Genomic DNA, 57,671 nt, shown 5'->3' with positions numbered 1-57,671 from the left:
TAAATTGTGTAATCATGATAAGCTGTTATATTTTTTTTGATAGTATGGTTAGAGCATTACCTGTATGGCTCTCTATGTCATGCCTAGCTAAAAGTGGGAATCCAGAAAAAGCGAGATAAATCATGCTTTTAGTTTTAAAAACTTACTGTGTTTATATTTTTTAATTACTGGATTCCCGCTTTCGCAGGAATAACAATAGTACCATTTTATAATGGTAAGATAACGATCCTACGGAGCTAAGTAAAATTATAATAAAATCTAATAGTAGATTTTGTGTTAATAATAATTCAAGAATATTTACTTTGATAAAAAATAATGGACTGATAGGTAAGCCACAGCTACAAATAATAGCAATTATTATTAAAACTTTGTTAGGCTCTCTTTTATAGCTTTCATTATAAGCATCTATCAAGAAAAGAGCTATTTTATTTATACTATCCGCAAGTAATAAACTTGGTAAAACTATTATACCGTTTTCGGTTACGTATAATAAAAATACGTAACCTATTTGAGTGAAACATGAATAAATTATAATATTCTTGAAATCTTTTGCTTGGTAAGCAAAATACGGGGCTATAATAAGAGTAGCTAAAGCGATAGGTTTGATAAAATTTGTAATAGCCGTTTTAATTGTCTGATAGCCTATAATAATATAAGTAAATTTATATATTATATATATTCCTATTATAGTAGAAATCCCTGCTAAATATACTAAAATAACTGAAGCCGTGTTATTATAAGCTCTCATCATCCAAAAATGCATAGGGAAAAAAGCTGTTTTTAAAATAGCACCTATTAAGAAAAAACCAATAGCTATAGTGATTATACGGGAATTAGTATGTTCTTGTAAATAAGCTGCAATTTCTGCCATATTCAAACTACCCGTAATGCTTAGCAAAAATCCTATAGATATAAGAATAAGAGTTGCACCGATACTACCTATTATCAAATAATCAAAAGCTCCGATTAAAGATTTTGGATTATTACCTGAGGCTATCAGGACATAGCTACTAAGTGCCGAAATCTCTATAAATATATATAGATTAAAAAAATCGTGAGTAGCAATCATCCCTAAATAGCCCGTATGAGCGAATAATAATATACCGTAAAATAAAGATTTTCTATTATTGTTTATATATTTTAAGATAGTTTGATTAGTAATCTTATGACAAAAAACTAAAAAGAATAATAAAACCAAGTTAAGATAAATAATAATAGCTTGGTTTAGTGCATTTAGCCGATATTCTATTCCTGTTTTTGAAGTCCATCCTCCCATGGTGTAAGATAGTTCCGTATTTTGTATAATGCTATATCCATAAACACTGACCAAAAGGCTAGATAAAATGCAAATCGTAGTAATTACTCGTGCAAAGGTAATAAAGCGAAAAGATATTATTGAGAGTAAAGCCCCGAATAAAGGGAATAATATTTGTATGATAGGGACATGGTTAGCTAGAATCATTTATCAAAATTAATTTCATTTTCTGATATTGTACCAAAATGTTTATAAATTTGATATAGTAAACTTAAAGCTACGCTAAGAGTAGCAAACCCAACTACTATAGCAGTTAGCATTAATACATGAGGCAAAGGGCTAGTGTAAGTAGTGACGCCCTCTTGTAAAATAGGTACACCGCCTGTTTTAATTTTCCCGATACTTAAATAAAATACTAACACCGAACTTTGAAAGATTCCAAGCCCGATAATTTTATGAATATAATTACGACTTGTAAGCATTATAAATAAGCCGCTAGTTAGTAAGATCAAGGCAAAGAAATATATTAAATGATGCATAATTATATTGTTATTGTAAGAAAAGCATTGTTACGTGAATGTGAATCAGTTTCATCGTCATTGCCACGCTCCTTTTAGTCGCTCGCAATGACATTGGTAGACATTAATACATTTTGAAAGACTGATTAAATACGCATGTGACTTTTTTGCCCTTACGTATAGCGAGCTTAGGAAAAACCTGTTCAAGGATCACCATATTAGGATTATCTTGAGCAAGGCGATAATTTACTAAAGATTCTCGAAGTGAATCATCTACAGCAAAAATACCGGAAATTTCAGCGTTTTTATCTCTAAATTGCAGATAAGTAAACTCGCCGTCATCAAAAATTTTAATAGGAGCTATTTCTTCGCTGCCGCTAATATAGTAATTAAAGTTATATTTTTCAGGATGAGTCAGGTCGGGACTTGCTAGGGCAGCAGAAAAAGTTTGCATATGACCGCTCATATTGTCATTTTCGTCATCCGGATAAAGAAACTTTACGTTAAAGACCATTTCAGGATCACGCATATCAAGAGTTTCGGCGGCATATAGTTCAAAGAAGTAAGTCCGTTTATTAGTAATTAAAGTCATATTAGTAGTAGCATCCGGTTCCATCGGTTTAATAAAAATCCTATGACCGGCAGGTACTATTTGCCATGAAGTAGTATCTCCCATAGAAATACTTACTATTTCCTCGTCTCTGGCTAGTTCTATACTTGCTTGATAGCCGTAATATCCTGTGAATTTGAAAACATCGTCAGGGTTATAAGTCATAACTCTTAGACGTGGGTCTCGACCTAGAGGTCGTGATATAGTAAGAGCAAATACATCTAATGTAAGTATTATAAAAGTACAAAATATTATTAGTTGCTTCATATTATTTCTGATTTTTATTCCTTAATAACTTTAGCTTGTAACTAGTAACGGTAAAATTGAACGGCATATCAGGTGATGTACTTGTACTGATAGAATCCATTATAAATCCGATTCTTGCTTCCCATACCATATTTTCTAAAATTGCACCCGTACTATTTTTTGCCAATGATTCAAAAGTAACAACTGCCTCGTTATCGTTTATATTGTTAATTGATAATATATTAATTGAGCGTCTATATAGTTTTTGATATCTTATGACCGGTGATAATGGGTTATCAATATGCATAAAATTAGCAAATTGCATATAAACAATACTCGTAGAAGCATTTTTGATAAAGGTAAATTGTTCTTTTAATATATCGTAATTGTATTCTTCTCGTTGGTTTACATAATTCTGAAGCATAATATTTGCAACAGAGATATAAGGATTTGCTAATGTTGAATGTTTAGTATTAGTAACGGTAGCTTGTTTTTCGGCATCATCTTTTATTAAATAACTCACTTTTTTGTTTATTGGTAGCAATATATTGATATTTATACAAATTAAGGTTAATAATAAGGTAAAAATCGTGCATATTAAAAGCAGAAGACTTCTATGACTTAACGGTAAGATATACTTAAAATTATACCATTTTCTTGCATCAATAAAATATTCGCCGGATTTTATATATTCTTGTATTGCGTTGGCTAATGGGTCCATAATTACTAGATTAATATCTAATTTTATTCTGTTTTAACTCTATCATAATTATAATATGATTATGATTTGTTAATTTAATGTTATTTAAGCTATAAAATAGGTTTATATTGTTGCTACAATACCAAATATTGTTTAACTTTAAAATTAAAATAAATAAATTATAAATTAAAATTATACAATAACAATTATTGATGTTAGTTATTATGTTATACTCGTCCTACTTGAAAAATTGGCGACAATGTGTCTTTATAAGTCCACAGGTAGCCACGTATTAAGTATACGCTCTGCTCCCAAGCTGAACTGCGTATAACGACTCTTTATTTACTTCAGAGTATAATAGTTTACAATCTTTTTAATATTTTTTTATATTTATAAATAGATTTTTTCAAAAAATGCTTGTGAACTATTGTATAGTAAGGTAATTTTAAAATAGTAACAAGATAATTTAATAATGTATAATTAGAATGTTAAAATCTAGAATGTTAAAATCCTTAAAGCTTCTATTAGTATTAATTATGCTTGCTCAATTGTTGTCATGTACCCCTTCAGCTCCTTATGAAATTAAAAGCCCGTGCGTTTCTGCTGATATAGATGATGGCTCGAGTGTAAGCGTAAATCCTTGTATAAGAAGACCTGTTAATTCAGTAAATATAGCATAAAAGTAATAGTTTTACACAATAACAATGTAATAATAAAAATACCTTTGATATGAATAATATATTTGGCTTCTTTAAATCAAGTAATAACTTGCAAAGCGGTTCAGGAGATACACAAACGCAAGAAAGTATTAAATCGGCTAATCCTTTAAAAATTACTCAGAATTGGTATGAAGAGCGATCTGATAAGTTACTTGTTCAACGTAACTTACTTATCATATTAATAATACTATTAACCATTTTTATGGTTATATCAACTTTAGTAATAGCATTTGTAGTAAAATCTAAACGGTTTGATCCTTTTGTTATTCAGCTTAATAGTAATACCGGACGTGCCTCGGTGGTAGAACCTATTTCATCACCGGTGTTAACGGCGGATGAGTCTCTTACAAGATATTTTATAAAGAAATACATAACGGCACGGGAAACATATAATCCGGTTGATTTTGCGACGATAGCTCGTACGACAATAAGATTATTTTCAACAAGTAGTGTTTATTACAATTATCTTGGCTATATAAGAAATAAAGATTTTGATCCTACTTTAAAATATAAAGAAGAGAATACTACATTTTTAGTAATAAAATCATGGTCAAAAATCGCAGCAGATAAATATATAGTTAGATTTTCTGTAAATGAAACATCAGGAAACCAATTAGTTTATAATAAAATAGCGGTAGTAAGTTATGCTTATGTGCCTATGCAATTAACAGATTCAGAACTTGATGTAAATCCGGTAGGGTTTCAAGTTAACGGATATAGGGTAGACGATGACAATAGTTAGATTTTATTTTTTAGTTTTTATATTATTAAGCGGTTTTACAGTACAACGAGAATGTCCGCTTGTAGATGATACATGTAATAGTAGTAATAATTATGTAGATGATTTATCTATAACTAAAGATAATAGGATAAAAACTTATATATATAATCCAAATGAAGTTTATTTATTAGTTTTGCATTTTGGCTTTCAATCGCATATAGAATTTGCTAAAAACGAAGAAATCCAAAATATAATTCTTGGGGATGCTTATGCTTGGAAAATAACTCCTTTGGCAAATAGATTATTTATTAAGCCTCTTGAAAAAGATATTCGTACAAATATGACTATTATAACTAATAAAAGAATATATGAATTTGATATCGCTTCTACGGAACTTATGATGGGTAACGAAAGGGATTTAGTATATGTAATTAAATTTTACTACCCTAAGAAAAATAGTAATTACATGGCAAGATTTTAATCGGTGTCATTTCTGCGTAGATATGTCATTGCGAGCAGCAGTAGGCTGTGTGGTAATCTCATGAAATAATACAAACTCCTGAGATTGCAGACGTACAATTGCTCTGCGATTTCCTCGCAATGACGGAAAAACTGATCCACGCAACAATGACAATAAAAACACTTTAACTAATATAATTTAATTTAGATATGGCTGAAGAGCAAAATAACAATCATAATACCGGTTTTTTATCAGGAGCAGATTCTCCTGAAGTACAAAGAGAATTATCAAAAGTTTCGGTTAGCTTTAATAAGAGTATTGCGATAGTAGTCATAATTTGTGGTATTTTTATATATATTTTTTATACTCTTTTTTTTGGTACTGAAAAAGAAGAAATACCGGAGACTCAGATACCGAGTAATATTGTAAAACCTGTTATGGAGGTTGATGATAATATTCCGGAGATTCCAAAGTTACCTGATCCACCTAAGCTTGAGACGCCCACTGCGCCTCCACCGCCTCCGGTAGTAAAAGTTCCACCGGTCTTACCTCCTACTACTCCTGTAGAAGAGAATAAAGACAAAACGCTTTCATTGCCGCCGGTTTCGTTGCCTTCGACTTCAGGAACGTTAGTTGAGAGCGATGCAGAGAAGCAACGTCGTGAAGCAAAAAGAAAATCAGCTATAGTGTTAATTGGTGGTGTAGAGCCTAAAAAAACATCGGAACAGATTACGGCAGAAGTGACCTTTAAAGATCGCGGTGATATGTCTTTGGTTCTCGGACGCGGTAAATTAATTGATGCAGTCCTTGAGACGGCAATAAATAGTGATCTCGGCGGTGAAATAAGAGCCATTATTAGTAGAGACGTATTTTCTGAGAAAGATAAAGTTATATTGATACCGAAAGGGTCAAAAATATTCGGTAAATATGCAACCTCAACTTCGTCAGATAGTTACGGTAGAGTTTCTATAATATGGGATAGAATCGATTTAACTAACGGTTATACTATAGAATTCAATTCACCTGCAGTTGATAATTTAGGTAGACCAGGATTACAAGGAAGAGTTGATAATAAATATAAAGAACAATTTGTAAATGCCGTATTACAATCCGCCTTTAATATAGGGCTTGCTAAAGTCCTTGATAAGTTAGTGCCGCCTCCTATAGATTCTCAGGCAGCTGCTACCAATAGTGCTACGGCAACACAATTGTTAAATACTGCTCAAACTATTGCGTCTAATACTGCTATGAATGCAAATACTAGGATAGTTACAATTTGTACTAATATACTTGCTGCTATTACCGATAAAACTTCGACTGCTTATACTACTATGACTCAAGCATGTACAACCGCACAAACTGCTTCTTCAGCGAATACTGCTGAACAGAGACTTCAAACCTTAGTACAGGCAGTTAATACGGCAGCTGCAAGTTTGCTTACTACTACCTCTATAGCATCAACTCCGACGCAAGCACAACAAGCTTCTACTCAAGCTTTTACGGATGTGACGAATGTTGTACAAAATATGATAACTCAGCAGCAGTTTAAGCTGACGACAACGGTTAATCAAGGTACGCCGGTTAGAATATACGTTAATAAGGATTATAAATTCCCAAAAGCCGTTTTATTAAAATCGAAGGTAATGAAATGAATGAAGAATTTGCAGCCTTAGAGACGTTTTTACTTCCTTTTAAAAATTTATTTGCTGAAGACGGTATTAACGAAATTATGGTTAATAAGCCCGGAGAAGTATGGGTTGAAAAAAAAGGCGATATATATTCTCAGCAAATACCGGAACTGGATAGCGAACATCTACTTGCATTAGGGAGTTTAGTCGCTCAATCTACCGAACAGATGATTTCAGAAGAAAAACCGCTTCTTTCGGCAACTTTGCCGAATGGCTACCGTATTCAAATAGTATTTCCTCCTGCTTGTGAGATAGGACAAATCATTTATGCTATAAGAAAGCCTAGCGGTATGAATCTAACTTTAGATGAATATGCTAAAATGGGGGCATTTGATGATACTGCAACAGAGAGTTTAGTAGATGAAGATGCAGTAATTTTAAATAATTTCTTAGCTGAAAAAAAGATTAAAGAATTTATTAGACATGCAGTTGTTTCAAAGAAAAATATCATAATTAGCGGTGGTACTTCAACCGGTAAAACTACTTTTACTAATGCGGCACTCACTGAAATACCTGCAATAGAAAGATTAATTACTGTAGAAGATGCTCGTGAGGTTGTGCTATCAAGCCATCCTAACAGAGTGCATTTACTGGCTTCCAAAGGAGGACAGGGGCGTGCAAATGTTACTACTCAAGATTTAATAGAGGCTTGTTTGCGTTTAAGACCAGATAGGATTATAGTAGGTGAGCTTCGAGGTAAGGAAGCTTTTAGTTTTTTGCGTGCTATTAATACAGGTCACCCCGGTTCAATATCAACACTACATGCTGATAGTCCCGCTATGGCTATTGAGCAGTTAAAGCTTATGGTTATGCAAGCAGATCTTGGTATGCCGCCTGAAGAAGTAAAGAAGTATATTTTAACCGTTGTAGATATCATTGTGCAGTTAAAACGCGGTAGCGGCGGGAAAAGATATGTTTCGGAAGTATATTATAAGAAGAACAAGAACGTTGAGGGAATGGTTTAAAAACGTCATTGCGAGGAAATTATGAAGTAATTGACGAAGCAATCTCAGGCCACAATCCTGAGATTGCCACGCTCCTTTTAGTCGCTCTCAATGACGTAAAAATTACTCCACACAAAAACTAATATATAAGAATAAACTAGGAATAATAAACTAGGAATATCAATTCATGAAATGGCATAAGATACTTAAAGTTACTAGAAATATATTCGGTCATGCTATAATTCATCCGGTTGTTATTTTTTGTACCATTTGGATAAGCGGTGCATTTGTTGCAATTTTTACTAATGAGGTTGGAGCTTTAGGTATAGATATAAATGCTATAAATATTGCTTATAAGTGGGCTTACTGGCTTATTAACGTTTGGGGGCAGTTAAAAATTGCCGACTATAATTATTTAAAATTGAAGCTACTTGCCTCTCTTCTCGGTCCGTCTATTATTGTTATAATATTTTACATTAAAAATTTTGAAAGAATAAAATCATTACAATTTTTCAAACAAGATGAAAAAGTATATGGAGATGCAAGCTGGGCTAATCCGTCAGATATAGAGGCTGCAGGTCTTAGATCTAAGAAAGGTATGCTGATCGGTGTTGATGCCGGTGGATATTTTGTTGCAGACGGGTTCCAGCATGCTTTATTATTTGCTCCTACTGGTTCAGGTAAAGGTGTAGGGTTTGTGATACCTAACTTGTTATTTTGGGGTGATTCGGTAGTAGTGCATGACATAAAGCTTGAAAATCATGGGTTGACAAGTGGTTGGCGTGAGAAGCAAGGACAGAAAGTTTTTGTATGGGAGCCTTCTAATCCTGATGGTGTTACTCATTGTTATAATCCGATTGATTGGGTTAGTACTAAGCCTGGTCAAATGGTCGATGACGTTCAAAAAATTTCAAATCTTATAATGCCGGAAAAGGATTTTTGGAATAATGAGGCACGAAGCTTATTTTTAGGTGTAACTCTATATTTAATAGCCGATCCTGCTAAAACTAAATCTTTCGGTGAAGTAGTGCGTACTATGAGGAGTGACGACGTAGTTTATAATCTAGCGGTCGTACTCGATACGCTTGGTGGTGTAATACATCCTGTTGCATATATGAATATTGCTGCATTTTTGCAAAAAGCCGATAAAGAGCGTTCCGGCGTAATATCTACAATGAACTCATCGCTTGAATTATGGGCAAATCCACTTATTGATTCAGCTACAGCATCTTCTGATTTCAATATACAAGAATTTAAAAAAGTAAAAACAACCGTATATGTAGGGTTAACACCCGATAATATACAGCGTTTACAAAAATTAATGCAGGTGTTTTATCAGCAGGCGACAGAATTTTTAAGCCGCAAAATGCCGGATTTAAAGGAAGAGCCGTATGGAGTAATGTTCTTACTTGATGAATTCCCAACGCTTGGGAAGATGGATACTTTTAAAGCCGGTATAGCTTATTTTAGAGGTTATAGAGTTCGTTTATTTTTAATTATTCAAGATACCCAGCAGTTAAAAGGAACATATGAAGATGCAGGGATGAATTCTTTCTTATCTAATGCAACATATCGTATTACTTTTGCTGCTAATAACTATGAAACGGCAAATTTAATATCGCAGCTTGTCGGTAATAAGACGGTAGAACAAAGATCATTTAGTAAACCTTTATTTTTTGATCTTAATATTTCTACTAGAACCCAAAACGTTTCTCAGGTTCAAAGAGCTTTACTTTTACCTCAAGAAGTAATACAGTTACCGAGAGATGAGCAAATTGTTTTAATAGAATCCTTTCCGCCTATAAAATCTCGTAAAATTAAGTATTACGAAGATAAGTTTTTTACTAGTAGATTATTACCGCCGACTTTTGTACCTACTCAAGTACCTTTTGACCCTAGGGCAAATAATAATGAGTCTTCTGAAGAGACCGAAACAATAACTGTTCCGGAAAATAATGAGTAAGATCCAAAAATGCGTTCAGCTATTATTGATATCGGTTCAAATGCTTTAAGAGTTGTAGTTTATGAAAGTGATGAACTTGGAGCGCCGGAAATTTTTAATTATAAATTTAGAAATTATCTTACAAATTTACTTAATTTAGATAATTTAGACGTAAAACATCAAACATATTTATCCCTACAATATCTTATTCATATTTTTACCAAACTGTCCGTTACTAATATTAGATGTGTTGCAACAGCTATACTGAGGGGGCATCCTAAAGCAGATGAATTCAAAGCTATAATTAAAAAGAGATTCAATATTGATATTGAAATTATCTCAGGTGAACGTGAAGCTTATTTAACTGCTGCCGGATTAATTTCCGGTATTAGTGATGCTTTCGGTATTGTAGCCGATCTTGGAGGTGGAAGTCTTGAGATTGCACAGATTGGAAATAAAAAAGTCGGTAAATTAAAATCATTGCCGCTTGGTACAAAAATTATTGCTAGTAGCAATTTTGGTGATGTTGGGCTGATTACTAAAATGCTAGAGGAAGAATTTGGAGCTGCACATTATCCTAATTTATATTTAATTGGCGGTGCATTACGTTTAATGAGCCGTATATACATGGAGTCTATAAATTATCCCCTTAAAAATTTACATAATTTTGAAATAAATCGTGTAGAGTTTGAGTTATATTTAGAGAAATTATCGCAAATCGACAAATTAAAGCTGAGTTATTACGAGCAGAAAGCCATAAATTATAATGCAGTTTTAGTAATAAAAGCAATGATTAAGGTATTTTCACCGGAAAAAATTATTATCTCAAATTACGGCTTAAAAGAAGGAGTAAGATTTGATTCGTTGCCGTCTCATGAAACAGAAAAAGATATTATTTATGAGAGGGTGAAGAGATTAGTAAAATTTGATAGAAATATATGTAAAATTGAAAAATATATTGAAGCAGTACAATATCTTTTAATTAATTCCGATGCCACGACTCTTATTATTATTGAACTCGCTATAATGCTAGCACAATATAATAAAAATATTGATAAAACGCTCAGAGCAAATTTTGTTTCGGAATTTATATTATCTTCAGATATTCCTTTTAGTCATAGACAGCGTCTTATGCTAGGTATTGCCCTTACGGTTACTTATACTGCTAAAACTGATATGCAGATTAATAAAATAGCTAAGAAAATGATTAGTAAAAGTGATTATTACAACAGTCATATAATCGGTTATTATATAAAAATTGCTAGAGAAATTGATGGGCCGGAATTTCAAGAGCCTTCTTTTTCGATTAAATTAAAAGACGATAAATTTTTACAAATTAATGCTTCAAATATCTTGCCTAAACAAGTCTTTGAAAAGGTTTGTGAACGTTTAAAAGATATAAGTTCTGCTAGAAAAAATATTAGGTATAATTTTAGTGATTAGGCTTTTTTTGTTATAGTGCCGGATAGTTTTCGGAAAACCAGTGATGTCATCCCTGCGAAGGCAGGGATCCAGGCTACAAAAATCTTGATTGCAAAGATTTTTTTATTATATTGTTTGACTTTTAAAGTAAAATCTTTAAAGTGCTGGATTCCTGCTTTCGCAGGAATGACATAAAAAGCACCACACAACAATAGCTAAATTAATTACGCTCCATCAAATGTGTCACAATTATATTCCTTTGTACATCCTATAATAGTAGATTCCATTTTAGGAACTATGTGTTCCTCCCAAAAATCTGCCAGCGGTTGAATTGCATTAATAATACATGAATCTTCGATGGGATGCAATAAATTATCTATACTAATTTCTAGATACCTAACTATGAACTCTGCAGCTCTATCATCTGATTCTCTGTGTATAAGATCTCTAATTCTTTCTAAGTAGTAAACTTGCTCGCTAGTAAGATCTTTATCTTTTATTATTTGCGGTAGAATCTTGGTTAATATACATTGCAATTGAACTTTTTGATCAGTTGCAAATAATTCATGATAATCCTGTTCTTTTACACAAGGTAATTTTAGTAAATTAATAATTAAATTGGTCATAATATGGGCATGAGAATTAGTTTTTATAACTTCCTGTAATTCTCTTGTATCTGCTTTTTCCGGTCTATAATTATTAAAGTAAAATATAGGTAATATAGTCTCGTTTTTTAAATATTTAATCAATTCTTTACTATCGTTATATTTACTACTAATTTCATTTCTTTCCTCTGGTGTTAATATTAAATTTGCCGTTAAATCAAGTATTGGTTTTGCCGCTCTCCTATATTCATATGAACTATTAATTAAGCGCTTTAAGCTTTCAAAATTTGAAAACTATTATTTAGTGGGATACTTGCATTGCAAAAAATTTTCTCTATTGCATAATGTCTAAATTCATGTGCTATTATTGATTCTAAATTTAATTTTTCTTCGCCTATACATATTAGGTTATTGTCTCAATCGTAATGAAAAAATGATTTATTATCAAATATTATTTTTAGGCTATCTTGCACTTTAATATTAGCCGCTATATAGGCTAATAACTTATTTGTAGGTCCCCATTGCAAAAGCTTTGTATAGTTATGAAGAATTATATTGTCATTTAAATCGCTTACATTGTAAGTCCTTGTCATTAAAATAGTAATATCACAGTTTTCGCTATAAATTACTTCTGCAATCGTTGATAATTTTTCTATTTTAAATTTTGCAATATTAAGTTCTTCAATATTTATCTCAATTTTATTATCTTCAATAAAGCTTTTAAACTCTTGAAAACTTAAATAACTAGCTAATTTTTTAATTCAAATCCTTCTATTTTAAGTTCACTAATTGCATTGTTATTTTGCTCCTCAATCGCTCTCTTCTTAAACTTAATCAACTCTTGCAACATGCTGCTTTTTGTATCTCTATATTTGTATAGTACCAAAATTTATAAATGTTGCTACATCAAGCATAGATATATCATCAATGTTATGTATATATCTATCGTATTCAGCAGAAGTAAAGTGGCTAGGGTTAGCATAAGAAATAATAAGTTTATATGCTTCTAGATCAAATGACGTAATGGCATGATGTTGTAACCCTAACAAATTATAGCTGTTCTTAGATGCTAAAATTGATTTTATTTCGTCATATTTTTTAGTTTTTATAAAATTTTATTAGCTTATTCAAAGCTGTTGTGGGGCATTGTGAATAATATTCAGATGGTAAAGACATGTTTTATATCCTATCAAGTTGCTATATTTCATGGTAATATGTTTTATAATAAATAGTATATCTTTCTATTTGTAAAGAAATAATTTTAATTACATTAACGAACATTAACATCTTATTAAGCTCTCTTAGTCTACCTCCCAAATCATTATATAATCCTGAAAACAACAAATATATTAGGATATATGATAAAAAATTATTGGAAAAAGTTTTGGAAAAATGGTACTACCAAATCACAAAATTTTATTGAACTAAACGACATTGCATATGGTAATTTAAAAAGAGTCAGAGTCGGCATAGAAGCTTATCGAGAAAATGTTATAGTATATAGATGTATTAATTTAATTGCACAATCGACGGGACATGTTCTGTGGAAAGTGCTTAAAAGTAAAACTGGAGAAGTAATATTAGACCATCCGGTGCATTATTTACTAAAAAACCGAATCCCAAAAAAGCCGGAGCGGATTTTGTTAGTGAGCTAATTGCAAGCAAATTATTATTCGGTAATAGTTATATTTTATCAGCTCTAGACTCGTACCCTAAAGAGATTTATTTACTACTGGCTCTTGCTATGGGACTTGTTATAGAACATAACAATTTAGTTGCTTATTTTGATTTGCCCAAATTATTTTTCCGTTAACTCTTGCAGTACCGAAAATTAGCGGTATAGGTTCACCGTAATTAGCTTTTACATATTTAAAACTTTCTTTGAAATTTTTAATATTGTCATATTCTATCGGTTCATGATTTAGTTGATCTAAATACTCACCAAGCATTTTGCCAACAAATCTTCTCACGCTTGAAAATATGCCGCCACCAAATGCATTTCCAACAGTACCGCCAAGCGAACTAAAAAAACTTCCAAACATATTTACCATATTATAATTTAATATGGATTGATATTAGTAGTATGATATGGTAACACTAATATATGTCATTCCTACGAAAGCGGGAATCCAGAAAAAATAACCTTAATAATTGGTACATGTTTGACAAAATAAACATATAAAATCACAGGGTGACATGCTGCCTTTAAAAAAATGGAAATCATAAATGTTTAAAAAATATATATTTATTCTAATATTATTTATTGCTTCTATAGCTCGTGCAAAAATTATAGAAGTGGATAGTCTAAATAAAATAAAACAAGATTTTAAAGAAAATTATAATAAAAATTATGTACCTCAGGATTTATTAGTAGTAACGGTTCTAGATGAATTTTTGTTTAAGTCTTTAGTGCCTATCGTTGAACAGCTTGATAAAGACATTTATCTTACACTAACTCCTCTTTTACGTAATATTAATAAAAATTCAAAAGCTATTTATATAAATCAATTGATTTTAACTAATGATAGTTATAAGAAAGAATTACAAGAATCTGATTTTCCAAATTTTGTAAATGAAATGAGTAATAGTAAAATCCCCATAATAGCAGTAAATGATGGGTTTACCGGTAGTTTTAATAATATTCCTAAATTTGAGATATGGTTTGCCGATTATTTAAAGAAAAATTTCGATATTGACTTTTCAAATAGTTTTCCAAACAATAATTATATTATTTTTAATAATTTAGACAGTTTTGCTAATACTTATCCAGTATTTTATAAGGGTATATTGACAAGTAATAATATATCGGAAGCGGAAATGGTGCTCAATTTCCTTGTTCAAATGAATTTTATACCGAAATGCTTTATAATGATTAGTAGTAGCATAGAATTACTAAGCTCAATGGAATTTCAACTTAATAGCTATAGTTCTAATATATTATTTATTGGTTATCATTATAATAATAAAAATACTCCGAAAAATAAAGATGTTGCATATTATACTAAACTGATTAATGATTTAATATCTCAAATAAATAAGCTAAAAAGAAATAATCCATCTTTAAAGAATAATAATGCAAAAGGTAAAAATCCTTATGACACGAATAAATAAAGTTTTATTGAGTTTACTTTGCTTAGTTATTTCGTATGCGGGCTACGGTCAAATTATTCCTACTTACTCCGTAGATTCAGTAACAATGAAAAACTTATTACCGAAGATAGATGCAGATACGCTGGTACTTATAAATATAGATAATACTATCATAACACCGAAATCCAAATTATTTCGATATCAGGATAATTCTTATATAAATTTTACTAAATATTTATATAGTCTTGCAGCGGATAACGCATCAGTTAATAAAACTATTGCAAAATTGATAGTGCAGCGTCAAATGATGCTTGTTGAATCTAAATGGGTAGATTTAATTAATAAGATGAAACAGCAAGGTGCAACGGTTTTAGGTCTTCAGGAAATAACGGCCCCATGTAATTTAATTGAAAATTATGAAGGATGGTTATATACCTTACTTTACGGACTCAATATTAATTTTACTAATAAAGTTAATGATAAAGATGTATTTAGATTTAATCCAAGCGATGCTGAAGCCCCTATTTTTTATTTAGGTATAATATTTACCGGTAATATAAATAGAGTAAAAGCTCTTATAGAGTTCTTAAAAATTATACCAAAACAACCTAAAAAAATAGTAATTTTTGCAAATAATAAAAAAGATTTAGAAAATATGGACTCTTATTTAAGTATGGTTGATATAGGATATTATGGAATTGAATATTTGGGGTGGCAAATGTTACCGGGGTCACCTGATCATCAAATCGCTGAGTTGCAGCAATCTACGTTTTTAAATACCGGTCAGTGGTTAGAAGATGATACAGCTGCAAAGATGTTAAATAAATAATTATGAATGACAATTTAATTAATGCTTTAAAAGATTTAATTATTAATACCGGCAAGATTGCACTAGATATAAAAAAGGCAGGAATATTGACTGATATTAAATCAGATGGGTCAGTAGTTACTAATGCCGATAAGGAAATTAGTAAAATAATTTATCAAACTCTACAAACCTTAACCTCTCAAATAGCTATAGTATGTGAAGAGCAGCCGCTACCTATATTCAGCAGTGATACTTTTTGGTTAATCGATCCTATTGATGGGACATGGAGCTATGTAAACGGTAAAAGTACGTATACGGTCAATATAGGGCTTATTGAAAACGGTTTTCCAACCATCGGCTTGATATATCAACCTGAAACAGCAAAGCTATATTATACCGATGTAAACGGTCGGTTAAAAATCGAACAGAATTCTAAAGAAATATTTGTTAATCATGAACCTAAACATGAAGAGCTTAATGCGGTAATAGGTTTTTATAATTCAAATAAAGCTACTAGAGAATTTTTAAGTAAGTATTCATTCAGTCAAATAAATGCAATAGGCAGTTCAATTAAACTATGCTTAATTGCTGAAGGAGCAGCTGATATATATCCAAAATTCGGTCAAACTATGGAATGGGACATAGCGGCAGGTCATGCTTTAATTAAAGCCGGTGGTGGTAATATTTTAGATACGCATGGACAAGAAATTACTTACGGTAAAGAGAGTTTCGCTAATCCTAATTTTTTCGCCTGTAGTAAATATTGGTTGGAAATGGAGGCAAGGTTGCATAGATACTAGATCGTCATTGTGAGCAGCCGTAGGCTGCGTGGCAATCTCATGAAGTAATAACAAACTCCTGAGATTGCTTTGTCAAAACTTGCAGTTTTTCCTCGCAATGATGAAAAAACTGATCCACGCAGGTACTGCCAAACTCGCATCAAACCAACTTCTTTAACTCATAAATTAACTCAAGTGCTTCTTTAGGGGATAGTTTATCAGGATCGATAGTGCTGAATTTTTCATCTAATTTGCTGCTTATAGTAGTTTTATTAGGTTCAAGATTAAACAAACTCAAATTATTTGATTCCGTTGATAAAATATTTTTTCCTTTACCTGTAGAAGTTTTTTCAAATTTAAGCAGAATCTGCTTAGCTCTGTTTATAACACTCGCAGGAAGACCTGCAAGAGCCGCAACATGAAGACCGTAGGACCTATCGGCAGCACCTGATATAATATTATGTAAAAATAGAATATCTTTACCTGACTCCTCAATAGCAATAGTATAATTTTGCAAAGCCGGTAGGAAATTACTCATAACGGTTAGCTCATGATAGTGCGTTGCAAATAAACAGCGACATTTCAGCTTATCATGAATATATTCAAGCACCGACCATGCTATAGATACCCCATCATAAGTGGATGTGCCTCTACCTACCTCATCAAGTATGATTAGTGAGTTTTTTGTAGATTGAGCAAGAATTGCCGAGGTTTCAAGCATCTCTGCCATAAAGGTCGATTGTCCCTTAATTAAGTCATCGGCAGCACCTATTCGGCTAAATATTTTGTCGACTACCCCTATTTTAGCACTTTTTGCCGGCACAAACGAACCTATCTGAGCAATGATTGCAATAATGGCGTTTTGACGTAAAAAAGTACTTTTACCTGCCATATTAGGACCGGTAATTAACCAGATACGCTCAAGCTCCGATAAATGACAATCATTATATACAAAGCTTTTGCTTTCTTGCTGTAGTGCTTTCTCTACTACAGGATGCCGTCCTTTAACGATATCAAAGCTTAAATCATCGGTAAACTCAGGCTTAACATAATCATATTCATCAGCGATATAAGCAAAATTACAAAATACGTCAAGCCCGTTTAAGGAGCTTGCAAGCATTCGTAAATAGGAAGCTTTTTCGATTACTTGGCTACAAATATCCGCATATAATTCTTTTTCTAAGCTTATTACTAAGGTTTTAGCGTTGACTAACTCACTTTCAAGCTTTTGTAGTTCAGCAGTAGTGTAACGAACATGATTAACCGTTGTTTGACGGTGAATAAATTTAGGATCAAGGATTTTATTAACATTTTTAGCGGTGATATCAATAAAAAGCCCTATAACATTATTATGAGATATTTTTAAACTGTCTATTCCCGTTTCTTTGCGATATTGATCTTTTAGCTTTTCAATATGTAATTTTCCGTTATTAATTAAATCATGTAATTGGGCTACTTTCGGATGATATTCATGTTTTATTATACCTCCGTCATTTAAATTATTCGGTGCATCTTCTCGTATTGTTTCGTCTATTAAATTATATAATTCTGCATCGCCTGATAGAGGTTTAATAATTTTTTCGATAAAATCAGGTAAATTAAAACCGTAAGCGTCAAAGAATACTCCTTTAATAATCGTTGCCGTTTCTAAAGTATATTTAATGCTAAGTAAATCACGACCTGAACTTCTGTTCATCGTAATACGTGTTAAGCAGCGCTCTATATCACTAGTTTTTTTTAGAAGCTCTCTAATTTTTTTTACTATTTCTAAGTTGGAATAAAAGAACTCGGTAATATTTAAACGATGATTTATTTTAGCAATGTTGGTTAAAGGACTTGAAAGAAAATTATATAGTAAACGTCCGCCTTGTTTAGTAACCGTATGATTAAGGGTGCTTAATAAACTTCCTTGCGAGCCGCCTTGTGAGTTTGTTACAATTTCAAGGTTGCGTCTAGTAGAGAAATCAATAGTCATATAGCTATGAAAATTGATAATTCTAGGTATTGGCAAATGAGGAATATTTTGTTTTTGCGTTAACGATAAATATTCTAAAACGCTACCTATGGCACAAATTTGACTACTAGATATCTCGCCGATTCCTTTAATATCTTTCATTTTATAAAAATCTAAAATGATTTTTTCGCATTTATTAATCGCAAAAAAACTATCAACTTGATAGGTAATACGAAAATTTAATTGTTTGAAAATACTATCCGCAAGATTAGAAGATCTCAGATTTTCGCTAAGCAGAATTTCATGAGGTTTTAAACGAGCCAGCTCATTAAGAATTTCTGTTCCCGGTACATTAACTACAACAATTTCGGAAGTAGAAAGATCGACATAACAAAGGCTAGCTGTTTCTTTATTTTTCGGTATTACGAGACTTACTAAATAATTAGGTTCGGTTGAAGAAATTAAATTTTCTTCAATTATAGTTCCCGGAGTTATAATACGTGTAACATCCCTAGTAACTACCGCTTTATAACCTCCTCTATTCTTTGCTTCTTCAGGTGTTTCTAGTTGATCACAAATAGCAACCTTATAATTTTCTTCAATTAACTTAGTTAAATAATTCTCAAGGGCATGATAAGGTACTCCGCACATCGCAATTTCTTCTTCGCCGTTTTTGCCGCGCTTTGTTAAAGCAATGCCAAGTACATTGCTTGCTAGAATTGCATCTTCATAGAACATTTCATAAAAATCACCCATTCTAAATAGTAGTAAACAATCTAAATGAGCAAATTTAATGTCTAGATATTGCTGCATCATTTTCGTTGCAACATCGTAATTATATTTTTGTTTCAACTCTTGAAGATTCATATTAAGCAGCATAATTTATATTATAGTTTGGCTTTATTGCATGGATACCGAATCGTCATTGCGAGCAACCATAGGGAGCGTGGCAATCTTATGAAATAGTGCAAAATGCCTGAGATTGCTTCGTCAATTGCTATGCAATTTCCTCGCAATGACGTATAATAACAATGTTTAACAGTTTATACAACTATTTTATCTTTGATAGGCGGGTGCTATGTCTACCGCCTTCAAATTGGGTAGTTAAAAACTTATCTATAATATCAAATACTATTTTTGGGCTTATGGTTTTTGCTCCGAGTATCAAGATATTAGCGTCATTATGAGCTTTAGCATTTTCGGCAGTTAATATATCGTTGCACAAAGCGGCTCTTATCTCCGAGCTACGATTCGCAGCTATAGACATACCAACCCCCGTATCACTAATTAAAATACCGATTGGTGCTGATTTTTCAATAATAATATCTACTACTTTCTTAGCATAATCAGGATAATCAACTGTTTGTGTATTATTTGTTCCGCAGTCATAAATCTTTAGAGATTTCTGCTCTAAATAATTGATAATTTCAGACTTAAGCTCATAACCTGAATGATCACTAGCTATGACAATATTATAAGTTTTCATAGTTAATTTTTTGATGGAAAATAATGATAAAAATTATATACTATGTAAGATTTGTTTTCTAATGTAAATAATAGTTTTGTTAAATATATGAAATATCCTGTTGTACTTAGTATCGTTGTATGTTTTTGTTTAGTTGCTTGTGTTGATCAGCCACCGGCTCCAATTGAGTATAAAGTAGGAGATGTTACTGCAAATAATAATTCTACCGAACTAGATCACGATGAGGGCATGATAGTTCAAAGAACTATGGAAGACAATCCCGCGTTAGAAAAAGTTAGCGGTAGACTCGAAGAGCAAAAGGCAAAAATTATAGAAGATGATAATGATGATATTGAGATTCCTATGTTCCGGAATGAAGATGAAGAAGCGATAGAACAATTAAACTTTGTAAAACCGTTAAATGGGGTAATTATTACCGAGTTTAAAGCCGGTAAAAGTAAAGGGATAGATATTGCAGCTAAAGAATATAGTGAAGTTAAATCGATAGCTGCAGGAACGGTAATATATTCAGGTTATAATAAGCAATTCGGTAATTTAGTAATAGTTAAATTAGATAAAGACGATCTAGAAGTAGCATATGCAAATTTAGATGATTTATTACTGAAAAAAGGTGATAAAATTGCTAGAAATAGTGTTATCGGACATGTAGAACATAAATTATATTTTGCTATGCGTAAAAATAAAATAGCAGTTGATCCTAATAAGTATATAGAATTTTAAATAGAAGATTTTATTACTCTTACCAAATATGGTGAACCTCAAAATGTTATAGTAAGAAGGAGTAGCAAAGCTAAAAATATAGCTATCCGCATTACGTCTAAAGGTGCAGAGCTTGTATTACCTCTTAAGGTAAAAGCCGAAAGAGGTCATAATTTTTTGTTAAGTAAAGAATATTGGGTTAAAAATTACGTCGTAATGTAACTGCGATACCAAAAGATGAAGATAAGATTTCTATTTTGGGTAAATCTTATGAAATAATACATATTGATTCGTCTAAAAATCAGATAAAATTAAATGATTCTACGTTAGAAGTGTATTGTAGTCAGGTACTAAAAAAACTTAGTATAGAAGTATTCCTTAAAAAGAAATTATTAGCAGAAATAAAAATAATAGTAGAGAATATATCTAAAAAACATAATTTGACTTATTCCAATATTAGAATAATGGAAAATGTTAGCCGTTGGGGGAGTTGTTGTAGCAAAGGGAATCTTGTTTTTAATTGGCTGGTAGTTTTTGCCACATTTAAAAAAGTACTGAAATATTTAGTAGCTCATGAAATGGCACATTTAAAAGAAATGAACCATAGTAAAAATTGGGGGGAGCTAGTTGAGGATATATATCCCGAATACCAACCGGCAAAATTATGGCTAAAAAGAAACGGCAAGAATTTATATAGTTATTTGCCATAACTTTATGTCATTCCTGCAGAAGTGTATGGGTGTCAACTTAAGGATTGATGTCATTCCCGCGAAAGCTGGAATCCAATCCAATACTTTAAAGCTTTTTAAAAGCTCGATTTATTTCGCTTTACGCTGGGTTCCTCCTGCTTTCACAGGAATGACATCGGAAAGGTTAATTTAAAGAAAAACATAAAGGATAAATAGAATGCACAACACCACAAAAAGAGTAACAGTCCCGGCACTTGAGGAAATCTTATATGAGCCTATAAAAGTGTTAGATTACGGCTTCATTAGAGTTATCGACTATATGGGGGATGATAGTGCTATAGTACAAGCAGCTCGTGTTTCTTACGGTAAGGGTACGAAGCAATTAAACCAAGATAAAGGGCTGATAAACTACTTGCTTCGTCATTGTCATACCACTCCTTTTGAGATGTGTGATATCAAGTTCCATATTAAACTACCGATATTTATTGCAAGGCAATGGATTAGGCATAGAACAGCTAGCGTTAACGAATATTCGGCAAGGTATTCTATTTTAGGTAATGAATTTTATCTACCTGAACCGGTAAATATTGCTTCCCAATCTGCCGTAAATAAGCAATGTAGGGAAGGGGATAGCTTACCGAAAGAAGTGGTTGAAAAGGTCCTTGCAATTTTAGAGGAAGATGCTAGACAGTGCTACGGGCATTATAAGGAACTGATGAATGTCGATGAAGAGGGTAATATTATAGATGAGAACGCCACAGGGATAGCAAGAGAGCTTGCTCGTATGAATTTAACTTTAAATTATTATACGGAATGGTATTGGAAGATTAATTTACATAATTTACTTCATTTTTTAAGATTGCGAGCCGACCCTCACGCTCAATATGAAATTAGAGTTTATGCTGAAAAGATGCTTGAGATAGTCAAAGCTTGGGTTCCTTTTGCTTACGAAGCTTTTGAGGAATATCGTTTGCAGGGAGCAAATATTTCACGTAAAGGTTTGGATGTAATTAAAAGAATGATAAACGGTGAAAGAGTTACCCATGAAACTAGTGATATGACTAAGAGAGAATGGGAAGAACTGATGAAGATTTTTGGGTAATGTATGTCATTCCTGCGAAAGCAGGAATGACATACAACAACCATAACGGAATTTGATAAAAAGGAGTATTTTAAGTGCGAAATATTATATATTTTATACTATCACTATTATTTAGCTTTACCAGCTATGCACTTGAAACAATAAACATTGAGCACGGGCGAGCTGACCCGACACCTATAGCAGTCAATAAATTTGATGCAGATAATTCTGCCGCTGATGTATTAGGTCACGATATGGTTAAAGTTATCTCTAATGATTTAAAGCTTTCGGGGTTATTCCGTCCTATTTCTGCTGCCTCTTTTATAGAAGAGAAGACAGGAATAGAATATAAACCGCTTTTTGCTGCATGGCGTCAAATTAATGCTAGTCTTTTAGTAAACGGTGAAGTTAAAAAACTAGAAAGCGGTAAATTTAAAATTAGCTTTATATTATGGGATACGTTGCTTGAAAAACAGCTCGCCGGTGAAATTCTTGAAGTACCGGAAAATCTATGGAGAAGAGCAGCACATAAAATTGCCGATAAAATTTATGAAAAAATTACCGGTGATGTCGGTTATTTTGACACTAAAATAGTGTATGTATCAGAAAGCAGCTCTTTACCGAAAATAAAAAGAATTGCTTTGATGGATTATGACGGGGCTAATAATAAATACCTTACCAATGGAAAGTCACTAGTCTTAACCCCAAGATTTGCTCGTTCGGCGGATAAGATTTTTTACGTTTCATATGCTACTAAAAGAAGAGCACTCGTTTATGAAAAAGATTTAAAAACAGGCAAAGAAAGTGTAGTAGGTGATTTTCCCGGTATATCTTTTGCTCCTAGATTCTCACCGGACGGTAGAAAAGCTGTAATGTCGATAGCTCAAAACGGCTCGACGCATATTTATGAAATCGACCTTGCTACTAAACGGCTTCATAAATTAACTAACGGATTTGGTATTAATACCTCTCCTAGCTATTCACCGGACGGTAAAAAAATTGTATATAATTCTGATAGAAGCGGTGTGCCTCAATTATATATCATGAATTCAGACGGAAGTGACGTTCAGCGTATTAGTTTTGGTGGTGGTTCTTACGCAGCTCCTAGCTGGTCGCCTAGAGGAGACTATATAGCATTTACTAAGATTACTAGAGGAGACAGAGGGAAAACTTTTAATATCGGAATTATGAAAGCATGTCCCCAAGATGATGAGAATAGTGAAAGGATAATAACAAGCGGATATTTAGTCGAAAGTCCTTGTTGGTCGCCTAACGGACGAGTTATTATGTTTGCTAAAGGTTGGCCGTCGAGAGCTAAAGCTCCGGGAAAAAATAAAATTTTTGCAATTGATCTAACAGGTCATAATGAGAGAGAAATTATGACACCGGCAGATGCTTCTGATCCAGAATGGTCAGGTGTACTGAACTAATATCATTTCTACGAAAGCATTAAGCATTGTTGGGTGGATCGTTTTTCCGTTGTCATACTACGACTTGATCGCGGTACCCAGTTAAAAATACTAACATTGTGCTTAAGCTACTTCTCTACTATGGTTTAAAATAAACTTCTTTATTTTTTCAAAAGCCGTATTTTCTATTTGTCTAATACGTTCCTTAGAGATATTATACTCATTGCTTAGAGTATCTAGAGTTTTAGGAGTATCTGTTAATTTACGCTCTGTTAAAATACGAAGTTCCCTATCGTTTAAAATCTTCATAGCATTTGATAGTAACTGCCTTTTACTGGTAGAATTTTGCTTATTAATAGCCATAGCTTCAGGAGTAGGGCGTGTTTCTGGTAATAGTTCTATTAATTCTCCGGATTCTGCATCGTCACTATTTATGGAGTTATTTAACGATAAATCAGGACCTGAAATTCTAGTACTCATTTCAGAAACTTCATTAACCGAAACGCCTAGCTCATCTGCTATTTGTGCAAAATCATCGGTAGTAATAGCCCTTGAGTATAAATTAGTAATTTTATGCTTAACTTTATTAAGACTAAAAAATAATTTTTTTTGTGCGGCCGTTGTTCCCATCTTTACTAATGACCAAGATTTTAATATATATTCTTGTATGGCTGCTTTAATCCACCACATCGCATATGTTGATAGGCGAAAACCAAGTTCGGGATTGAATTTTTTTACTGCCTGCATTAAACCTATATTACCTTCTGAAACCAATTCGGTAATAGGAAGACCGTAAGTCCTATAGCCGCTTGCAATTTTTGCAACAAGTTTAAGATGGCTTGTTACTAATTTATGTGCAGCTTGTAAATCATTCCCTTCTAAATAGGATTTTGCTAATAACAATTCTTCTTCTTGCGTAAGTGAAGGAATTTTATTGATTTTCTGTAAGTAGCTATAAAATCCTGATTCGCTAGAAATTGCTAATGCATTAATGTTATTAGTCATACTAACCTTAAAAACTATTTTTTTTATATTAACACATATATGATCTAAAATAAACTTTTTCTAGAGTATTTTTAAATAAAATCAAATAATGTCTAAAAAATCCAATAAAAATTTAGCTTTTTCCTTGCTGGGATTAATAATTAGTATGGTGTTACTCAGTTTTGCTTCCGTACCTATCTATAATTTATTTTGTAAAGTTACAGGATATGGCGGCACTACTGCAAAAGAAACGGTGAGTGTATATTCTAAGGTAAAAGGCACTAAACCTATAATTATCGAGTTTGATGCTAATGTTGATAAAGATTTACCTTGGCGGTTTATTCCAAGGCAGCAAAGAGTGCAAATTGTTCCGGGGCAGAATACTCTAGTGTTCTATGAAACGGAGAATCTAAGCGATAACGATATAATAGGTACTTCCGTATATAATGTTACTCCAAATAAAGCAGGAAAATATTTCGTAAAAATTCATTGTTTTTGTTTTGAAGAACAATTATTAAAAGCCGGCGAAAAAGTCTTAATGCCGGTTACATTTTATATAGATAAGGATTTTGAGCTTGACCCTGAAATGCAAGACATTAAAGTAATTACTTTATCTTATAGTTTTTTTAAAGTACGAGAGATGTCGTCATTGCGAGGAAATTACGTAAGTAATTGACGAAGCAATCTCAGGAGTTTGTTATTATTTCATGAGGTTGCTATGCTCTCTACGTTCGCTCGCAATGACGGCTTTGGAATTATGCAGCAACACCGGCTCATTGAGTATACTCGATAACCCATTTACGAAGTCTAACAATCGGCGGAGTATTTATAAGAGCGGTAGAAGGTAAAACTTTGCCGTTAGTATTAAAATTAATTATAGGATCTATACCGTATATGCTATACCAAGGTTTTAACGGTGAGCTATTTGAATATTTACGGTGGAACCAAGATAAAGAAGGTGTTGTTTCTTCATATTCTATTACTTTAACCGATTGTGGATTTTTATGATATATAAGGCTAAGTACCGATTGATCAGAATGATGCCATTTATATTCATCGTAATTAGGATGGATATTATAATCTTTGCCTGAAAGAATTCTAATATCTTCACAACTTTTTAGCCATTTTTCAATGAAAGAACGAGAAAGCTTGGTATTACGCACAATAATAACGGCACTCCAAATGTGATCGTCATTTCTGCATTCGTCTGTAAGGCAATCCATTAAAGCAAAAGTTTCGCCTTTAACAAAACTACCGTTTTTACGATTGCGATCATGTACCAGTAATATATCATTATCGCCTAAAAGATTTATTAAATTACTGATATGCTTTTTAATAACAAATGCTGAATCTAAATATACTATAATAGTTCCTTCTGGTGCATTTTTCATTGTTTCAAGTATAATATAAGGCTTCCATAGCCATAACCCCGCTCCTGCAGGTTCATTAAAAATTTCTTGGTTTTTTTCTATAAATGCTTGATTTATGTGCTTTTTCTTATAGTTAAATATGAAGTCTATGCCTTTATTAATTGCATAATGAGTGGTTGTATTTTGATTACGATAAACATACTCCGGACCGTCGGCATAAGAAACTAAATAAATTGGTTTTTTTATGGAATTCTGAATAGATAAATCTACTTTTTGTAACGATAAGTCATTAATAAAACCTTGACGTGCATATTCTAAAATAATCAGTATGAAATAAATTAGAGCTAATGTAATAACTGTTTTGTATAATATTTTAAATAACATATAATTTTTGCATTATTTGAAGCATTTTGTCATTCCCACGTGGATTAAGTAAATCGTCATTGCGAGGAAATTGTATAGCAATTGACGAAGCAATCTCAGGAGTTTGTTATTATTTTATGAGATTGCCACGCAGCCTACGGGCTGCTCGCAATGACGAAATCGATAATTATTAAACACAATTATAGCATTTTAATATATTAAAAGATAGTGTTGTAATTTAATTATAAATTTAGTATAATTTACTGTTTATTTAAGGTTGGTATGATTAATTTAGGGGATAAGCAGTCTACTATAGTTGTCGCAATGTCAGGCGGGGTTGATAGTTCGGCTGTTGCCGCAATGCTGCATGAACAAGGACATAATGTTATAGGTATTACCTTGCAGCTATATGATCACGGTATGGCAGTAGGGAAGAAAAATGCCTGTTGTGCTGGTCAGGATATTTACGATGCTAAAATGGTAGCAAATAAGCTAGGTATTCCTCATTACGTACTTGATTATGAGAGCAAATTTAAAGAGTCGGTAATAGATAATTTCGTCGATAGCTATTTACAAGGTGAAACACCGCTTCCATGTGTGCAATGTAATAAATCGGTAAAGTTCAGGGATCTAATTAAAACGGCTAGAGAGCTTGGAGCAGATAAGCTTGCTACCGGTCATTACGTACGAAAAATAAACGGTGATAACGGAGCGGAATTATATACAGGGCTTGATCCAGCAAAAGATCAAAGTTATTTTTTATTTACGACAACTAAAGAGCAATTAGAATATTTACGTTTCCCTCTAGGAGGGCTTACTAAGGATGAAACACGAAAGCTTGCTAGTAAATTTGGGCTTGAGGTAGCGGATAAGCCTGACAGCCAAGATATTTGTTTCGTACCTGACGGAAATTATAAGAGCGTAATAAATAAAATACGTCCAAATAGCAGTGAAAGCGGTAAAATTATTCACGTAAACGGGTTTAAGCTAGGAGAGCATAGCGGTATAATTAACTACACCATAGGGCAACGTCGTGGTCTTGGTATAGCTTATAATGAGCCTTTATATGTAGTAAAGATTGATCCTAAGGACAATATAGTATATGTAGGACCGGAGTCCGCATTAAACGTGCAGGAATTTATCATTAGAGATGTGAATTGGCTTGCAGATGAGATTAAAGATAACGAAAAGTTAGAAGTAGCAGTTAAAATTCGCTCGACAAGACCGCCACGTCTAGCCGAAATAAGTAAACTTGGTGATGATAAAATGAAAGTAAAATTTTTATGCGAAGAAAAAGCTGTTGCCCCTGGGCAAGCATGCGTTATTTATGTCGGCGAAAGAGTACTTGGTGGTGGATGGATTACTAGAGAGATAAGGTAATTGCGTCATTGCGAGGAGCGAAGCGACGTGGCAATCTAGTTAGACCTCCTGAGATTGCCACGCTCCTTTTAGCCGCTCGCAATGACGCAATTCACAAAAAAATAAGCTCACTAAAATAGGAGAAACTGATGAGTTTTTTAAGGAAGAAAAGTTTTGAATCAGTAAAAGAGATAGGCAGCTCAAGCGGTCTTAGCAAGACGCTTGGAGCATGCGATTTAATATTACTGGGTCTTGGTGCGATGATCGGCACGGGCGTATTCGTTGTTACCGGTATAATTGCTGCTAAATATTCAGGGCCTGCAGTAATGTTATCTTATGCGATTGCAGGTATTACCTGTATCTTTGTAGCGCTTGTTTATACTGAACTTGCTGCAATGCTTCCGACATCAGGAAGTATTTACACTTATTCCTATGTAGCATTTGGCGAAGTATTTGCTTGGATGATCGGTAGTGTTATAATATTAGAACTTGGGGTTGCTGCAGGAATAGTAGCTGCAGGCTGGTCGGGCTACGTACAAGGAATACTAGTAGCAGGTGGAATCAATTTACCGAAAGAATTAATTACTGTACCGACAAACGGCGGTATAATAAATTTACCGGCATTTTTAATCTCAGGATTTATTGGATTTATTTTATATTTAGGTACTAAAGATAGTAAGAGACTAAATGCAATTTTAGTTTTCATAAAAATGGCTGCAATATTCGTATTTATACTCGCTGCTGCTCCTCATTTTGATGCTACTAACTGGAGTAATTTTATGCCTTTCGGTTTTAGTAATGTTTTAATAGGTGCGTCTATTTTATTCTTAGCTTTTACGGGTTTTGGAACGATTGCAACCGCAGCTGAGGAGTGTAAAAACCCAAAACGCGATATAATGATCGGTATTATTGGCTCACTTGTTCTAACTACTATAGTTTATGTAATGATGGCAGGGCTTGTTACCGGTATTGCACCTTTTGATCAGTTAAATAACGATCAACCGCTTGCTTATGCTTTAACTATCAATAATAGCAAGATCGGCTCTGCTATTGTTGCAACCGGAGCACTTTGCGGTATGATGACGGTGTTGATGATGAATATTTACGGTACTTCTCGTATTTTTTATGCTATTGCACGTGACGGTTTACTACCGAAAAGTTTTGCAAAGCTGCATCCAAAATATGATAGTCCGTATATTACGATTATAATATTTGCTTCTTTAGCTGCTATCCTTGGAGGATTTTGTTCTACGGAATTATTAACGCAATTAACTTCAATGGGAGCTCTTATTGATTATATAACCGTTACAATAATAGTGGTATTATTTAGGGTAACACTACCTGATGTTCAAAGACCTTTTAGATGTCCTTTAGTATTTATTATCGTACCGTTTATTTTAATTGCTTGTGCATATTTACTATTTATTCAAATATATGACAGTGAATTTAATCTATTAACCGCAGGTCGTGCATTAATATATTGGTTTATTACAATATTTGTTTTATATATTATAAGATCGTTTTTTATGAAAAAAGAGCAGAATTAAGAGGGAGCTATCCGTCATTGTGAGCGAACGTAGAGAGTGTGGCAATCTCATGAAGTAGTACAAAATTCCTGAGATTGTCATGTCGAGGCTTTGCCTCTCCTCGCAATGACAAGTTAGTAGTATCCACGCAACAAAACAAAATTAACTAAATGACTGAAAAGCTGCAACTACTCCGAGGAATGAAAGATCTCTTGCCGGATGATTATAAAGTTCACGACTATATAATTAACACAGCAAGAGATGTTGGAGTATTGTACGGCTATAAACAAATGAGTACTCCTATTTTGGAGTATACTAAAGTCTTTAACCGTTCGATGGGTGAAAGCTCTGATGTAATCAGCAAAGAAATCTATAGTTTTTTAGATAAAAGCAATGATTCCGTAGCATTACGACCTGAATTTACAGCATGTATTATAAGAAGCCTCATCTCAAACGGATTACAACATAAATTACCATTAAAGTTTTTCTCTACCGGTCCTGTTTTTCGTTATGATAGACCGCAAGCAGGCCGTCAAAGACAATTTCACCAACTAAATTATGAGTATATCGGTGCTAAAGGAGCAATTACTGATGCTGACACTTTGAAGTTATCCGTTGATATATTAAAAGCACTCGAAATAGAGCAGGATACTACCTTAGAGCTTAACTCTCTTGGATGTAATGAATCAAGAAGCGTTTATCAGCAAAAATTAGTAGAATATCTAAATGATTTTAAAGATCAATTATCAGAAGAAAGCAAAATAAGGTTATCCAAAAATCCAATGCGGATACTTGATTCTAAAAGTGAGACTGATCAGAAAATAATAGCAAATGCACCGGTTTTATCTGAATATTACACTGATGAATCCAAAGAATATTTTGAGGAGTTAATAAAGTATCTAGATATTTTAGGCGTGAAATATAGCATAAATCCACGCTTGGTTAGAGGGCTTGATTATTATTGCCATACTGCTTTTGAATTCACTACAAAAAAGCTAGGGAGCCAATCTACTATTCTAGCCGGTGGACGTTATGACGGGCTTGCTAAAATCATGGGTAATAACGATGATGTGCCGGCTATCGGTTTTGCTGCCGGTATTGAGCGAATTGCTTTAATGCAGGAATATAGTATATCTGAAGTTAAGCTGGTATTTGTATTACCTATAGGCAAAAATAATATTTGCTATGCTTTAGAAATTGTAGATAAATTGCGAACAGAAAATATTGCTACTATCATAGAACCCCTAGGTAAAATAGCTAAAAGAATGCAACGCATTTTTAATGAAAATGCTAAATTTATTATTTTTATAGGTGATGAAGAGCAGGCAAATAATAACTTAAAAATCAAAGACTTAAAAAAAGAAGAAGAATATATAGTAGATTTTGCAAAAGCTCTTGAGCTATTGAAGAAATAAGATTTTTTATTGTTATACCATGAACCTTCCATGGTACCCATCAAAACTAACTTTAAGTAATAAACATTTATGAATCTTGCCACAAGCTCGGCATTGCCCGCATAGTTCTTATGTTATGCCTGCATAGGTCTTGTTGTGTGGATACTGAAGGTCGTCATTGCAAGGAAAACTGTAAGTTTTGACGAAGCAATCCAGTAAAAAATTCTGATTGAATTTTTTTATTATTATTTTGGACTGCCACGCAGTCTACGACTGTTCGCAATGACAGGGCGGTATCTACGCAACAACGCCTTCGCTGGAATGACATAAAACGAGTCATGCAACAAGACCTGCAGTTGTTCACAATGGCAATTAGGTGTCTATACAATAACACCATTTAACCACGACTTATAAACGATTTAGCCATGAGTTATGGTACAAGAATACCTATTTACTGATGTAAATTTGCATATTAAAAACAATAAACGATATGGTTTAGTAGGTGTCAACGGAGCAGGTCAAACAACTTTTTTCAAAGTCTTAACTAAGGAAGAAGAGCCAGCTTTCGGTGAGATTAACATACCAAAAAACTCCAAAATAGGTTGTTTAAAACAAGATCAGTTTCTTTATGAAAATACTAAAATTATAGATACGGTAATAGCAGGGAATAAGGAGTTATGGAAAGCTTTACAGAAAAAAGAAGAGATATTAAATCGGCAGGAATGTAGCGATGAAGATGGGTATAAGTTTGGTGAACTTGAACAGGTAATATACGATAATGATGGTTATACTAATGAAATTTTTGTAGTTAGCTTGCTTGTGTAGGTTTTGGAATAGCCGAAAAATACCATTATGAGCCGCTTTCTGTGTTGTCAGAAGGTTATAAGCTTCATATATTACTCGTACAAAGTCTATTTAATAATCCCGATATTTTACTACTCGACGAACCGACAAACCATCTTGATATTATTTCAATATATTGGCTTGAGAATTATTTAAAAAACTCTTTTAAAGGAATATTAATTTTTATATCGCATGATTTAGCTTTTTTAAATAATGTCGTAACGGATATTTTGGACATAGATTATGGAGAAATAAAACTATATACGGGCAATTATAATAATTTTGTTCAAGAAAAGCAGATAATAGCTGCTCAGAAGCTAAGCGAGCGAAATTTCTTAGAAAAGAAAATAGAAAATATGCAGGCTTGGGTTGATAAATTTATAGTAGGGACGAGAAGTAAGGCAAAGTGCTTCCCGAGAAAAGCAGTTAGAGAAAATAGAATTACCGGATATACAGAAATCTTTAAGAATTAGTCCGTTATTTAGATTTAAGCAGCTAAACAATTCAGGAAAATTAGTATTAAAAATTGATCAAATAACTAAAGATTTTGAGAATAAGCAAATATTAAATAAAGTTAGTTTTAACTTATCATGAGGAGAAAAAATTATTATTGGTGCAAACGATATCGGTAAATCTACTTTATTAAAAATCTTAATGAATAAAATATCAGCAGATCAAGGTAGCTATGAGTGGGGATATGAATCGCAAATATCTTATTTCGCTCAAGACCATCATGAGCTACTTAATGAAAATATTAGTATTATTGATTGGCTTAAAAAGCAATCTGAAACAATCTGAAAAAGAAACGGAAAATACAATTAGAAATACGCTCGGACAAGTATTATTTCGCAGTGATGAAGTAAATAAAAATATTTTAAGTTTAAGCGGCGGTGAGGGCGCAAGATTATTACTTGCTAAAATGATGCTAGAAAAAAGTAATATTTTGGTTCTTGATGAACCGACAAATCATCTTGATATAGAGTCAAGAGCAGTTCTTAAAAAATCTCTAATTGATTTTGATGGTACGGTAATATTAGTAACGCACGATCGGAATTATTGCTCTTTCCCATAGAAAAAAGATTGTTGATTTTAAAGGTAAATATGATGATTATATTGAGAAATACTGCAACGATTATTTAAGTTCTACTACAAAATTATCCTAAGTTTTAGGCATTACTCATTAAATATAGATACATTGCAAGGAGGCGTTGTTGCGTGGATACTACCACGTCATTGCGAGCAGCCATAGGCTGCGTAGCAATTTCGTCAAATATTCCTGAGATTGCTTCGTCAATTGCTATGCAATTTCCTCGCAATGATGATAAAAATCGAGTCATACAACAAAGCAGAATCTTAAAGTTAATCACTACACATTATAAAACTCCAAATGATGACCGCTAATGAACTTTTTTACTTCAGCATGGTTACCATACTCATCAACATTTAATAATAACCCTTGTTAATTAAAATATAATATATTCGTAAATAATCGGTTATCACAGTCCCACTTAGCTTTAAAAGCATTTTCCTTAATAAGTTTAACTCCGTTTACTCCGTGTTTGTGATATATTATTCCTCTTTTTAAAGCAGAAACAAAATAGGTGACTTTACTTTTATCAAAGGTATTATAGATTTTTTTAGACATTGTACCGTAACAATCAAATCCTCTATATTTGCCAAGAAATTTAGCCGTACCTTTTGTTACTTCCTGATTGTCAATTTTAATTTGACCTTCTTTAGGAATATTCCAAGAATTATTATTGAAGTTGGTAATCTTTTGAATGGCTAAAATTCATGTTTCTTTTTTAGTTAATAATATTGATGGATTTTTTTTTGTATCATATTGAAGGGTTAATTGTTCTAAGTTTTCTATTTGCTTATTATCGGGGGAATAGCTTGCAATAATCCCTTCTTGTTTTTTTTTTGACTTAATTTACTTGCATATTCTTGTACTTTTTTGGGTTATTATTTAATAAGGTGGTAACTACTCCAATTTCTAAAGTGTTTTCATTGCAAGAATCATTTTGCAGAGCATTTTCAACATTTTGGAAAATCTTTTCAGATTTTTCAGAAGTTAATTTAGTCTCGTTATTCTGCTATTAAACGGGTATTAATGGCGTTAAGAACCTCTGCTTTTTCATTGGACGTTAGAGTATTATTTTGAGGTAACGTATAATTGGGTCCACGTAACTTCGAAGTTTTATAATAGCCTTTTCATACAAATTTATTTGATGCTCAGGTATCTTATTTAAAAGATCAGAAGCCGTTTTAAATTGCTTACTACATAGGGCAAGTGAGAATGCTAGAAGTATGTTGTTTGGGGTATCACTAATTGCTTTTAGTTTTTCGGTTAATATTGATTGCTGGTTTTTGTTAATTTTTTTTATTAGAAATTCTGTTATAAAAAGCCATGTATTCACAGCCATCATATATTGATGAATAGAAAGGAACTAAGGTATTTTTTTAATTACATCTAACGTCTTATAAGAAATTTCATATGGATTAGTTAACATTTCTAGAATGTATTTTATATATTCTATCGGCACATATTGTATTAAGTCATTAGCTTTACCACATTCGTCTTGTATTCTATAATTAGACCATAAATGATAGTCTGCTGTTGGATGTGTGGGTAGAAGCACAAAAGCATGTTCATAACATTTAGTGGACATATCATAGCTTCCGGTTTCTTCATAAACACGACCTGTTCTATAATACCACTGGACTAAAACCTGATTTTCAGTATTAGTATTTAACGAAAAAATAGATTCTTCAAGTAAAGCTTTTGCCTCTTCAAAATTTTTATTTTCCATTAATAAATCAGAGAATTGACCTGACAAATCTAAGCTGGATTTTGTATACGGTACTAGTGCTTGGGTAATTTTAAGCTTAGATTCCGGTTCAATAAGCTTTAGCACAGGGAGTAGATATGCTGCACATTTGCTATATTGTTCAACTTCTTTTGCAAAGTAATTAAAATATAGATTTATTGCTGCAATTATACGTTTAAATATCTCTTTAGCAGCTTTATTGTGTCTATTTAATATACTATATTGAAAGGCAAGACTCATTATTTGAATTTTAGTTAGCGTATCAAGTGGTATAGAAATGATTTTATCCGGCATCCATTTTATGAGTTCACCATCTAATTGATATTCAAAAAAGCCTGGTCTCTGTATTATTTCATAATTTTTCAACAATTCATGATTTGTGTAACTTTCATATGGATAATTAGGCATTAATTTATGTATTAGTGAATGCTTAATTTCTGTAGCTTTCTTGCTACTTACTGTAGATTTTTCACTATTTAAATGTCCAAATATATAATGCATTACTTCTATAGCGGTACCAACAGTTGGTATAGATGAAAAGTTTTTATCCATTTTTACTACATCAAGACCGGAAAAGTTTTTTCTAAAATTTCTTACTGATAATATATTGTGGGTGTTATAAACCGTGGTAATATCAAGCTTAAAACTAATTGAAGGTTCTGCATTTTTCATGAGTATAATTTAGTATTAGTTGGGCTTAAGAACTGCTCCAATGTGATAGGAAAGGTTTAAAATTTTACATAGAATTATTATTAAAAACTTACAGTGTATGAACTTTTTATTACTCGATTCTTGTTTCTAGCTAGGAATGACATCGAGAGGCTAAATTAACTCACAAAGCAATTTTTCTAAGTAATGTCTATTCAAACCCAATCCAGTAAAATATTTATGAAAATATCCGGTATCATGACCTATCATTTTAACTTTATCATAATGATGAGGTGATTCAGATTCACGATATATAGTTGTGTGCCGTCATCCATATAGTAAATAGAATAAGATGGAAGGCCATAAGGTCTAAAAAAAGTGTCTTTACGTATAACTTTAGGAGCTTTATCGGATTTTTGTATATTTTCTGATTTCAGCATATTAATTTTCTTAATAAATGATTGTTTTATTAATATATAATTTTTATATATTATCACAAGAATAATTATAATAGCTATCTACAGAACCTAGAAATTCAGATTTATCAATTGCAGTATTATATTCATAAGGATATTCTAAATATTTTTGCAATTTTAAAGTATTTTCTTGAAACAATGGGTAATTATTTGATAGTTTGTGCTGTGATAAATTGAAATATTTTCTCGCTAAGAATTGCTTATCTTGAACATTATTAAAAGCTTTGATTTTTGAATATCCATCTTGTTGTTTTTCTTGTAAAAAATAATCTTCATAGTCCTTATAATTCTTTGGAAGATTTAATATAAATCTAGCATATTGTTCTAACTGAAAGTTAGTTAACCAAGTAAATATAGAATATAAGTTTGCTCTATAGTCCGAAGAAAAAATAACATCAACTTCTAATTGCTTTATCTCTTGCCTTTTCTCTCTTTCAATAACGTTATTAAATAATATAAATAACTCTTTATTAAAATGTTTTTTATTTTCTTGAGCTTGAATGATTATATCAAAAAGCTCAGTTTTTAATTCGTCTGAGGTAAATAATTGTTTGTATTCATTAAGCCATGGACCAAAAGCTATAGATTCAAGTTTTTTAAATATTGAATTAATTTGTATGCAACTTTAAGTTAAATTTGATGGTAGTCTTTTATATAAAAAATTGACGCAAGTCAAGAGATATTAAATTAATGGTTTAAAAAATATGTGTCACCTTGTGATTTATTCACAGAATTCAGTTAAAAATACTAATATTATTAGTTTTTAGTTGTTTTCTGGATACCGTGGTCAAGCCACGGTATGACACTGAAGTGTTTTTCAAAAGCCATACTAAATTGATTACTAAAATTTTTCACATAACCTAATGACAAAAATAAAATATGAATATATTATTTAATTTTAGAATAATTTAAATAATATATATTCAATGAGTGCAGATACTAATATTAGCGACGGTTTAGAAGTCGTTACGCAAGATCATTTATCGATTTTTTCTTTAATAAGCTCCTCCGACATTATTGGTAAGTCAGTTATGCTGATGTTGCTTATTGCCTCTATTTGGTCATGGGCTATTATTTTGGATAAAATATTTAAGCTAGCGCAAGTGCAGAAAAGCATGCGGGTATTTGAAAATGTGTTTTGGTCTGGTGGAGTATTAGAGCAATTATATGAAAGCATAAAAAAGTCGGTTAATAATCCGCTAGCTTTAATTTTTATCTCAGCTATGGATGAGTGTAAAAGCTTAAGCACTAAAGGGCTTTCTGAAGGCTTAAAAAACAACCATAAAGAGCGTATAACGGGTGCAATGTACTTAGCTCAAAATAGGGAAGTCGAAAAGCTCGAGAAAAATTTAAGCTTCTTGGCAACTGTTGGATCAAGTGCTCCTTTCGTAGGTTTATTCGGTACCGTTTGGGGGATTATGCATAGCTTCCAATCGATTGCTACTTCAAAAAATACTTCTCTTGCCGTAGTAGCTCCCGGAATTGCCGAGGCGTTACTTGCAACTGCGATAGGCTTATTTGCAGCTATTCCGGCAGTAATTTTTTATAATTATCTGATTTGCCGTATTACTCTTATCAATAATAAGATTGAAGATTTTATTAGTGAGTTAAACTCTATACTTTCTAAGGCAATTGATCAGGAGAAAATGTAATGGCTATAAAGCTTGCCGGAAGTAATAGAAAAAGTAAAAGAGCGGTAGTTAGCGAAATTAACGTTACGCCGCTTGTTGACGTGATGCTTGTGCTATTAATTATTTTCATGATTACTTCTCCAATACTTGTTTCAGGAGTAAACGTGGATTTGCCTGAGACAAATTCAAGCCTTACTTCAGGTCAGGATGAGCCTTTGGTTGTTACTATCAATAATAAAGGCAAAATTTTCTTACTTGAAATTCCAATAGAAAGAATGCATTTAACCGACAAGCTTGCAAATATCACTAAAGAAAAAAAGGATGCTAGAATTTTTGTAAGAGGCGATAGAAATGTTTCTTATGGGCAGGTAGTAGAGATAGTTGCCGAAATTCATGCTGCCGGCTTTTCTCGTGTAGCTCTTATTTCAAATATTAAAAATAATGAAAAGTAATCAAAATAAGGATAATTTTACGGTTTTCCTTAGCTTCTCTGTTGTTTTGCACTTACTTCTTTTATATTTTTTTCTATTTGGTATGCCGTCACTTTTTGAAAAATTACCGGAAGAGCAAACTATAACTTTTGAAATGTTACCTGTTAGCGATAAATCAAATATTATCACTCAGACAAAGCAAAAAGAAGTCCATATAGAAAACAAAGACGCTAAAAAATCTGAGCAGAGTAAGCCAAAAGAAGAAGAACCGCAAGATTTGCCTAAAGTAGAAAAAGCAAAAGAGCCTGAGGCTAAAACAATGGAAGAAAAGCCTAAAATAGAAGAGAAAAAACCTATAGAAGAACCAAAGTCTGAAGAAGCAAAAGAAGCGTTACCTGAGAAGAAAGAAGAAGTAAAGGAAGAAAAACCTAAAGAAGAAGAAAAAAAACAAGCAGAAGAAAAGAAGAAGCCCGAAGAAAAGAAAGAGGAAAAGAAACCGGTTGAGAAGCCTAAAGAGGTGAAGAAAAAAGAGCCTAAAACCGATGAGCTTGATTTTTTGCTGAAGAATTTAGAGCAATCTTCGGAAGGGGATAATGTAAAATCCAATAAGCATCAAAGGTCAAAAAAAGCTGATAATGCAAAAGAAGCTAAAGGGGTTTATACGGATGGGCTGCCTCTTTCCGATAGTGAAACATCTTTGATAAAAAGACAGATTGAAAGACATTGGAGTAATGTACCGGCAGGAGTTAGAGGTAATAATAAAGTAAAAGTCATTATTAGTATTACGCTAGATAAAGCAGGTAATGTTGAGCAGGCAAAGGTTAACGAAAAAATCTGTCCTAATATTCCGGCTAGTGTTTGTGAAGCTTTGGCGGATAATGCAATTAGAGCGGTGTGGCAAGCAAGCCCTATCGAAAACCTTGACTCTGCACGCTTTAACCATTGGAAAGAGATTAATTTTAGCTTTGATCCAAGTAAATTGTAGGTTGGGCATTGCCTGCGTGGATACCACCCCGTCATTGCGAGCAGTCGTAGACTGAGTGGTAATCTCATGAAACAAACTTCTGAGATTGCTTCGTCAATTACTTACGTAATTTCCTCGCAATGACTATTTTCGAGCCACGTAGGCAAGCCTTTCGCAGGAATGATATTATAAGAACCATGCAATAATTAAAAAATATTATTTATCATGTCCGTGGTATAATCACCGATTAATTCAAGCCCCATATCTTTTTACTCATTATTGAAACAACAGTAGCGGCAATAACCAAACAAGGATAATAAGGTTGTTTCCATTAAAAATAGGGTCAAAGCAGCATTACTAAAGCTTGCTAACTCATATTCTGAAGGTAATAAATCCGTAGGGATGTTTTTGTTCATAAAACTTAGTTATTATGTTTACTATTTGTAAATAAAAAAAACTATAAATTTGTCTATTAAAATTACATTTATTTCACAAAGTTTTAAGAGCAGGATAAGTAAATAATAATACATGGCATAAATTTAGACAGAAATGAACTATCATAGAGCATAATATTTTGCCTGTTTTATAATATGCATGACCATAGAAAAAACCGCATATAGTGCTTAAAGCTATATTTAAGTCCGCCTTGAAAATGTGCGATCCTAAATATTAAAGATGCTATAATAATAGCTAAAATCTGCTGTTTTGGTAAAAGATTTTGTAATGTTCTTTGTAAAAACCCTCGAAAGAATACTTCCTCAGCCATACAGACTAAAAAGAAATATTGTTGTAATGAGAAAAATGTAGGTGATAGTTAAGGATGAAATCTTTGTAAAAAACTATTTTTAATATATAGTTATTTTTTAGTATTTAAAATAGAAAAATTATTAAATATAGAGATTTTTAATAAATAATAATTAGATTTTAAAAAGAAAATATAAAAGATAATTATAAAAAAACCAATAAAATAATATATATAGAATAGGGCGATTTTATGAAAGATATAGAATATTGGGAAAAAAATTTTGAAAGCTGTAAATATTCAGATAAGTTAATCGAAAGGCTTTTATTTTTAAATACCCAAGTAAAACAACCTATCGATATTAGAGAAGTTAAAAAAGGTATTTATTATGCTCGTAAATATCATGGTGAGCAAATGCGTCAATCAGGTGAACCTTATTATTCTCATCCAATCGCAGTAACAATTATGGTAGCGGAATTTGTAGCAAAAGAAGTGCCTAAACTCTTTACTTTTAGAATGCTACAAGCTGCATTACTTCATGACACTATTGAAGATACTGAACTTACTGAAGAAATGATTAGCAATATTTTTGATGAAGAAGTAGCAAAGCATGTAGCAGGTCTAACTAGAATTAAACCTTGGGGAAAAATAAGTAGTGAGAAAAGTCTTATTTTGTTAATTAAACAAAAAAAATACGATACTGCTCTTATAAAACTTTTTGATAGAATACATAATTTACAAACTTTGGAAGTAAAATCACCTGAAAAAGCTTATAAAATAATTAAAGAGACATTAAAAAGCTTTTTAGTGTTAAGTGAAATACTTGAAATACCTTCAGTTTCAGAGCTAATATATGCTGAATGTCATAAAAATAATTTAAAATTTAATATAAATTCTACTTTAAATAAAATTATAAATTTCGATTCGTTTCCATTCGCTGAAAATAAGTTACTCCCATAAAGAAAGTTATACCTACCGGAATGAAAATTAAAAATAATCCCCAATATCCTAGATAATTGGTAATATAAACTAAACCAAATGACGTTATAATATAAGTAAATAATTTTGCTATTGCACTTAGCATACTAGTATATGTAAATCTCTTAAAAACCGGAAAATATTTATAAAATATAGGAGCTGCCGGTACGTGATCAAATACGAATAATGCAGCTAAACATTGAAAAATAAAAATATATAAAGGAGTAGGGTTATAGTTTAACATTATAGGGAAAAAAATGAGAGAGGTAAAAAATAGATATAATTTTACCTTTAGGATTTTTAAAGGATGGATTTTATAGCTAATAAATGCAAGACCGATAATACCGAGTAGATCTATTATAGATACCCAAAAATTTTGATTTATAATTTGACTTGGAGTAAACCCGCATTCTCTTTTTAATATATCACCGCAATATATATATACGAAATAAAAACACGGTGGTCTAGCACATTGGATAAAGAAATACCAAATAGAAGTAGTGTTTGGAACTTTTTGATCTAGAATATCTTTGTCAATTTCTTCAAGCATAATATTATTATCTTGAAGTCTTAGTTTTAATTTGTTTCTTTTATTTGAAAATGCCTCTGCTTCTTTTAAACTAGTCCTTGCAATAGTACCTACAAAAGCGATAGTTGCACCAACGAAAAAGGCTATACGCCAACTTGATTCATGGTGATAAATATTTTGATTAGTAAAAATTGATGCAATACCTAGTGCTACCGTAGTGCCTACGGCAGAAAATACGGTTATAATTGCTACTAATGGATATTGTATAGGAGGAGATGAATTTTCGGTTAAGTACAGCTCTGCACCTCGTGCTTCTGCAGTTGCTGACATACCTTGAATTATACGACATATAGTAAGAATCCAAGAGGCTGTTATACCTATCTGTGCATATGTTGGCATGCTGCCTATAATCACACAAGTAATAGCCATTAATAGGGTAGTTAAAACAACTACAATCTTACGTCCAAAATGATCGCCTATATACCCAAATATTAATGCGCCTATAGGTCTTAGCAAATAGGTAGAACAGAAAGAAAATGCGGTAAGCAACGAAAAAGTGAAAGGATCATATTCCGGAAAAAATAAATTATTTAAAAGCATCGCCATATGCACATAAAGCATAAGGTCAAAATACTCTAGAAATGTACCTATAGAAAGTAATCCGACTGCTTGCTTTTGTTCTCTATTTAAACTTCTTTGTTCTTTTTCATAGCCTAACATATACATATAACCTTATATATAATTAGATTACAAAATAGGCTATACCTCTTTTGGTTCAAAGTCAATAAAGAATTAAAGAATTTTTAATAAATATTGTTTTACAAAATATTTAGGTTCCGTAAAGTTATCTAACTTAAAATTTTCAAATTATCTATTTTTCTCTGAAAGCTTTAAATGCAGTATCAGTAACGGGATCAAGTAAATATCTAAGTAGTGTTCTAGTACCTGTTACAATTTGTACCTCAGCTTGCATACCGGGGTGTAATTTAAGATTTTTAACTTTAGCAACTTTGTTAAATTCATTCATATCGATTTCAACTCTTGCAACATAATAATTATCTTGCTGTTGTCCCGGATGCTGTCTTTCATCTTGTACGATATCTGGAGATATGCTTACTACTTTACCGGTAAATGTTGGAGTTGTTCTTGATTTAAATGCACTGAAACGTATTTTTGCAACTAATCCCTCATGTACTGAGTCAATGTTTTTTTGAGATACCTTTGCTTCTATTATTAATGGGTCATTAGTTGGCAAAATTTCCATAATAGGTTGTCCGTGACTTATAACACCACCTATTGTATGATATTTTAAATTATTAACTATACCGTCAACAGGTGATCTGATTATCACACGATTAAGCGAATCCGTCAGGGCATTATATTTTTCTTTAAGAGATGCGGTTTGTACTTGAGCTTCACGAAGCTCTGTTAAAGTCCGTTCAGTGTATTTATTTTGTTGATTTATAATTTTAATTTGAGTTTCGGTAATAGCATGGCGTATTCCTGCTATTTCGGCTTCAGTTATTGCAACATCGCTTTTTGAAGCGGCAACTTTTGCCTCTTGGTCTAATAAGGCTGCTTTTTGTACAAAGCCTTTTTCTTTTAACGTTCTTAAAGCTTTTAAACGGTCTTGATAAACTTCAGCAGTTTTGGAGGCGGCAACTTTTTTTGCTTCTAAACCTTCAATTTTTTTCTCAAGTTGAGCAATATTTTGATGTAATGCATCTTTCTCTGAGTTATATACTTCTTTTCTAGATCTAAATAAATTTTCCTGCGTATGAATTATTTTAGCTACTTCCGGTAAATTGATATCCTGCATTAGAAAATCAGAGAATTCGATTTGTTCTAAATTATCACGTTCGGCAATTAAACGATTTTCAGTTGCTAAAAAATTACGGTACTGACCAAGAATATTTTCATGTTCACTTTTTATTCTAGTTTCTTCAAGCTCTATTAATTTATCGCCTGCTTTGACTTTATCACCTTGCTTCACATAAATAGCATTGATTATTCCGCCTTCATGATGTTGAATCGTTTTTTTATTTGTGCTTGGCATTACGATACCGATAGCTACAGCACCACTATCGAGTGGAGCAAGAGCCGACCATAATCCGCCTATTAATACTAAAAAGATTATAACATAAATACCGAAAAGTATAGGTGATCTTGCAGCTTGGGCTACATTATTACGATCTTTATCGGTTTTCTTGGTAATAAAATTAACAAACCTATCAAGTTTTACTAATAAGAATTCTATAGCATGAGAGATTTTCTTTAATGTAGTATTTATTAAAGCTTTACGTTTAGAACTTTGACCTTTAAGGTTTAACGCATCTTCTCTTAAGGACAATAATTGTTTTAATTGTTCCGGAGTAATTTGAGGTTTATTGTGTTTTAAGTCCTGCATAATATTTAATCATTATTATATTTAGTCAGCGTTTGTATTTTGCGTCATTGCGAGGACATGACGTAGTAATTGACGAAGCAATCTCGATAGAATTCATGATATTGCCACGCTCACTAACTTTCGCTTGCAATGATGATTTGGAAGCCACGCAAACAATACCAATCAAGTCACGATATGACACTTTAGTTATTAATATGCATTGTACCGCTTTTTAAAGTTTTAAAGTGTTTTTGAATCTCTTCTTCCGTTCCGTAAGCTGCAACGACTCCATCCTGTAATATTAGAATTTTATCAACAACGGATAATACGGATGGTCTATGTGAAATTACAAGAACTGCTATTCCTTTAAGTTTTGCTTGTTTTAAGGCACTTGCAAGGGCAACTTCACCTGCCTCATCTAAATTAGCATTAGGCTCATCTAAAATGATGAGTTTTGGATTACCGTAAAAAGCTCTAGCAAGCCCAATACGCTGTCTTTGACCACCTGATAGATTAGAGCCTGCAGGACCGATATCAGAATCATAACCGTCAGGGAATCTTAATATCATTTCATGAGCTCCGGCTATTTTAGCTGCTTCAATAACTTTTTGCGGATCGGCATCTTCTTCCATTCTAGCTATATTTTGTTTAATACTACCGCTAAAAAGTTCTATTCCTTGAGGAAGATAGCCGACATGTCTACCGAAATCTTCTCTATTCCAACGATAAATTTCAGCACTATCTAAACGTACGGAACCTGATGATTCTTTCCATACCCCGACTATGATTTTAGCTAAAGTTGATTTCCCTGTAGCCGAAGGACCGATAATTGCTAAAACTTCGCCCGGTTGTACTGCAAAACTAACGTCTTTTAAGATATATTTCGGTACAGGAGGTTGTGGTAAATGTTTCGGTATAGGGTGAGCATAATAAATATTTTCAACAGTAAGATGACCATCAACGTTCGGAATTGGCATCGTTTCGTCTCTAGAAGAATAAGTGTTAAATAAATTATTAATGTTTTTGTATGATTTAATAGCACCGCTCATACTTTTCCATAAATCAATAGCATTATCGAAAGGAGCAAGAGCTCTACCGACTATGATAGAACTCATAATCATATTACCGGGAGTCATATCTGCACTGTGAGATTTTACAACAATGTAAGCACCGACTCCGGTAACAGCCATTTGCATTATATTACGGATAAACCTTGAAAAGTTAGAAATAACACCGTTACGATAGCTAGCAACCGATTGCTTATCAAGTGCTAATATGTTAAATTTATGCCAATTTTTTGTAACATTCTTCATCATTCCCATTGCTTCAATTGCTTCTGCATTTCTGTTTGCAATATCGGCTTGTGTCATACCTTTTATCGAAAATTCGGTAGCTTCACCGAGCGTTTTATTAGTAGCTGTAGCATTAAAGAAAGCGGTTGAAACTATTATAATTGCACCAAAAACGGTAATAAGACCGATATATGGATGAATTGAAAAAATAACCGCAATATAGATAAGGCTCCAAGGGGCATCGAATAAAGTATTAATTCCGGTACTTGTTAGGAATGTTTTGACGGTTTGAAAATCACGTAATAATTGGCTAGAACCCATATTTGCTCGTGTTGCAGCTGCAGAAATTGAAGAAGCAAAAATTACGGGAGCTACTGTTCTATCAAGCCATTCTCCTACTTTTATAAGTGTAAAAGAACGAGCAATTTGTAATAATCCGTAAACAAAATAAATATATGCGATTATTATTGATAAAAATAATAATGTTTGTAGATTACCGCTTCCAAGGACTCTATCAAGAACTTGTAGTGAGTAAAGAGGAGTAATTAACATTAGTAAGTTGATTACAAAAGCAAACCAAAAAACTATCCAAAAAGCTGTTCTACATTCGCCTAATGCTATTACTACGGGGTTTTTTTTATTTAGATTATTATTTTTATTATCCATATTAGTTATATTATAAATAATTATTAATTAATTCTTCAGCAATTTGAACACTATTTAAAGCTGCTCCTTTACGTAAGTTATCACATGTGATCCATAGATTTATCGTATTATCTCTACTTACGTCATTTCTAATTCGAGAGACATATATGGCATCTTCGCCTACCACTTCAACGGGTGAGATATACGCAAGGTCATTATTATTAGAAATTGTAACAATTCCATCGGCATCTTGTAATATTTCTTCGACTTCTTTGGCATCAATTTTGTCGTTAAATTCTATGTTAACCGATATAGAATGACCGATAAATACCGGTACTCTAACAGAAGTAACGCTAGCTTTAAAGTGATTACCTATAATTTTGTTTAGTTCAGAAGCAATTTTTGCTTCTTCACTTGTATAGCCATCTTTATTTAAATCACCTATATGAGGAAAAAGATTAAATGCAATCTGTTTTGGAAATTTCTTAGGATCATTCTCTCCAAAAACGTATTTAGATTTTGTTTGGTCGTAGAGTTCGTCCATTCCTGCTTTACCTGCTCCTGATACTGATTGATAAGTAGATATCACTACTCTTTTAATCTTTATTTCATTATCTAGCGGTTTTAATGCTACTGCAAGTGGAATGACGATACAGTTAGGGTTAGCTATGATATTTTTAGTATTAAACTCTTTAAGTGTTGATAAATTAACCTCAGGTACAATTAACGGCACTTGATTATCAACTCTAAAAAGTGAGGATTTGTCGATAACTACACAATTACTAGCAGTAGCTTTTGGTATAAATTCTTTTGAAACTTCTGAACCTGCACAAAAAAAAGCAATATCGATATTGTCAAAATGTAAACTTTTTAAACTATTAATTTGTAGTATTTTTTCTCCAAAGCTTACTTCCCGCCCTAGAGAGCTATCTGAAGCTATAGCATAAACTTTATCAATGGGGAAATTACGCTCAGCTAGAATATTTAGAGTTTCACGTCCTACATTTCCTGTGGCTCCGATTACTGCAATATTGTATTTTTTAGTCATTATTTATTAATCCGATGAGTTTTTCACCTCCGATAATATGGAAATGGAAATGAAAAATAGTTTGTCCCGATTTCTCGCCTTTATTAGTTATTAAACGATAACCGTCTTTATCTAAACCCGCTTCATTTGCTATATCAGAAATTTTAGCAAAAAAATGTTTTATTTCGTCTATAGAAGCTTTAGAGATGAAATCGGTATAATCTATATATTCGTTTTTAGGTATAACGATAATATGTACAGGTGCTACGGGTGCTATATCTTTGAATGCTAAAATTTGTTTATCTTCATAAATTATTTCTGCCGGAAGATTTTTACTTATGATTTTTGCAAAAACATTTTCTTTGTTATACATCATTTTATTCCTGTTAAAAGCTTTATTGCATGGCTTGATTTTTCCGTCATTGCGAGCAGTCGTAGACTGCGCGCAATGTGACGATTTAATATTTATGAAACCACGTTTCTGTTAAACAAGCATACTACGTTTTAGAAATTTTAATTCAGCTTCAATTCTAGAGTTGGCAATTATTATATCTTCTAGTCGGTAATTATTTCTTTTTAAATAATTTTCTCTAATATCTGAAGCAAAAAAGCCGAAGCCTAATATTAAGACTATCTTAAATATAAACTTTAACTCTTCGATATTAATCGCCGTAACGATTATATTCGCTATTACAGCAATAGCAACAACTAACCACATTTTATGGTATAATGCCCAAAATATACTTAAGAGAGCCGCTATCCATGAAAAACCTTCTTCAATAACAATAAAATTATTATTTTTTTGTGTGGAGTTAATGTATATTGCGTATATATTCATTATTTAAGTTTAAGTCTTGAAAATTCAAGGGACAATAATTAATTAAATTGGATTAGTCAAGTATACTCGTTTAATTTGGAAAATTGGCTACGTTGTTTTGGTAAGCCCTCGGATGCTCACGTATTAATATACGCTCCGCTCCTCGGCTTACAGACTCCTTGCTCTTTTCCAAATTAAACTTCGTCTATTCGTCTACTTAACAGTAATTCTAATAGTACTTAATTAACAACTTAATATCAATAAATTTTATATTATGTCAGATAATTTAGCCTTACACGGCACAACAATACTTTGTTTAAAAAAGAATGAAGAAATAATTATAGCAGCAGATGGACAAGTTTCGCATGGTAATACCGTACTAAAATCTACAGCACGAAAACTTCGGACTATAGCAAATAATAAAATTATTGCCGGTTTTGCAGGTTCTACGGCTGACGGTCTTGCGTTATTTGAAAAACTTGCAGTAAAGATAGAGCAACATAAGCATAATTTACTTAGAAGTGCAGTTGAGCTTGCAAAAGATTGGCGTAGCGATAAATATTTGAGACGTTTGGAAGCAATGATGATTGTTGCTGATCGTAGTCATATATTAATTTTAACCGGCAACGGTGATGTCGTAGAGCCTGAAAATAATGTTGCAGCAATAGGTTCAGGCGGTTTATTTGCACTATCTGCCGCTCGCGCTCTAATGTCTTACGAGAATAATTTAACTGCTGAAGAAATTGCTTTAAAATCTATGAATATAGCTGCAGATTTGTGTGTATTTTCTAATCATAATATTATAATGGAAAAAGTTGTATGAAAGCTACTAAAACTACTTATAAAAAAGACCCTATGGGGCTTACCCCTTCTCAAATAGTGAATGAACTTAATAGATTTATCGTAGGTCAAGAAAAGGCTAAAAAAGCCGTTGCTATTGCACTTAGAAATCGTTGTCGTCGTAAAAGAGTAGAAGGTAATTTACGTAATGAAATAGTACCGAAAAATATTTTAATGATTGGTTCAACCGGTGTCGGGAAAACGGAAATAGCAAGACGCCTTGCAAAGCTGACTAATTCTCCTTTCTATAAAATTGAAGCAACTAAATTTACCGAAGTCGGATATGTAGGGCGTGATGTAGAATCAATCATGCGTGATTTAGTCGAAATAGCCGTTAATACTGAAAAAACTTTAGCAAAAACGAAAGTAGATATTAATGCCCGTGAAAAAGCGATAGAGAGAATATTAGATAGTTTAGTAGGTAAAACTTCTAGTAGTGAGACTAGAGAAAAGTTCAAAGAAAAAATTTTAAACGGCGAACTTGATGATACGGAAATTGAAATTAGTGTAGCTGATACTACACCTGTCGGCAGTGGAAGTTTTGAAATACCGGGCATGCCTGGAGCATCTATGGGCGTTCTTAATCTTGGCGATATGATTGGACGAGCCCTTGGCAGCAGTAAGACTAAAACAAAAAAAATGCTAGTTAAAGATGCTATGGCTATTATTATACCTGAAGAATCAGAAAAATTAATAGACCAAGAAAAAATTATTCAGCAAGCTATAAATTTAGCTGAAAATGACGGTATAGTTTTTATTGACGAAATTGATAAAATAGCTTCGACTAGTAGTTCCGGAGCAAAAAATGCCGAAATAAGTAGAGAGGGAGTGCAAAGAGATTTGCTACCTTTAATAGAGGGCACGACAGTTAATACTAAATATGGACCAGTTAAAACCGATCATATATTATTTATTGCTTCCGGTGCTTTCCATATTGCTAAACCTTCTGATTTATTACCGGAGTTACAAGGAAGGTTACCGATTAGAGTAGAATTAAATTCGCTTACCAAAGATGATATGATTAAAATATTGCTTGAGCCTGAAACTAGTTTAATAAAACAATATTCGGCGTTAATAGGTACTGAAGACGTGCGTCTTGAATTTGCTGCTTCTGCTATTGAGAAGATAGCGGATTATGCGATCACCGTTAATTTAGAAGTCGAAGATATAGGGGCTAGAAGGCTGCATACTATACTTGAGAATTTGCTTGAGGATATAAGCTTTGAAGCTAGCGAAATGAAAGGCAAAAAAATAATTATCGATGATAAATTCGTAGAAAATCAATTATCAAAAATAATAACTAATCTTGACCTAGCTAAGTTTGTTCTATAGTATGTTTTCAATTAATAATTGAGATAAGATTGTTATTTTCATCTAGTAGGGCTTGCCGATAAAACTATAGCTGAATCAAAAGAGCGAGTTAAAGCAGCGTTATCTTCTATAGGGCTTGCACTACCTACTAAAAAGATTTTAATAAATTTAGCTCCGGCAGATTTAGTAAAAGAAGGAAGCCACTTCGATCTTGCGATTGCTTGTGCGATACTTACCGCAATGAATATTTTACCTGAACTTGAAATTGCGGAATATTTGATAATAGGAGAGCTATCATTAGACGGTTCAATCTTACCGGTAAGAGGAGCTTTACCTGCAGCGATTGGGGCTTCTGTTAGAGGTAAATGTCTTATTTGTTCAAGTAAAAACAGCTCAGAAGTTGCTTGGTCGGGTAATGATAATATACTTGTTGCAGGTAATTTAATTGGACTAGTAAATCATTTTAAAGGTTCACAAGTTTTAACTCCTCCGGAAGCTAAGCTACAAGATGAGCCGATAAATTATCCCGATTTTAAAGATATAGAAGGTCAGAAAATTGCTAAATGAGCTTTAGAAATTGCAGCATCAGGTGGGCATAACCTTTTAATGTTCGGTCCCCCCGGAACCGGTAAATCAAGATTTGCTGCCTGTCTTCCCAGTATACTACCTAAAATGTCTACAAAAGAAATTTTAGAATGTAGCATGATTACAAGTATTGCAGGAAAATTTTTAGATGGTAAACTTACCAAAGCAAGGTCGTGCAGAACTCCACATTATTCATGCTCACTGGCCGTTATGGTCGGTGGCGGTGTCGGAAAAAAGTAAAGCCTGGGGAAATTACGCTAGCTTATAACGGAGTATTATTTTTAGATAAACTACCTGAATTTCCACAGCATGTTATTGATGCATGAAGGCAGCATATTGAAAACGGTGAAATACTAATCTCACGATCAAATGCTCATATAAAATACAAATTTCCAGTTAATAGCAGCTATGAATCCTTGTAAATGCGGTTATTGAGGCGATTCTTATAAAGAATGTATGAAAGCTCCAAAATGTGCTAGCGACTATCAAATGAAAGTATCGGGACCTATTATGGATAGATTTGATTTGCATATAGAAGTATCTAATATTCATGTTTATAATTATGACTTGATTGTAGATAACTCTGAGGAAGAATCTGAATATATAGCTGCAAAAGTCGAGAAAGTACGTTTAATTCAAGAAAAGAGATATGAGGGCTATAATATTAAAACAAATAACAGATTAGATGGGCAGTTGTTAATAGATTACGCTATGCCTGCGGATGAAGGTAAAGATTTACTGAATGAAGCGGCAAATAAATTTCGTTTATCAATGCGTGCTTATAACCGAATACTTAGAGTAGCGCGCACGATTGCCGATCTTGAGAATGTTGATACTGTCTTCATTTTTTGCAATATATTTAAGATGATTTAAGGATAAAAGATATGAGTACTATAATAAGTTTTACGCTATAAAATATTTATTAAAAGATAAAGGGGATTATGAAATAGTCTAGGGATTTATTTCGGCTATTTTTAAAGATGCTGGTTATAAGTTTTGTTAAAATAAAAGCCCTACTAGAAAGTGGCAGTAATAAAGAAAATGATAGCTTAAAATCTAGCGTAGCAGATGTTATTGTGGAAGATGAAGAAGGGCATAAATATATAGTAGAAATAGATAAATCCTATACAAATCTTTTTATGCATAAAGTTTGTTTTAATTCTAGTAGATTAATAGTTGATAGTATTTCTAAGAGCGAGGATTATTCTACTATAAAAAAATATTTCATATTAATTTATTGTATTTTCCTTTTGATAATATGAAAGCACCTTATATATCACGGTAAGACTATTTTTAGAGAAGTTGATAAAAAACACCCTATGAAATTTTCTTTGGGAGATATGAGAGGTAAAATATTTGATTTATATAATGCATTTCCAGAATATATTGTAATATCAGTACCATTATTTAATGATGTTATAAGAGATGAATTGGATGAATGGCTATATGTAGTAAAACATTCTGAAGTTAAGAAAGATTTTAAATTACCATATATAAAGAAAGTAGCAAAATGTCTTGATATACTTGAGATGACTCCTAAAGAGCAAATAGTTTATCGTCCCTATATGAATAAAAGCTATAAAGAGCGTGATTATATAGTTTCTGCTGAAGAAAAAGGTAGAGAACAAGGTATGGCAAAAGGAATAGAAGAGGGGAAGAAAAAAGGTAAACAAGAAGGTATACAAGAAGGCAAAGTTACAAAAAGTATAAAGCGATTACAAACAGAAATTGAGAACCTTAAAAAATAACTATCTTTAATGACAAAAATTTACTTTATAGCTGGTGAGGTGTCAGGAGACTTTGTAGGTGGTCGTATAATTCAGCATTTAAAAAACGATACAGTAGTACAACTAAATTCACCTGTATCAAGCTTTGTGAATGACGCTGTACAGTTTGTTGGTGTTGGTGACAAATATATGGAGGAATCCGGTAGCTTTAAAAGCTTATTTCCCATTACTTCCATAAATTTAGTGGGTTTTGTAGAAATTTTGCCTCATATTTTTAAGCTTAAAAAATTAATTGATAAAACTGTGGAGGATATAATAAATAGTAAAGCTGATTTATTAATTACTATAGATTCACCAGGGTTTACTTATCGTGTGGCAAAGCGAGTAAGGAAACTTTTACCAAAGCTGAAAATGATTCATATCGTTGCACCGTCAGTTTGGGCATATAAAGAGGGTAGGGCAGTAAAATACGCTAAAATTTATGACTGTTTATTTGCTTTACTACCATTTGAACCTCCATATTTTACTAAAGTCGGTCTTGATTGTAGATATATAGGTCATCCGATTATGGAGCAAGAGTTTTATAGTGATAAAATAGCTTTACGTGAGGAGTTTAAAATAGATGAGAATGAGAGAGTTTTGTGTGTTACTCTTGGTAGTAGAAAGGGTGAGATTCTAAGGCATTTATCGGTTTTTGTTTCTTCTATTGAAGAAATATTCAAGAGTTGTAATAATCTTAAAGTTATATTTACTCTTGCAAATCCTGCTCATGAGGCAATAATAAAACCGTTTCTAGAAGATGTTAAGTTTAATTATTTATTTTCAAGTGAGAGACTTAAAACTTATGCTGTTGCGGATTTAGCTTTAGCAAAATCCGGTACTAATACTTTAGAGATAGCAGCTTCCGGTACTCCTATGATTGTGGCTTATAAAGTTAATCTTATAAGCTTTTTTATTATTAGGCTATTGATAAAAATAAAATATGTTACGTTGATAAATATTATAGCCGATAAAGAAATAATTCCGGAATTTATCCAATTTAATTGCCGAGCTAATCTTATTAGTAATAAGCTTCAAGAATTATTATTTAATTCTAAAAAAGCTTATAAACAGGTAATAGAAAGCCAAAAAATTTTGCAGCAATTAGGATTTAAATCAAACCGATTACAGCTAAATTCAGAAAGTTTTAGACACGATGAATTTAAAGGCAAGCTAGCTAGGTGTACAAAAGTACGTGAACACAGGCTTAGCTTGGAAAATTTGCTTGTATCAAGTGATCGAGATGACGCTGTACCTTCTTATATAGCTGCAGAAATTATTAAACAGGAGTTCTTAGAACCTAAAATAAAGTTGTTAAAAGAGAAAGATTAGTACTTGAAACCGGTGGTCCACAACATTTTCTGAATTATAATAAACATTAATATTAATATAATAAAAAAATATATTTCCATGTTTTTTCTTATAGTATTAATTTGTTTCATTAAAATTTTTAAATCATTGGAAATTTTTTTGTATTCCTCATTGTTATCAGAACGCATTGTTGTCAAGAAACCGGATAAGTTTCCTAACTTATTTTGTAAAGCTTTTAACCTTTCAGTATGTTCTTCGTGTTTTAGATCGGTATTGTGATCTTGTATCATAATATATAATGCCCATTATAAGATCAGTAGTATTAACGCCGGTATAGTAATATGAACTATGAATAAAGATTTATATTTTTTGTTTGTAATAAAAATTCTAACTTTTCATTTTACAGGAGTATACTATTGTTATAGTAAATTGGTTTGCGTTATTAATTTGTTGCTCATTAGTCATCTAATTTTAATATTTTAATTACCAAATATTAAAACTATTGATTGATTTAGTAAAAACTATATAATTCAAATTTAACAAAAAGTTAGTTTTAATATATGTTATTTCAAATGTCAAGAAAAAACCATATTTCGTGGTAATTTTTTTTTTATTAATATTTCTAAGCCTTATAAAAATAATAGTTATTATGTTAAACAACCTATTAAAAACTAAACTTTTTTTAGTTATAGTATCTCTAACTATATTTATTACTTTGCTAAATTTTAGTATATTTTATATTTTTGTGCCGGGTAATCTTACTCAAAATAAAACGATAATTATTGAACCTAAATTATCCGTAAATCAAATAGTTACAAAACTTTATTCTAATGAAGTAATCAAATATCCAAGAATTTTTGAGGTAATTGCTAAAATTTATTCTATAAAAAGACCTCTTAAAAGCGGTGAATATGTGTTTACTCGTAATATATCGCCTCTGCAAACTTTAAGAATATTAGCAAGCGGTAAATCTATAATACACAAGATAATTGTCCCAGAAGGTACGGTAGTTAGTGAGGTTATAAAGAAAATTAATGAAGAAAGTCGATTACTTGGAGAAATAAAAGGGATAATACCTGAAGGTTTTTTAATGCCTTCCACGTATTTTTTTTCTTACGGTGATCAAAAAGAGCAGATAATTGATCACATGAGAAATTTAATGTCTGCTAATTTAGATAAAGTAATGCAAAATCTTGCACCGGATTCTCCATTAAAAACTAGACTTGAGGTATTAACGCTAGCTTCAATAATTGAAAAAGAAGCCGGCTCAAATGCAGAAAAGCCTATTATAGCAGCAGTGTTCATTAATCGTTTAAAGAAAAATATGAAGCTACAAGCTGATTCGACTACTATATATGCTTTGACTGAAGGAAAATTTAAATTAGCAAGAGCTTTAACAAAAAAAGATTTATTGCAAGAACTACCCTATAATACTTATTATATAAAAGGTTTACCACCCGGCCCGATTTCTTGTCCGTCGTTAAAATCTTTAGAAGCAGTGGTAAAATCTGCTAAAACGGATGCATTATTTTTTGTAGTTGACGGTAAAGGCGGGCATAATTTTTCTAACAATCTTAATGATCATAATAGATTTGTTGAAACTTATCGAAAAAGTTTGATTAAAGTACCTGAGCCGGCAATTGATCCTGAAAAACCATCTACTCGATGAACTTCAAAAATTGGCTACGTCGTCTTATAAGAGCTGTGGTGCTCACGTATTAAGTATACGCTCCGCTCCTTGCCTTATAGACTCCTTGCTCTTTTTGAAGTTGATTTGCGTATATTTTTATCTACTTAAGGGATGTTATCATGAATAATAGTGAATTTAGTAAAATAGCCGAGACAACAATTGCATATATAGCAGAAAAGATAGAAGAGCAGGATAAAGAAGCAAGTATAGATGTAGATTTACAAGGTGATATATTAAACCTTGATACTGATAAAGGGGTATATGTAATAAATAAACAAAGTGCCACCAAAGAAATTTGGTTGTCGTCGCCGGTTAGCGGTCCTTATCATTTTTTTTATGAACAAGGCGAATGGATAAATAGAGCAGGGCTTGAATTAATGGCTATTTTAACTGAAGAACTTAATATTAAATTTGATACTCGCCCCACTTGAAAAATTAGCAACAATGTCTTTGTAAGACCTCGGATGCTGAACGTTTAATATACGCTCTGTTCCTCGGCTTATAGACCGATTACTCTTTTCCAAGTTAAACTTCGTATCACTACTCTTCATTTTACTTTGTAGTATATATGAAAGATTTTGAAACTGCCGATAGTGCCGAAAAAGTTTATGATTTAATAATAAAAAATGCTCCTACTCGTGCATCTATATTTATTGATGTTGACTATACACTTATAACTCCTAAATCAAAAACTTTTAAGAAGCCGCCTTATAATCAAATAATTGATAGAATTAAGGAAAATAAAAGTAGTTATGACAATTATGAGGAAATTATCAGTAATTGGCGTTTGTAGCGAAAAGTAATATTAATTGACGAAGAGTGGGTAGAAGTTATAAACAAGCTCAAGGAAAAGTTTCCGGTTTATGGTCTTATACAAATTAATACGGCAATATTCCTTCTATGGAAGATTGGTGATATAAAGAACTAAAAGAGCTGGGTATCGAATTTTCAGATAATGAAAAATTAGCAATTTATAATTCAGGACAAAAGGATGATGCTATTTTTTATAAAGGTATATTTATAACCGGTAATCACTCAAAAAGCGGTACTTTATCAAAATTCTGAAGAGCTAAATACTAGTTTTATTGTATTTGTTGATGATCGTGCGAAGCATATTGAAGATGTAGGAGATTATTGTAAAAAGAATAAAATAGGTTTTTTAGACATTTTATTTGATGGGCTTAAAAATTTAACAGGCGAACCTGATCTCTACACTTGCCGAATTTTAAGAATCATATTTAATAGAAAACGCTAAGTGGCTTGAAGACATAGAAGCTTATGGGTTAATGGTCAGGAAGTAATAATTAAATAGAATACATGCCTACATAGATATCGTCATTGCGAGCAGTCATATAGGCGGTGTGGCAATCCATAAAAAATAATAAAAATTCTGTAAATCAGAATTTTTAACTAGATTGCTTCGTCAATTACTGCGTAATTTCCCTCGCAATGACGACTCAGTATCCACGCAACAATGCCACGCAGTGATGGTATCGAGAGTCGCACAACACTCTAAATAATCCCTAAAATCCATGAGTAAATGTACTTTCTAAAAAATTTTTTGATAATATTCATAATTCTAATTTCAAATCTAGTATCCGCAAATACTTATAGGCAGATAAATTACAAAATAACACCTTTGTCTAATAAGTCTGTTTCAGCTATCAAAGTTGAGACGGAAATAATCGGCAATATGAGTGGTGAGGTTGTTTTAGATTTACCCTATGCATGGGCAAATGCTACATATTACAAGCAAATCAAAAATGTTAAGCTGTTAAGCTAGAATATCCTATTAGAAATTACAGTTTAGAAATCAAGACTCGGATGAAGAAGCTATTTTAAATACGGGAAAAATCAATATTATTCGTTTAAGCTACGAAATATATCAAAAAACCGGTAATCCTTGTGATATCGACGAAGCAATAATTAGACAAAATTTAATTCATTCACTGGGTTATGGGCTTTTTGCTACTCCCGGTGATCTATGATATAGTAGCGTTTAACATTGAATGGAATAATATTCCTGATAGCTGGAAAATAATATCAGATTATGGTCTTGGTAAAAGCGTGAAATTTAAAGCTGTGCCGATTGAATTATATAGTGCAGTTTATGTAGCGGGTGATTTACGTGTTTACAAAATTGTCGATCAAAAAAATCCTGTATATCTTTCGTTACATAGTCAATTTGATCTTAAAGATGAAGAAATAGCTTCTTATATAAATAAAATTATCAAGGAACAAAGAACATTTTTCCATGATAATGATTTCCATTATTATCTAATAAGTTTAATCGAGGGGAATCAACCTAGAAATATGGGCGTAACGGGCGTAACTCATAGTTTTACTGCATTTATTCCTCAAGGTTTGGACAAACAGGATTATATAATGTTACTTGCTCATGAACGTCTACATAATTGGACAGGGAAGAAAATACGTAATAACTTAGAACGATTTATTGGTGGAGTGAGGGATTTACCGATTATTATAGCAGGGTTTTAGCCTTACGTTCCAGTGTTATAACGCTTGAGGAATTTGTAGAAGAATTTAATAAATTCTTTGAGAATTATTATTTATCGCCTGTTATAAATGAACCTGAACCTAATAATTTAATTGAAACATATTATTGGCAATTGGACAATTAATAAGAGTAAATCGCTGGATAATGTTATGCTTGATTTATTTAAAACCTCAAAAGAACAAGAATTTTCAAGTGATTATTTTAAAAAAATAGTTAAAAATTATGTTCCAAAGGGCATAGATAAAGAGATAAACGAATATATAGAACAAGGTAAAACTATAGATTTAGCTAATGTTTCTAAAGTGCTGCCGATTGAGAAAGTAACAATGGTGGCATATGATCGTGGTTTTGATAGAGATGCTTTAATAAATAATTATACAATAAAAAATATTGACGAAAATAGTAACGTTTATAAATCTGGACTTAGAAACGGGGACATAGTTATAAAATATGATTTTCCTAAATGTGGGTCTCCTGATCAGATAGTTACAAATCAACACAATTAAAGGCGAGTTTCAATTTAGACCTGAAAGTGCTAATAAAAAAGATATATACAGGTTCAAGCCTACTTTGTCTAAAGAAGATAAGC

Annotated in this window: 61 protein-coding genes and 9 pseudogenes (1 of these 70 cut by a window edge); 44 read left to right on the top strand and 26 right to left on the bottom strand. The window is 32.2% G+C overall.

Annotated elements, in window-relative coordinates:
* From AB4K15_RS03460 to AB4K15_RS03440, 5 genes are all read right to left on the bottom strand, one after another.
* Positions 1-16: the 5' end (the start) of a proton-conducting transporter transmembrane domain-containing protein gene (locus tag AB4K15_RS03460; RefSeq protein ID WP_032074036.1), read on the bottom strand. 1,448 nt of this gene lie to the left of the window's left edge; the window shows 16 of its 1,464 coding nt (coding positions 1-16); its start codon is at positions 14-16; the stop codon falls past the left edge of the window.
* 144 nt (positions 17-160) lie between these two features.
* Complete coding sequence (locus AB4K15_RS03455) at positions 161-1,462, bottom strand: proton-conducting transporter transmembrane domain-containing protein (RefSeq protein ID WP_032074037.1); 1,302 nt, start codon at positions 1,460-1,462, stop codon at positions 161-163.
* Positions 1,459-1,794, bottom strand: a complete 336-nt coding sequence (locus AB4K15_RS03450; protein WP_032074038.1) for a Na+/H+ antiporter subunit C — start codon at positions 1,792-1,794, stop codon at positions 1,459-1,461. Before AB4K15_RS03450 ends, AB4K15_RS03455 begins: the two co-directional genes overlap by 4 nt.
* A gap of 103 nt (positions 1,795-1,897) precedes the next feature.
* Entirely contained in the window at positions 1,898-2,650 is a 753-nt protein-coding gene (virB9, locus tag AB4K15_RS03445) for a P-type conjugative transfer protein VirB9 (protein WP_032074039.1), read from the bottom strand.
* 1 nt (position 2,651) lies between these two features.
* On the bottom strand, positions 2,652-3,350 hold the full coding sequence (locus AB4K15_RS03440) for a VirB8 family type IV secretion system protein (protein ID WP_032074040.1): 699 nt from the start codon (positions 3,348-3,350) through the stop codon (positions 2,652-2,654).
* Positions 3,351-3,829: 479 nt separating this feature from the next.
* On the opposite strand from AB4K15_RS03440, the gene AB4K15_RS03435 reads away from it, so the two are divergent.
* From AB4K15_RS03435 to AB4K15_RS03405, 7 genes are all read left to right on the top strand, one after another.
* A complete protein-coding gene (locus AB4K15_RS03435) occupies positions 3,830-4,009 on the top strand; it encodes a DUF2706 domain-containing protein (protein WP_014366024.1) in 180 nt (59 codons plus the stop codon).
* A 49-nt stretch (positions 4,010-4,058) separates the two neighbouring features.
* Positions 4,059-4,790 carry a VirB8 family type IV secretion system protein gene (locus AB4K15_RS03430; protein WP_032074041.1) on the top strand — a complete coding sequence of 244 codons (732 nt, stop codon included), beginning with the start codon at positions 4,059-4,061 and terminating at the stop codon, positions 4,788-4,790.
* Positions 4,777-5,250 carry a TrbG/VirB9 family P-type conjugative transfer protein gene (locus AB4K15_RS03425; RefSeq protein WP_012152618.1) on the top strand — a complete coding sequence of 158 codons (474 nt, stop codon included), beginning with the start codon at positions 4,777-4,779 and terminating at the stop codon, positions 5,248-5,250. The genes AB4K15_RS03430 and AB4K15_RS03425 overlap by 14 nt, the downstream gene beginning before the upstream one ends.
* A gap of 188 nt (positions 5,251-5,438) precedes the next feature.
* Positions 5,439-6,881 (top strand): TraB/TrbI/VirB10 family type IV secretion system protein, encoded by a 1,443-nt coding sequence (locus AB4K15_RS03420; protein WP_032074042.1) that lies wholly within the window; start codon positions 5,439-5,441, stop codon positions 6,879-6,881.
* The gene (gene virB11, locus AB4K15_RS03415) at positions 6,878-7,882 is read left to right on the top strand and encodes a P-type DNA transfer ATPase VirB11 (protein WP_032074043.1); all 1,005 of its coding nucleotides are present in this window, start codon (positions 6,878-6,880) and stop codon (positions 7,880-7,882) included. The genes AB4K15_RS03420 and virB11 overlap by 4 nt, the downstream gene beginning before the upstream one ends.
* Before the next feature lie 166 nt (positions 7,883-8,048).
* Positions 8,049-9,824, top strand: coding sequence for a type IV secretory system conjugative DNA transfer family protein (locus tag AB4K15_RS03410; protein ID WP_032074044.1), 1,776 nt, complete (start codon positions 8,049-8,051; stop codon positions 9,822-9,824).
* Between the two features lie 9 nt (positions 9,825-9,833).
* Positions 9,834-11,246, top strand: a complete 1,413-nt coding sequence (locus AB4K15_RS03405) for a Ppx/GppA phosphatase family protein (protein ID WP_032074045.1) — start codon at positions 9,834-9,836, stop codon at positions 11,244-11,246.
* 203 nt (positions 11,247-11,449) lie between these two features.
* Here the strand turns inward: AB4K15_RS03405 and AB4K15_RS03400 are convergent, their stop codons facing one another.
* Positions 11,450-11,974 (bottom strand): hypothetical protein, encoded by a 525-nt coding sequence (locus AB4K15_RS03400; protein ID WP_500224502.1) that lies wholly within the window; start codon positions 11,972-11,974, stop codon positions 11,450-11,452.
* A gap of 722 nt (positions 11,975-12,696) precedes the next feature.
* Positions 12,697-12,879 carry a hypothetical protein gene (locus tag AB4K15_RS03395; RefSeq protein ID WP_500224499.1) on the bottom strand — a complete coding sequence of 61 codons (183 nt, stop codon included), beginning with the start codon at positions 12,877-12,879 and terminating at the stop codon, positions 12,697-12,699.
* Positions 12,880-13,188: 309 nt separating this feature from the next.
* Between AB4K15_RS03395 and AB4K15_RS03390 the strand changes: the two are divergent.
* A pseudogene (locus AB4K15_RS03390) lies at positions 13,189-13,613 on the top strand (phage portal protein); the annotation flags it as partial.
* On the opposite strand, the gene AB4K15_RS03385 reads toward AB4K15_RS03390, so the two are convergent.
* Positions 13,585-13,872 (bottom strand): hypothetical protein, encoded by a 288-nt coding sequence (locus AB4K15_RS03385; protein WP_032074046.1) that lies wholly within the window; start codon positions 13,870-13,872, stop codon positions 13,585-13,587. The pseudogene AB4K15_RS03390 and the gene AB4K15_RS03385 overlap by 29 nt on opposite strands.
* A 184-nt stretch (positions 13,873-14,056) precedes the next feature.
* Between AB4K15_RS03385 and AB4K15_RS03380 the strand changes: the two genes are divergently transcribed.
* Genes AB4K15_RS03380 through AB4K15_RS03370 form a run of 3 tightly spaced genes read left to right on the top strand, consistent with a single transcriptional unit; the run spans position 14,057 to position 16,528 of the window.
* Positions 14,057-14,941, top strand: coding sequence for a DUF2608 domain-containing protein (locus AB4K15_RS03380; RefSeq protein ID WP_032074047.1), 885 nt, complete (start codon positions 14,057-14,059; stop codon positions 14,939-14,941).
* A complete protein-coding gene (locus AB4K15_RS03375) occupies positions 14,904-15,749 on the top strand; it encodes a DUF2608 domain-containing protein (protein ID WP_010977053.1) in 846 nt (281 codons plus the stop codon). Before AB4K15_RS03380 ends, AB4K15_RS03375 begins: the two co-directional genes overlap by 38 nt.
* A gap of 2 nt (positions 15,750-15,751) precedes the next feature.
* Entirely contained in the window at positions 15,752-16,528 is a 777-nt protein-coding gene (locus AB4K15_RS03370) for a 3'(2'),5'-bisphosphate nucleotidase CysQ family protein (protein ID WP_500224493.1), read from the top strand.
* Between the two features lie 139 nt (positions 16,529-16,667).
* On the opposite strand, the gene mutS is transcribed toward AB4K15_RS03370, so the two are convergent.
* Positions 16,668-19,328, bottom strand: a complete 2,661-nt coding sequence (gene mutS, locus AB4K15_RS03365; protein WP_500224491.1) for a DNA mismatch repair protein MutS — start codon at positions 19,326-19,328, stop codon at positions 16,668-16,670.
* Positions 19,329-19,512: 184 nt separating this feature from the next.
* Positions 19,513-19,947, bottom strand: a complete 435-nt coding sequence (rpiB, locus tag AB4K15_RS03360; protein WP_032074050.1) for a ribose 5-phosphate isomerase B — start codon at positions 19,945-19,947, stop codon at positions 19,513-19,515.
* Positions 19,948-19,998: 51 nt separating this feature from the next.
* Between rpiB and AB4K15_RS03355 the strand changes: the two genes are divergently transcribed.
* The 4 genes and pseudogenes from AB4K15_RS03355 to tolB all read left to right on the top strand — a co-directional run bounded on the left by AB4K15_RS03355 (position 19,999) and on the right by tolB (position 23,846).
* Complete coding sequence (locus AB4K15_RS03355; protein ID WP_500224488.1) at positions 19,999-20,667, top strand: murein hydrolase activator EnvC family protein; 669 nt, start codon at positions 19,999-20,001, stop codon at positions 20,665-20,667.
* A pseudogene (locus tag AB4K15_RS03350) lies at positions 20,668-21,356 on the top strand (M48 family metallopeptidase).
* Positions 21,357-21,552: 196 nt separating this feature from the next.
* The gene (gene thyX / locus AB4K15_RS03345) at positions 21,553-22,437 is read left to right on the top strand and encodes an FAD-dependent thymidylate synthase (RefSeq protein ID WP_032074052.1); all 885 of its coding nucleotides are present in this window, start codon (positions 21,553-21,555) and stop codon (positions 22,435-22,437) included.
* A 74-nt stretch (positions 22,438-22,511) separates the two neighbouring features.
* Positions 22,512-23,846 carry a Tol-Pal system beta propeller repeat protein TolB gene (gene tolB, locus AB4K15_RS03340; protein ID WP_500224484.1) on the top strand — a complete coding sequence of 445 codons (1,335 nt, stop codon included), beginning with the start codon at positions 22,512-22,514 and terminating at the stop codon, positions 23,844-23,846.
* A 102-nt stretch (positions 23,847-23,948) separates the two neighbouring features.
* On the opposite strand, the gene rpoH is transcribed toward tolB, so the two are convergent.
* Positions 23,949-24,830 (bottom strand): RNA polymerase sigma factor RpoH, encoded by an 882-nt coding sequence (rpoH, locus tag AB4K15_RS03335; RefSeq protein WP_032074054.1) that lies wholly within the window; start codon positions 24,828-24,830, stop codon positions 23,949-23,951.
* Between the two features lie 88 nt (positions 24,831-24,918).
* Between rpoH and AB4K15_RS03330 the strand changes: the two genes are divergently transcribed.
* Positions 24,919-25,485, top strand: coding sequence for a cytochrome c oxidase assembly protein (locus AB4K15_RS03330; RefSeq protein ID WP_032074055.1), 567 nt, complete (start codon positions 24,919-24,921; stop codon positions 25,483-25,485).
* Between the two features lie 97 nt (positions 25,486-25,582).
* Here the strand turns inward: AB4K15_RS03330 and AB4K15_RS03325 are convergent, their stop codons facing one another.
* A complete protein-coding gene (locus tag AB4K15_RS03325; protein ID WP_032074056.1) occupies positions 25,583-26,563 on the bottom strand; it encodes a hypothetical protein in 981 nt (326 codons plus the stop codon).
* Between the two features lie 261 nt (positions 26,564-26,824).
* Between AB4K15_RS03325 and mnmA the strand changes: the two genes are divergently transcribed.
* The 6 genes and pseudogenes from mnmA to AB4K15_RS03295 all read left to right on the top strand — a co-directional run bounded on the left by mnmA (position 26,825) and on the right by AB4K15_RS03295 (position 32,736).
* Complete coding sequence (gene mnmA / locus AB4K15_RS03320) at positions 26,825-27,922, top strand: tRNA 2-thiouridine(34) synthase MnmA (protein WP_032074057.1); 1,098 nt, start codon at positions 26,825-26,827, stop codon at positions 27,920-27,922.
* A 128-nt stretch (positions 27,923-28,050) separates the two neighbouring features.
* The gene (locus AB4K15_RS03315) at positions 28,051-29,448 is read left to right on the top strand and encodes an amino acid permease (protein WP_032074058.1); all 1,398 of its coding nucleotides are present in this window, start codon (positions 28,051-28,053) and stop codon (positions 29,446-29,448) included.
* A 149-nt stretch (positions 29,449-29,597) separates the two neighbouring features.
* Entirely contained in the window at positions 29,598-30,842 is a 1,245-nt protein-coding gene (hisS, locus tag AB4K15_RS03310) for a histidine--tRNA ligase (protein ID WP_032074059.1), read from the top strand.
* A gap of 411 nt (positions 30,843-31,253) precedes the next feature.
* Entirely contained in the window at positions 31,254-31,646 is a 393-nt protein-coding gene (locus AB4K15_RS03305) for an ATP-binding cassette domain-containing protein (RefSeq protein ID WP_500224481.1), read from the top strand.
* A 41-nt stretch (positions 31,647-31,687) separates the two neighbouring features.
* Positions 31,688-32,137, top strand: coding sequence for a hypothetical protein (locus AB4K15_RS03300; protein WP_500224480.1), 450 nt, complete (start codon positions 31,688-31,690; stop codon positions 32,135-32,137).
* 181 nt (positions 32,138-32,318) lie between these two features.
* Positions 32,319-32,736 (top strand): annotated as a pseudogene (locus AB4K15_RS03295) (ATP-binding cassette domain-containing protein).
* Between the two features lie 94 nt (positions 32,737-32,830).
* On the opposite strand, the gene AB4K15_RS03290 reads toward AB4K15_RS03295, so the two are convergent.
* From AB4K15_RS03290 to AB4K15_RS03270, 5 genes and pseudogenes are all read right to left on the bottom strand, one after another.
* Positions 32,831-33,001, bottom strand: a complete 171-nt coding sequence (locus AB4K15_RS03290) for a hypothetical protein (RefSeq protein WP_500225690.1) — start codon at positions 32,999-33,001, stop codon at positions 32,831-32,833.
* A gap of 122 nt (positions 33,002-33,123) precedes the next feature.
* Positions 33,124-33,597 (bottom strand): annotated as a pseudogene (locus AB4K15_RS03285) (hypothetical protein).
* A pseudogene (locus AB4K15_RS03280) lies at positions 33,593-34,076 on the bottom strand (hypothetical protein). The pseudogenes AB4K15_RS03285 and AB4K15_RS03280 overlap by 5 nt, the downstream one beginning before the upstream one ends.
* Positions 34,077-34,114: 38 nt before the next feature.
* Positions 34,115-35,167 carry a tetratricopeptide repeat protein gene (locus AB4K15_RS03275; protein WP_500224478.1) on the bottom strand — a complete coding sequence of 351 codons (1,053 nt, stop codon included), beginning with the start codon at positions 35,165-35,167 and terminating at the stop codon, positions 34,115-34,117.
* Between the two features lie 150 nt (positions 35,168-35,317).
* A pseudogene (locus AB4K15_RS03270) lies at positions 35,318-35,583 on the bottom strand (hypothetical protein).
* Between the two features lie 962 nt (positions 35,584-36,545).
* Between AB4K15_RS03270 and tolQ the strand changes: the two are divergent.
* The 3 genes from tolQ to tolA are packed head-to-tail and all read left to right on the top strand — an operon-like array spanning position 36,546 to position 38,666.
* Positions 36,546-37,271: a protein TolQ gene (gene tolQ, locus AB4K15_RS03265; protein WP_032074061.1), complete on the top strand. Its 726-nt coding sequence runs from the start codon at positions 36,546-36,548 to the stop codon at positions 37,269-37,271.
* Positions 37,271-37,702 carry a protein TolR gene (tolR, locus tag AB4K15_RS03260; protein ID WP_032074062.1) on the top strand — a complete coding sequence of 144 codons (432 nt, stop codon included), beginning with the start codon at positions 37,271-37,273 and terminating at the stop codon, positions 37,700-37,702. Before tolQ ends, tolR begins: the two co-directional genes overlap by 1 nt.
* Positions 37,692-38,666, top strand: a complete 975-nt coding sequence (gene tolA, locus AB4K15_RS03255; RefSeq protein ID WP_032074063.1) for a cell envelope integrity protein TolA — start codon at positions 37,692-37,694, stop codon at positions 38,664-38,666. Before tolR ends, tolA begins: the two co-directional genes overlap by 11 nt.
* A gap of 468 nt (positions 38,667-39,134) precedes the next feature.
* Here the strand turns inward: tolA and AB4K15_RS03250 are convergent.
* Positions 39,135-39,411, bottom strand: a pseudogene (locus AB4K15_RS03250) (CPBP family intramembrane glutamic endopeptidase).
* 228 nt (positions 39,412-39,639) lie between these two features.
* On the opposite strand from AB4K15_RS03250, the gene AB4K15_RS03245 reads away from it, so the two are divergent.
* The gene (locus AB4K15_RS03245) at positions 39,640-40,347 is read left to right on the top strand and encodes a RelA/SpoT family protein (RefSeq protein ID WP_032074064.1); all 708 of its coding nucleotides are present in this window, start codon (positions 39,640-39,642) and stop codon (positions 40,345-40,347) included.
* On the opposite strand, the gene AB4K15_RS03240 is transcribed toward AB4K15_RS03245, so the two are convergent.
* The 7 genes from AB4K15_RS03240 to AB4K15_RS03210 form a co-directional block, all read right to left on the bottom strand.
* Complete coding sequence (locus AB4K15_RS03240; protein ID WP_500224474.1) at positions 40,298-41,614, bottom strand: MFS transporter; 1,317 nt, start codon at positions 41,612-41,614, stop codon at positions 40,298-40,300. The two genes, AB4K15_RS03245 and AB4K15_RS03240, sit on opposite strands and share 50 nt — an antisense overlap.
* 151 nt (positions 41,615-41,765) lie before the next feature.
* Positions 41,766-43,301 (bottom strand): HlyD family type I secretion periplasmic adaptor subunit, encoded by a 1,536-nt coding sequence (locus AB4K15_RS03235; protein WP_032074065.1) that lies wholly within the window; start codon positions 43,299-43,301, stop codon positions 41,766-41,768.
* A 182-nt stretch (positions 43,302-43,483) separates the two neighbouring features.
* Positions 43,484-45,238, bottom strand: coding sequence for a type I secretion system permease/ATPase (locus tag AB4K15_RS03230; protein WP_032074066.1), 1,755 nt, complete (start codon positions 45,236-45,238; stop codon positions 43,484-43,486).
* A gap of 10 nt (positions 45,239-45,248) precedes the next feature.
* Positions 45,249-46,265 (bottom strand): aspartate-semialdehyde dehydrogenase, encoded by a 1,017-nt coding sequence (gene asd / locus AB4K15_RS03225; RefSeq protein ID WP_032074067.1) that lies wholly within the window; start codon positions 46,263-46,265, stop codon positions 45,249-45,251.
* Entirely contained in the window at positions 46,258-46,617 is a 360-nt protein-coding gene (locus tag AB4K15_RS03220) for an HIT domain-containing protein (RefSeq protein ID WP_032074068.1), read from the bottom strand. The genes asd and AB4K15_RS03220 overlap by 8 nt, the downstream gene beginning before the upstream one ends.
* A 111-nt stretch (positions 46,618-46,728) precedes the next feature.
* The gene (locus tag AB4K15_RS03215) at positions 46,729-47,082 is read right to left on the bottom strand and encodes a DUF2628 domain-containing protein (protein WP_032074069.1); all 354 of its coding nucleotides are present in this window, start codon (positions 47,080-47,082) and stop codon (positions 46,729-46,731) included.
* A gap of 70 nt (positions 47,083-47,152) precedes the next feature.
* Positions 47,153-47,254: a palindromic element RPE5 domain-containing protein gene (locus AB4K15_RS03210; RefSeq protein WP_084698805.1), complete on the bottom strand. Its 102-nt coding sequence runs from the start codon at positions 47,252-47,254 to the stop codon at positions 47,153-47,155.
* Between the two features lie 81 nt (positions 47,255-47,335).
* On the opposite strand from AB4K15_RS03210, the gene hslV reads away from it, so the two are divergent.
* The 10 genes and pseudogenes from hslV (at position 47,336) to lpxB (ending at position 52,895) form a co-directional block, all read left to right on the top strand.
* Positions 47,336-47,884: an ATP-dependent protease subunit HslV gene (hslV, locus tag AB4K15_RS03205; protein ID WP_014408447.1), complete on the top strand. Its 549-nt coding sequence runs from the start codon at positions 47,336-47,338 to the stop codon at positions 47,882-47,884.
* Positions 47,881-49,233, top strand: a complete 1,353-nt coding sequence (gene hslU, locus AB4K15_RS03200; RefSeq protein ID WP_032074070.1) for an ATP-dependent protease ATPase subunit HslU — start codon at positions 47,881-47,883, stop codon at positions 49,231-49,233. Before hslV ends, hslU begins: the two co-directional genes overlap by 4 nt.
* A 66-nt stretch (positions 49,234-49,299) precedes the next feature.
* Positions 49,300-49,779: a YifB family Mg chelatase-like AAA ATPase gene (locus tag AB4K15_RS03195; protein WP_032074098.1), complete on the top strand. Its 480-nt coding sequence runs from the start codon at positions 49,300-49,302 to the stop codon at positions 49,777-49,779.
* A gap of 39 nt (positions 49,780-49,818) precedes the next feature.
* The gene (locus AB4K15_RS03190; RefSeq protein WP_500224468.1) at positions 49,819-50,037 is read left to right on the top strand and encodes an ATP-binding protein; all 219 of its coding nucleotides are present in this window, start codon (positions 49,819-49,821) and stop codon (positions 50,035-50,037) included.
* Positions 49,992-50,123, top strand: a complete 132-nt coding sequence (locus AB4K15_RS03185; RefSeq protein WP_500224465.1) for an ATP-binding protein — start codon at positions 49,992-49,994, stop codon at positions 50,121-50,123. Before AB4K15_RS03190 ends, AB4K15_RS03185 begins: the two co-directional genes overlap by 46 nt.
* Positions 50,124-50,241: 118 nt before the next feature.
* Positions 50,242-50,289 (top strand): annotated as a pseudogene (locus tag AB4K15_RS03180) (hypothetical protein); the annotation flags it as partial.
* Positions 50,287-50,670: a magnesium chelatase subunit ChlI family protein gene (locus AB4K15_RS03175; protein ID WP_500224529.1), complete on the top strand. Its 384-nt coding sequence runs from the start codon at positions 50,287-50,289 to the stop codon at positions 50,668-50,670. The pseudogene AB4K15_RS03180 and the gene AB4K15_RS03175, both read left to right, overlap by 3 nt.
* A 203-nt stretch (positions 50,671-50,873) precedes the next feature.
* Positions 50,874-51,059, top strand: coding sequence for a hypothetical protein (locus tag AB4K15_RS03170; RefSeq protein WP_032074099.1), 186 nt, complete (start codon positions 50,874-50,876; stop codon positions 51,057-51,059).
* Positions 51,035-51,545, top strand: a pseudogene (locus AB4K15_RS03165) (RpnC/YadD family protein). Before AB4K15_RS03170 ends, AB4K15_RS03165 begins: the two are co-directional and overlap by 25 nt.
* A gap of 9 nt (positions 51,546-51,554) precedes the next feature.
* Positions 51,555-52,895: a lipid-A-disaccharide synthase gene (gene lpxB / locus AB4K15_RS03160; protein ID WP_032074071.1), complete on the top strand. Its 1,341-nt coding sequence runs from the start codon at positions 51,555-51,557 to the stop codon at positions 52,893-52,895.
* On the opposite strand, the gene AB4K15_RS03155 is transcribed toward lpxB, so the two are convergent.
* Positions 52,892-53,164 (bottom strand): hypothetical protein, encoded by a 273-nt coding sequence (locus AB4K15_RS03155; RefSeq protein ID WP_032074072.1) that lies wholly within the window; start codon positions 53,162-53,164, stop codon positions 52,892-52,894. The two genes, lpxB and AB4K15_RS03155, sit on opposite strands and share 4 nt — an antisense overlap.
* A 359-nt stretch (positions 53,165-53,523) precedes the next feature.
* Here AB4K15_RS03155 and mltG point away from each other — a divergent pair, with 359 nt between their 5' ends.
* The 8 genes from mltG to AB4K15_RS03115 all read left to right on the top strand — a co-directional run bounded on the left by mltG (position 53,524) and on the right by AB4K15_RS03115 (position 57,588).
* A complete protein-coding gene (gene mltG, locus AB4K15_RS03150; RefSeq protein WP_032074073.1) occupies positions 53,524-54,543 on the top strand; it encodes an endolytic transglycosylase MltG in 1,020 nt (339 codons plus the stop codon).
* Between the two features lie 140 nt (positions 54,544-54,683).
* On the top strand, positions 54,684-54,995 hold the full coding sequence (cyaY, locus tag AB4K15_RS03145; protein WP_032074074.1) for an iron donor protein CyaY: 312 nt from the start codon (positions 54,684-54,686) through the stop codon (positions 54,993-54,995).
* A gap of 137 nt (positions 54,996-55,132) precedes the next feature.
* Complete coding sequence (locus tag AB4K15_RS03140; RefSeq protein WP_500224459.1) at positions 55,133-55,357, top strand: hypothetical protein; 225 nt, start codon at positions 55,133-55,135, stop codon at positions 55,355-55,357.
* A 237-nt stretch (positions 55,358-55,594) separates the two neighbouring features.
* Positions 55,595-55,819, top strand: a complete 225-nt coding sequence (locus AB4K15_RS03135; protein WP_500224527.1) for a DUF2608 domain-containing protein — start codon at positions 55,595-55,597, stop codon at positions 55,817-55,819.
* Positions 55,820-56,203: 384 nt separating this feature from the next.
* Positions 56,204-56,347 carry a hypothetical protein gene (locus AB4K15_RS03130; protein WP_500224458.1) on the top strand — a complete coding sequence of 48 codons (144 nt, stop codon included), beginning with the start codon at positions 56,204-56,206 and terminating at the stop codon, positions 56,345-56,347.
* A 194-nt stretch (positions 56,348-56,541) separates the two neighbouring features.
* Positions 56,542-57,063 (top strand): hypothetical protein, encoded by a 522-nt coding sequence (locus AB4K15_RS03125; protein WP_500224457.1) that lies wholly within the window; start codon positions 56,542-56,544, stop codon positions 57,061-57,063.
* Positions 57,015-57,206: a M61 family metallopeptidase gene (locus tag AB4K15_RS03120; protein WP_500224525.1), complete on the top strand. Its 192-nt coding sequence runs from the start codon at positions 57,015-57,017 to the stop codon at positions 57,204-57,206. Before AB4K15_RS03125 ends, AB4K15_RS03120 begins: the two co-directional genes overlap by 49 nt.
* 25 nt (positions 57,207-57,231) lie before the next feature.
* Entirely contained in the window at positions 57,232-57,588 is a 357-nt protein-coding gene (locus AB4K15_RS03115; RefSeq protein ID WP_500225686.1) for a hypothetical protein, read from the top strand.
* Positions 57,589-57,671 lie beyond the last annotated feature (83 nt).

Origin of the sequence: Rickettsia aeschlimannii, from assembly GCF_047973405.1 — a bacterium.
Classification (GTDB): domain Bacteria; phylum Pseudomonadota; class Alphaproteobacteria; order Rickettsiales; family Rickettsiaceae; genus Rickettsia; species Rickettsia rickettsii.
The sequence above is the reverse complement of the archived record's forward strand: the minus strand, read 5'-3'. Positions and strand labels throughout refer to the sequence as shown.

Excerpts from the sequence above, each read along its gene's own strand:
- AB4K15_RS03455 (WP_032074037.1), bottom strand. The coding sequence starts at position 1,462 with ATGATTCTAGCTAACCATGTCCCTATCATACAAATATTATTCCCTTTA.
- AB4K15_RS03450 (WP_032074038.1), bottom strand. The coding sequence starts at position 1,794 with ATGCATCATTTAATATATTTCTTTGCCTTGATCTTACTAACTAGCGGC.
- virB9 (WP_032074039.1), bottom strand. The coding sequence starts at position 2,650 with ATGAAGCAACTAATAATATTTTGTACTTTTATAATACTTACATTAGAT.
- AB4K15_RS03440 (WP_032074040.1), bottom strand. The coding sequence starts at position 3,350 with ATGGACCCATTAGCCAACGCAATACAAGAATATATAAAATCCGGCGAA.
- AB4K15_RS03435 (WP_014366024.1), top strand. The coding sequence starts at position 3,830 with ATGTTAAAATCCTTAAAGCTTCTATTAGTATTAATTATGCTTGCTCAA.
- AB4K15_RS03430 (WP_032074041.1), top strand. The coding sequence starts at position 4,059 with ATGAATAATATATTTGGCTTCTTTAAATCAAGTAATAACTTGCAAAGC.
- AB4K15_RS03425 (WP_012152618.1), top strand. The coding sequence starts at position 4,777 with ATGACAATAGTTAGATTTTATTTTTTAGTTTTTATATTATTAAGCGGT.
- AB4K15_RS03420 (WP_032074042.1), top strand. The coding sequence starts at position 5,439 with ATGGCTGAAGAGCAAAATAACAATCATAATACCGGTTTTTTATCAGGA.
- virB11 (WP_032074043.1), top strand. The coding sequence starts at position 6,878 with ATGAATGAAGAATTTGCAGCCTTAGAGACGTTTTTACTTCCTTTTAAA.
- AB4K15_RS03410 (WP_032074044.1), top strand. The coding sequence starts at position 8,049 with ATGAAATGGCATAAGATACTTAAAGTTACTAGAAATATATTCGGTCAT.
- AB4K15_RS03405 (WP_032074045.1), top strand. The coding sequence starts at position 9,834 with ATGCGTTCAGCTATTATTGATATCGGTTCAAATGCTTTAAGAGTTGTA.
- AB4K15_RS03385 (WP_032074046.1), bottom strand. The coding sequence starts at position 13,872 with ATGTTTGGAAGTTTTTTTAGTTCGCTTGGCGGTACTGTTGGAAATGCA.
- AB4K15_RS03380 (WP_032074047.1), top strand. The coding sequence starts at position 14,057 with ATGTTTAAAAAATATATATTTATTCTAATATTATTTATTGCTTCTATA.
- AB4K15_RS03375 (WP_010977053.1), top strand. The coding sequence starts at position 14,904 with ATGCAAAAGGTAAAAATCCTTATGACACGAATAAATAAAGTTTTATTG.
- AB4K15_RS03370 (WP_500224493.1), top strand. The coding sequence starts at position 15,752 with ATGAATGACAATTTAATTAATGCTTTAAAAGATTTAATTATTAATACC.
- mutS (WP_500224491.1), bottom strand. The coding sequence starts at position 19,328 with ATGAATCTTCAAGAGTTGAAACAAAAATATAATTACGATGTTGCAACG.
- rpiB (WP_032074050.1), bottom strand. The coding sequence starts at position 19,947 with ATGAAAACTTATAATATTGTCATAGCTAGTGATCATTCAGGTTATGAG.
- thyX (WP_032074052.1), top strand. The coding sequence starts at position 21,553 with ATGCACAACACCACAAAAAGAGTAACAGTCCCGGCACTTGAGGAAATC.
- rpoH (WP_032074054.1), bottom strand. The coding sequence starts at position 24,830 with ATGACTAATAACATTAATGCATTAGCAATTTCTAGCGAATCAGGATTT.
- AB4K15_RS03330 (WP_032074055.1), top strand. The coding sequence starts at position 24,919 with ATGTCTAAAAAATCCAATAAAAATTTAGCTTTTTCCTTGCTGGGATTA.
- AB4K15_RS03325 (WP_032074056.1), bottom strand. The coding sequence starts at position 26,563 with ATGTTATTTAAAATATTATACAAAACAGTTATTACATTAGCTCTAATT.
- mnmA (WP_032074057.1), top strand. The coding sequence starts at position 26,825 with ATGATTAATTTAGGGGATAAGCAGTCTACTATAGTTGTCGCAATGTCA.
- AB4K15_RS03315 (WP_032074058.1), top strand. The coding sequence starts at position 28,051 with ATGAGTTTTTTAAGGAAGAAAAGTTTTGAATCAGTAAAAGAGATAGGC.
- hisS (WP_032074059.1), top strand. The coding sequence starts at position 29,598 with ATGACTGAAAAGCTGCAACTACTCCGAGGAATGAAAGATCTCTTGCCG.
- AB4K15_RS03305 (WP_500224481.1), top strand. The coding sequence starts at position 31,254 with ATGGTACAAGAATACCTATTTACTGATGTAAATTTGCATATTAAAAAC.
- AB4K15_RS03290 (WP_500225690.1), bottom strand. The coding sequence starts at position 33,001 with ATGACTCGATTTTTATCATCATTGCGAGGAAATTGCATAGCAATTGAC.
- AB4K15_RS03275 (WP_500224478.1), bottom strand. The coding sequence starts at position 35,167 with ATGAAAAATGCAGAACCTTCAATTAGTTTTAAGCTTGATATTACCACG.
- tolQ (WP_032074061.1), top strand. The coding sequence starts at position 36,546 with ATGAGTGCAGATACTAATATTAGCGACGGTTTAGAAGTCGTTACGCAA.
- tolR (WP_032074062.1), top strand. The coding sequence starts at position 37,271 with ATGGCTATAAAGCTTGCCGGAAGTAATAGAAAAAGTAAAAGAGCGGTA.
- tolA (WP_032074063.1), top strand. The coding sequence starts at position 37,692 with ATGAAAAGTAATCAAAATAAGGATAATTTTACGGTTTTCCTTAGCTTC.
- AB4K15_RS03245 (WP_032074064.1), top strand. The coding sequence starts at position 39,640 with ATGAAAGATATAGAATATTGGGAAAAAAATTTTGAAAGCTGTAAATAT.
- AB4K15_RS03240 (WP_500224474.1), bottom strand. The coding sequence starts at position 41,614 with ATGTTAGGCTATGAAAAAGAACAAAGAAGTTTAAATAGAGAACAAAAG.
- AB4K15_RS03235 (WP_032074065.1), bottom strand. The coding sequence starts at position 43,301 with ATGCAGGACTTAAAACACAATAAACCTCAAATTACTCCGGAACAATTA.
- AB4K15_RS03230 (WP_032074066.1), bottom strand. The coding sequence starts at position 45,238 with ATGGATAATAAAAATAATAATCTAAATAAAAAAAACCCCGTAGTAATA.
- asd (WP_032074067.1), bottom strand. The coding sequence starts at position 46,265 with ATGACTAAAAAATACAATATTGCAGTAATCGGAGCCACAGGAAATGTA.
- AB4K15_RS03220 (WP_032074068.1), bottom strand. The coding sequence starts at position 46,617 with ATGTATAACAAAGAAAATGTTTTTGCAAAAATCATAAGTAAAAATCTT.
- AB4K15_RS03215 (WP_032074069.1), bottom strand. The coding sequence starts at position 47,082 with ATGAATATATACGCAATATACATTAACTCCACACAAAAAAATAATAAT.
- hslV (WP_014408447.1), top strand. The coding sequence starts at position 47,336 with ATGTCAGATAATTTAGCCTTACACGGCACAACAATACTTTGTTTAAAA.
- hslU (WP_032074070.1), top strand. The coding sequence starts at position 47,881 with ATGAAAGCTACTAAAACTACTTATAAAAAAGACCCTATGGGGCTTACC.
- AB4K15_RS03190 (WP_500224468.1), top strand. The coding sequence starts at position 49,819 with ATGTTCGGTCCCCCCGGAACCGGTAAATCAAGATTTGCTGCCTGTCTT.
- AB4K15_RS03185 (WP_500224465.1), top strand. The coding sequence starts at position 49,992 with ATGCTCACTGGCCGTTATGGTCGGTGGCGGTGTCGGAAAAAAGTAAAG.
- AB4K15_RS03175 (WP_500224529.1), top strand. The coding sequence starts at position 50,287 with ATGAAAGTATCGGGACCTATTATGGATAGATTTGATTTGCATATAGAA.
- lpxB (WP_032074071.1), top strand. The coding sequence starts at position 51,555 with ATGACAAAAATTTACTTTATAGCTGGTGAGGTGTCAGGAGACTTTGTA.
- AB4K15_RS03155 (WP_032074072.1), bottom strand. The coding sequence starts at position 53,164 with ATGATACAAGATCACAATACCGATCTAAAACACGAAGAACATACTGAA.
- mltG (WP_032074073.1), top strand. The coding sequence starts at position 53,524 with ATGTTAAACAACCTATTAAAAACTAAACTTTTTTTAGTTATAGTATCT.
- cyaY (WP_032074074.1), top strand. The coding sequence starts at position 54,684 with ATGAATAATAGTGAATTTAGTAAAATAGCCGAGACAACAATTGCATAT.
- AB4K15_RS03140 (WP_500224459.1), top strand. The coding sequence starts at position 55,133 with ATGAAAGATTTTGAAACTGCCGATAGTGCCGAAAAAGTTTATGATTTA.
- AB4K15_RS03115 (WP_500225686.1), top strand. The coding sequence starts at position 57,232 with ATGCTTGATTTATTTAAAACCTCAAAAGAACAAGAATTTTCAAGTGAT.